The following is a 57671-nucleotide window of genomic DNA, read 5'->3' on the forward strand; positions in this document are numbered from 1 at the left end:
CCCCTCGTTGATCTCGGGAGAACGGACGCTAAAACCGGCCCGGTAGGGGCGTTTTCCCCGAGATCAACGAAGAGGGGCACCAGGGGTGCGGGCGCCACGAGCGCGGGCGGGCACGCGCCTCCAGTACCGCGCCGCCGCCTGGACCACGAGGAACCCGCCGGACGGCAAGCAGCGCCAGGGAACCGCCCGGCTGTCGCCGTCGCCGCCAAGCACGGTGACCACCCGCACGCCTGGCAGCCGACAGCGCTGCCGCACGGGCCGCCGGCCTCTCTTCGTCGCCGCCATCCCGCTCACACTCAGGCGGCCCGGCGCCCGGCCGGGGTCCTTGAGCGGGGTACCAGCGCAGCCGCTCGCCCGGACCGCGAGGAACCCGCCGGACGGCAGGCAGGGCCGGGGAAGTGCCCGGCTGTCGCCGTCGCCGCCCATCACGGTGAGCACGCACACGCCCGACTGCCGACAGTGCTGCGGCGCGGGTCGACGGCCTCCGCCGGTCCGGGCGCCCTACGTCCGGGCGCCCTACTCGCGGGGACGCCGCCGGGAGCCGTTGGCGCGCTTCCATCCGACGCGGGGGTGCTGGCGCTCCCGGTCTCCTCCGACTCCGCCGGATCCGCCGGACTCCCCGGTGTCCTCGCCGCCTTCGCGCTGGCTCGGGATCGGGCCCGGACCTCCCGCTCGGCGGCCGTCCGCCGGGTGGGGGTGCGCGCCACCCTTGTCAGCGCCACTCCCGGTGCCGCTGTTGCCAGCGTCACTCCCGGCGCCGCCGTTGTCAGCGCCGCCGTTCTCGTCGCTGTTCGCCCGGTGGCGGCCGGCCCGGTGGCCGTTCCCGCCGTTCTCGGAGGCGGCGGCGTGGCCCCCGCCGAGCCGGGTGTCCGGGCCGGTCCCCGCATCCGCCCACCGCACGGACCGCCCGGGGCGGTCCGGCCGGTCGGCGAAGTCGGGGTATCCCGCGCTGTCGGGGTGGTCGGGACGGCCCGCGGCGTCGGACCGCTCCAGGCGGTCCGGGCCCTCCGCCGGTGCGGGGACGTCCACCGCCCCGGCTCTGCCCCGGGCGGCCTCGCGTCGGTGGATGCGTTTCAGCCGGCGCCGGAGCCTGCGCGCCACGTGGCGGGCACGGTCGCGGTCCTCGCGGCAGTTCCACCAGCGGGCGAACGCCTCCAGCTTCTGCCTCCGGGCCTCGGCCAGCTCGGCCTCCAGGCGCTCGACCCGCTCCTCCAGCTCACGGTGGGCGCGGTCGTAGTCGCCCAGGACGTCCTGGCACGACCTCTCGTCGGATTCGGCCTTGCGGAGCCGGGCGGCCACGCCGTCGGCGTGCGCCGCCCCCGCCCGTCCGGTACCAACGAACCACACACTCTGGATATGTCCCGCGAACCGGACCTCACATCAGGTTGTGACGCAAAAACCACGGAAAGTCATCATGCGGCCGCAACGGTCCGGCGCCGCTCCCCCGTTCCGGCGACCGCGCGCAGCGCCCGGCCGTCCACCGGAGCCCCCGGGCGGCGCGGTCGCACCGACCGGTAGATCTCCTCGAACCGGTCCAGCGAGCGCCGGTGGTCGTGCGTCATCGCCAGCGCGCGGGACGCCTCCCCCATCGCCGCGCGCCGGTCCGATCCCAGCACGTCCAGCAGCCGCCCGGCCAGCGCCTCGGCGTCCCCCGGCGGGAAGAGGTAGCCGTTGCCGCCCTCGTCCACCAGGTGCGGCAGGGCGAGCGCGTCCGCGGCCACCACCGGCAGCCCCGTCGCCATCGCCTCCAGGGTGGCGATGCTCTGCAGCTCGGCCACGCTCCCGATGGCGAACAGGTCCGCGGCCACGTACACCAGCGGCAGCTCCTCGTCGGGCACGAACCCCAGGAACCGGACCCGGTCGGCCACGCCCAGCTCCTCGGCCAGCCGGGCCAGCTCCGCCTGGCGCTGGCCGGTCCCGGCCAGGGCGAGTTGGAGGTCGCGGCGGTCCTTCACCAGCGCCAGCGCGCGGATCAGGTCGTCGATGCGCTTCTCCTCGTCCAGGCGGCCGACGAACACCATCGTCTCCCGGTCCTCCAGCCCGAACCGCTTGCGCACCTCGGCGCGCTCGGCCGGGCGGGGCCGGAACCGCTCCAGGTCGATACCGCAGGAGACCGGCTCCACCGGGCGGCTGAACCCCTTGGCCGCCAGCAGGTCGGCCGCGCGGCGGGTCGGCGTGGTCACGTGGTCGGCCTCGTAGGCCACCCGCACCATGTCCCGCCAGGCCAGGCCGCCCGCGACGCCCTGGAGGGCGTCGGGGATGTGCGCGTGGGCGAACAGGTTGTCCGGCATGAAGTGGTTGGTGAGCACCACCGGAGCCCCCGACAGGCGCGCCCGCCGCACCGCCGCCCTGCTCACCGTGAAGTGGCTCTGGGCGTGCACGACGTGCGGGGCCAGGCGCTCGATGATCCGCGCCACGTGCCCGCCCACGCCCATGGGGACGGCGGTGCGCATCGTCGGGTGCACGAGCACCGGGGCCGAGCGCAGCCGGTGCAGCACCACGCCGTCCTCGTACTCGATGCCCGGGCGACCCGTCGCCGACGCGCACACCACATGGACGTCGTGGCCGCGTTCGGCCAGCCCGGCGGCCAGCCGGTAGGTGAAGTACCCCGCCCCGTTGACGTCCGGCGGGTAGGTGTCGGTCGCGATCAGCAGACGCAGGCGGTCAGGCCCCCCGCTCGGTCGGCTGCCCTGGCCGGCGCTCCCCGGGGTTCTCTCCTTCTTTGCGGTCATCAGGCTGCTCCTGTGCAGATGCGGAGGTGGACAACGGCGAGGCTTCCCCTGCCCCGTGCGCCGGGCGCCCGCCCGGCGCATGGGTGCCGCGGCGCACCGCGGCCTCCGGGTTCTGGTTCCTGGCCTTGGCCAGCACGGCGATGCCGGCCGCAGCGACGGCGGCGGAGGCGGTTGCCCCCGCCTGGGCGAGCGGGGTGGTCGGCAGCCCCTCGCCCAGCAGCAGCGCTCCCAGTCCCGCGCCGACCACGGGGTCGGCGACGAGGAGCACCGCGTAGGCAGCGGCGAAGTGGCCGGTGCGGTAGGCGTTCTGCATCATCAGGCCGCCGAACAGGGCCACGCCGACGGCGATCGGCGTGAGCCAGCTGACCACGGCGGCCGGGTCCTGGACGGCGCCCGCGGCGATCACCCGGGCGATCGCCGACGTCGTCCCCAGCGCGGTCCCGCCCACGGCCGCCAGCAGCACGCCGCGCGCCCCCGCGCGCAGGTACCGGGCGGCCGCGAAGGCGGCGAAGCCGACGCCCACCACCGTCCCGGCGAGCACCAGCGCGGTGGCGGTGGTCATCTCCGGCGCTTCGGCGGTGTGCGGGAACAGGGTGATGACCCCCACGAGGCCGACGGTGACCGCCAGCCCGGCGGCGATCTGCCCGGCCCGCACCCGGCGGCGGGTGAAGAACATGGACAGCACGATCGCGAACAGCAGTCCGGTGACGCCGATCGGCTGGATGATGGTGAGCGGCGCCCCGCTGAGCGCGATCAGGTGCAGGCTGACCCCGGCCGCGGCCGCGGCCGTGCCCAGGATCCAGCGCGGGCGCTGGGCCAGGTGCACGAGCAGGCTGAAGCGGGCCACGCTCTTGCCCGGCGCCCGGACCGCGTCGCGCTCCTGCAGGGCCGACCCCAGCGCCATGCAGAAGGCGCCGGCCAGGGCGATGAGGACCGATCCGATCAGCACGGCGGCCCCTCATCCCCCCGGTGGCGGCGCGCGCGCCGTCCGCCCGGGACGGCGCCCGGGCCGCGCGCGCCCACGGCCCACCCGGCTCCGTCCCGCCGGGCGCTGCGGCACGGCGGGCGCCGGCCGGCCGCGGCGGGAAGGGCGTGTCCCGAGTCCGACCTCGATCGCACCACGGTGTCCCCCCTCCGTACGGCCGCCGTGCGGCCCACTCGCTCCGTCGGGGAAAACGCTACGGATGTTCGGCGGCGAAGTGCGATAACGCCACCACCCTGTCCGAGGTGGTGCTCGCCCCACCCCCGAAGGAGCGGCACGCCCCACCATGAAACGCGCGGCGCGCCCGCGTCCCCTTTCCCCCGTGCGTACACGCGGCACGGGCCGTACCCGGCCCTGTGTCCTCCGGTCCCTCGCACAGCACCCCCGGTCCTGCGGTCGGTCAATGCGGTCGGTGTGCTCCTTCCCTGCGCATCACCGAGTAAGGACGCAGGTCCGTCCTCTCCTCCCAAACCTAGATAACCGGCTTGTCCTTCGCGTCCCTCCGCAGGCGTAGATATAGGGGAAACAGATCGTCAAAAGTCGGTACCCGCCGCGTGCGGCCCACCCGTAAGCCGCCCGACCGTTCGCCGGCCGCGAGGACCCGTGCGGCGGGGGGTGGGGCGGCGATCTGTCAAGTCGGGGCCCGGCCACCCGCACCGCGCAAGCAGCGCCCAATGTGCAGAATTAGGGGGAAATTCCCCCACTGGATAGGTGAGCGCCCATGGGCGGCATGGAACTGGACGAGACCGATTCGGCGATCGTGCGCGAACTGAGCGCGGACGGCCGCCTGCCCTTCGAGACCCTCGCGGGCCGCGTGGGGCTCTCCCGCGCCGCCACGCGCCTGCGGGTGCGACGGATGCAGGAGGCGGGGCGCCTGCGCGTCGTCGGCATCGTGCACCCCGCCGTCCGCGGGATCACCGCCCGCGCCCAGCTGGCGGTCGCGGTCCGGGGCACCACCGCCGCCGACGTCGCCGCGAAGGTCGCCGAGCTGCCCGAGTGCCACCGCGCGGAGCTGGCCGCCGGGCGGGCCCCGGTGGTCGCCGAGGTCGCCGGGGGCGACCTGGACCGGCTGACGGCCGCGGTGGACCGGGTGCGCCGGGTGGAGGGGGTGGCCGACGTCGACACGGCCGTGTACACCCGGGTGCTCAAGGACCCCTACCTCGCGTCGGCCCCGCCGCCGGAGGCCTCCCCCGACCAGGTCGACCTGCGCCTGCTGGGGCTCCTGGAACGGGACGGGCGGCTCTCCTTCGCCGAGCTGGCCGGGTACGTGGGGCTGTCCCCGGGGGCGGTGCGCAGCCGGGTGATGCGGCTGCTGGACGGCCGGGCACTGCGGGTGACGGCGCTGCTGGACCCGGCGACGGCCGGGCAGGGGTGCCACGGGGGGTTCGCGCTGACGCTGGGGCCGGGGGCCGAGGGGGCGGCCGCGACCGTCGCGTCCTGGGAGGAGACCCGGTTCCTGACCCGCTGCCTGGGCCGGAGCGACCTGGTGGGGGCGGTCGCGGCGGAGAGCCCCGAGGCGGTGCACGAGGTGCACGAGAGGCTCCGGATGCTGCCCGGGGTGGAGCTGCGCGACACCTGGCTGCGGCTCGACCGGGTCAAGGACGGCGACGGGGCGTAAGTGGCGGCGGTTGGCCGGACCCGGCCCTGCGCGTCCCGGCACGTCGGCGCGGCCGTCCTCATCCGGCCATGCGCGGGCGGCACGGTCCCCGTCTCACGGTTCGGACGGGGTCGCAGGGGACCGGGGTACTGGGCGGGGCCGTGTGCGCGGTGTCCGGTAGCGTTGTGCGACGGCGCAGGGCAGGGAATGCGCGGATGGAAGCGGAAGGAATGCGCACCGGATACGGGGCGCGCGAAAGGACGCGAGGGAGCGGGGTCGCGGTTGTCCGTGCACGAGCGGCTGAGCGTGCCGATCGGACGTGTCGCGGAGGAATGGTCGACGCGCCCGGGAAGCCGTCGCGTTCTCGCGGTCGCGCACACCGTCACCGCCGTGACCCGGCTGATGGACGTCCTTCCGGTGTTCGAATCGGATTTCCGCGTGCAGGTGGTGTTCACCCGCGCCCGGACCTCGAATTTCCGGGAAGGCGTCACCGAGTACCTGACGGACCTGGGGGCCGCGGTCGCCCCGTGGGAGCAGGCCGTCGAGGAGGAATTCGACCTCGCGCTGACCGCCAGCCTCGGCGATGATCTACACCTGATCAAGGCGCCCGTCGTCGCCGTCTCCCATGGGGCCGGATACAATAAGCTGGGGAAACCGGAAACCGGAAACCGGAAACCGGAAACCGATCCGCATTCGCACTCCGCGCCCAATGTATTCGGCATATCCCGGCAGACGCTCTTCCGGAACGGCGTGCTCATCCCCTCCGCGCTCGTGCTCTCGCACGAGGAGCAGCGCGACCGCGTCGCGCGCTCCTGCCCCGAGGCCCTCGCCGCGGCCGTCGTCGCCGGGGACCCGACCTTCGACCGCATCCTGGCCGGGCGCCGCTGGCGCGACGACTACCGCCGCGCGCTGGGCGCCGACGGCCGCCGCCTGGTCCTGCTCACCTCCACCTGGGGCCCATCGTCCCTGCTGGGGCGCCGCCCCGAACTGATCCGCCGGGTCCTGCGGGAGCTCCCCCGCGACGAGTACCGGGTGGTCCTGGTGGCGCACCCGAACGCCTGGTACGGGCACGGCATGTGGCAGATGCGCACCTGGCTGGCGTCCTGCGAGCGGTCGGGCCTGGCCGTGCTTCCCCCGCGCGCGGGCTGGCAGGCGGCGCTGGCCGCCGCCGACCACGTCATCGGGGACCACGGATCGGTCACCTTCTACGGGGCCGCGCTGGGCACGCACACCATGCTCGGGGCGTTCCCGCACGACGAGGTGGACCCGGACTCCCCCGTCGGCGCGTTCGGCCGCAGCGCGCGCGTGCTCGATGACGCCGCGCCCATCGAACACCAGCTCCTCGACGATGCGGCCGCCCACGAACCCGACCGCTTCGCGCCCCAGACGAGCCAGCTGACGTCGCTGCCCGGCAAGTCCGGGGCGACACTGCGCGCGCTGTTCTACGGACTCATGAACCTGGCCGAGCCCGCGGTCCCGGCGCGGGTGACGCCCCCGGACACGCCGGAGCCCCTGGCGCTCGACTGGCCCAGGGCCGCACGTGTCGGCCCCCTGCTGGTGGAGGCCGAGGGTGATACCTCAGAGGTACACGTGCGGCGGTACCCGGCGGAGATGTACCGGGCCGGGAGCGGCGGCCCCGAACGGAGCCACCTGCTGGTCGACGCGTCCGAGCCGGACGAGGCGTGGCGGGACAGCGCCGACGTGCTGCTGCGGCGCGAGCCGACGCCGGGGGCGCGCGCCTGGGCCGAGGGGACGCTCGCGACGGAGACCGGCCTGCGTATGGCCGCGGCTGTCGAGCCCGACGGCACGGTGGTCGCCGCGCTCATCCCCGGCCGCCCTCGAACGGAGGAGCAGGACCGGCCGCTGACCGTGCGGGTGCGCCTCCACGACGCGACGGCGGGCGTTCCGGCCGAGGCGGGCCTCGCCGCACTGTGGCGCGCCGACGCGGACGGGTGCGACCTATGGCGCCCGGTGGCATCCAAGCTGCACCTGGGCGAGCGGACGGCCGACGTACGGATCGCCCCTGCCGGCTGAGAACCCACGTCGATCTCGGGAGACCCGACGCTAAGAGTCCGCGCGGATGGGCGGTTGTGCTCGTCGTTGATCTCGGGAGAAACGACGCTTCCGGGCCGGTTTTAGGGGCGCATTTCCCGAGATCAACGACGCAGGAGCGGCGCTCGGCAGCGGAGTCGGCGAGGCTGGGCGCCCTGCCGCCCGCGCGCCCATCCGCGCGGGTTCTGAAACCGCGCTCGTAGGGGCGTTTCTCCCGAGATCAACGCGGAGTTCGTGTCAGCGCCTTGATGCGCTCATCGGTGCGGAGGAAGTCGACCCCGCGTCCCAGCTGCTCGTACATCCTCCGGGCCTCGGCCAGCTCCCGAAGCGCGTCGGGCTTGCGGCCCTGCGCGACGCGCAGCTCCGCGCGCTGGGCGACCACATCGGCGACGCGCCTCCGCGAATCGCTCTCGCGGAACGCCTCCAGCGCCTCGGCCAGACGGCCCTCGGCCGAGGCGTAGTCCCCCTCGGCCGTATCCAGCTCGGCCAGGGACATCAGGATGCGCCCCTCGTTGTACAGGTCCCTGTCCGGCAGCCCCTTGACCTCCGACCAGGCGTCCCGCAGCTGCCGCCCCGCTTCCTCGAACGCGCCGAGCCCCTTCAGGATCCGGGCCAGTTTCTGGCGCTCGACCAGGACCGCACGGGTGTCTCCGCTCTCGTGGGCGAGCGCGAGCGACCGCTCCTGCTCCTGCCGCGCCCCTGCCGCATCGCCCTTCGCCGCGAGCACCTCCGCCAGCATCTCGAAAGCCGTCGACATCAGCAGGGCCTTGTCCTCCGGGGCGGTTCCGGCCCCGGCGTCGCCCGAGGCCTCCTCCACCGCCCGGCGCGCCTGCCCTTCGGCGTCGTCCAGCCTGTCCCGATCGGCGTCGCTCATCTCCAGGAGCGCGCGGACGAGCTGTGACCGCACCTTGGACACCAGCAGCGGCGGGGCGAGCGCGGGCCCGGCGTCCCAGCGCGCCTTCTCCAGCACCGGCTCGTGCGTCGAGATGATGTCGTGGAACAGGGAGTCCTTGAAGTACAGGGCCCACAGGACCTGGCAGAGCCTCAGCCCCCGGTGCGAGCCCGGCCCGTCCTCCTCCGCGGCGAGGTACACCGCCTGTTCCAAGGCGAGCCGTTCCTCCCTCAGCCAGCGCCTCGCCTCCGCCGCATCCGTGAAGGTACGGGGCTCACCGCGTTCCTCCGCGATCAGGCGGCGTCCGGGCATCACGCGCAGGTGGGCGTCCAGGGCCAGGGAGTGGCAGGCGGCGCAGTACCGCTGGACGAGCAGGTCGCGCCCCTGGTCACGGTCGAACCCCGCCCAGCGCGCTTCGGCGATCTCGCGAAGGTCGGTGTGCAGGCGGAAGCGGGAGCCGTCCTCCCCGGGCTCGGCCTCGACCAGTCCGAGGTGCACCAGCGACCGCAGCCGGTCGTCGGTGTCCTCCCGGTCGAGCGCCGATGCCAGCACTCTGCGCCCCACGGGCCGCCCGGCCAGGGCCAACAGCCCCACGAGCATCCTGTCGGTCGGCCCCAGCGCCTCGTAGGCGGCGTCCGCTGAGTCCAACGCGTCCTCCTCGCCGGTGGCGGCCGTGCGCCGGTGTTCGAGGGCGGCCCTGCGGACGCCGCGCATCGTGCGGCCATGCCTGTCGAGCAGGTTCCGGCGCTCGTCGGGGGAGGCGTCCGGCACGCCGAGAGCGCTCAGCTCCATCCCCAGCAGGGTCAGGGCGTCCTTCTCGCTGAGAGGTCCGACCCGCACCGGGCGGACGTCCAACGCGCCGAAGTCCGGGTGGCGGACGGTGTCGCCGCCGGCGCCGCCGACGACCACGACGATGCTCCCGCGCGCCCCCGGCAACAGGCGCTCGACATCGCGCGCGCTGCGCGGGTTCTCCACGATCAATGCGAGGGGCCCCTGGTCGCGTGTGATCGCCCGGAACAGGGACGACGGGTCGGTGCCGAGCATCTCGTCCGGTACGCCCATGTCGCGCAGCAGCTCCTGGAGGGCCCTGCGGACCGGGAGAAAGCCCAGGTTCACGGTCCTGGCGACGCGCTCACGTCCCGGGGCGGGCCGCGCCAGCCAGTCGCCGCACATCAGGCGCGCCGTCGCCGTCAGGCCGCTCCCCGATTCGCCGTGCACGCGGAAGACCGCCACCGGTGACGCCCGGGGCCGCCAGCCCTCCCAGAGTTGGAGCGCGCGCCGCTCGGCATCGGGGTGCCAGCCCTGGAACGGCGGCGCGGCGAGATCCGTATCCCGCCCCAGCCGGTACACGGCCCTGCGCCCCCGGTCGTCGACGACCTTCAGATGGAATCCCCCGTTGACGGTGCCCGCCTGGACGACGGTCCCCGTCACGCCGACCGCGTTGTTCCATGCGCCGCCCGCGAGCGCTCCACCGGGGTCGGGGCTGCTGTCGTCGATCGGGGTCATCGAAGCCTTCCTGAGGGGTCGCGGCGGCCCGGCCGATGCCGGGAAACCCTATCCTCCCGGCCTTCCCGCGCCCGGACGCGCCGCACCGCGGTGTCCCGTTCCGGCCGCGACCGGCCACGACCGACCGGAGACGGCCGGGGCCGACGGGGCCCAGGGCCTGTCCAGCGGGGGCCCAGCGGGGCGCGGCGGGGACGGCCGACTCCGGCGTCGCGCGGCCCTCGACACGCGCCTGGAGCGGCCCGGTCCGCCCTCCGACCCGCCTTCCGACCTGCCCACCCCCGACCCGTGCGCCTCCGGGCCGCCGCGTGGCACGATGGCACCAGTCACTGGTCTAGACCGATGAGGAGCCTCCGTGCCTGCACTCCCCCTGGTCCCCCTCCCCGCCGAGACGCTGCCCGGCGGCGCTGCGGGCCACGGCGCCGACGGCCTGGAGCTGGACGCCTCCACCCGCATCGACGCCGACCCCGAGGCCGCCGGGACCGAGGCCTGGCTCCGCGCCGAGCTGGGCGCCGCCACCGGCCTGCCGCTGCCGCCCGGGCGCGGCGAGGACGCGCGGCTGCGGCTCACCGTCGACCCGGACGCCGGGCTGGGCCCCGAGGGCTACCGCCTCATCGCCGACGACGAGGGCGCCGTGGTCGTGGGCCACGACCCGGCCGGCGTCTTCTACGGCGCGCAGACCCTGCGCCAGCTCCTGCCGGCCGCCGCCTACCGCCGCTCGCCCCTGGGCGGGCGGGTCTGGCGGCTGCCGTCGGTGCGCATCACCGACCGCCCGCGGTTCGGCTGGCGCGGCTGCATGCTGGACGTCGCCCGGCACTTCATGCCCAAACACGGGGTGCTGCGCTTCATCGACCTGATGGCCATGCACAAGCTGAACGTCCTGCACCTGCACCTGACCGACGACCAGGGCTGGCGGGTGGAGATCCGGCGCTACCCCAGGCTCACCGAGGTGGGCGCGTGGCGCAGGGAGAGCCAGGTCGGCGCGGGCACCCCCAAGAGCTTCGACGGGCGCCCGCACGGCGGCTTCTACACCCAGGAGGACATCCGCGAGATCGTCGCCTACGCCGCCGCCCGCCACATCACCGTCGTGCCCGAGGTGGACGTGCCGGGCCACTCGCAGGCCGCGATCGCCGCCTACCCCGAACTGGGCGAGGGGGAGCCGGTCGAGGTCGGCCGGGAGTGGGGGATCATCGAGACGGTCCTCAACACCACCGACGCAACCATCGCCTTCTACCGCGACGTCTTCGACGAGATCATGGAGCTGTTCCCCAGCGGCTACATCTGCGTGGGCGGGGACGAGTGCCCCAAGGTCCAGTGGCGCGCCAGCGAGACCGCGCAGGCCCGCATCGCCGAGGAGGGGCTCGGGGACGAGGACGGCCTGCAGAGCTGGTTCATCCGCCGCTTCGACGCCTACTTCGCGTCCAAGGGGCGGCGCCTGCTCGGATGGGACGAGATCCTGGAGGGCGGCCTCGCCGAGGGGGCGACGGTGCTGTCGTGGCGCGGGACCAAGGGCGGCATCGCGGCGGCGCAGGCCGGGCACGACGTGGTCATGTGCCCCACCGCCACCTCCTACCTCGACTACCGCCAGTCGGACGGGCCGGACGAGCCGATCCCGGTGGGCACCCTGCTGACGGTCGCCGACGTCTACGGCTCGGAGCCGGTCCCGCCGGAGCTGGCCGAGCAGGGCGCCGAGCACGTCCTGGGGGCGCAGGTCAACATCTGGACCGAGCACATGGACTCGCCCAGGACCGTGGACTTCATGGCCTTCCCCCGCCTGTCGGCCTTCGCCGAGGTGGCGTGGTCGTCCCACGAGCGCTCCTTCGAGGAGTTCCTCCCGCGCCTGGAGGCGCACCTGGAGCGCCTGGACGCCGTCGGCGTCGAGTACAGGCCGCTGGACGGCCCGCATCCGTGGCAGCGGCGCCCGGGGGTGCAGGGCCGCCCCTGACGTGCACGGCGGCCCGGCCCCGTGCGGGGCCGGGCCGCCTCGTGCTGCCGCTTCCGCGGCGGAGGGCCCGCGTCAGGCCGCCGCTTCGGCCTCCTCGGCCGCCTCGGAGCGCTCGTGCTCGCGGATCACCTGGCGGGCGATGTCCGGGTAGTCGGTGATGAGCCCGTCGACGCCCTTGTCCAGCGCCTTGCGCATGTCGTCGGCGTCGTTGACCGTGTAGGTCACCACGGCCATCCCCTCGTCGTGCACCGCGTCCACGTAGTCGGCGGTCAGGGTCTTGTGGCTCGGGTTGATCTGGTCGGCCCACTCGCCGTAGTCGTCGATCTCGCTCTCGGGGACCTGGCCGAGCAGCCCGTGCGGGATGGTCGGAAGCAGGTCGTGCGAGCGCTTGACCGACGCCCAGTCGAAGCTCTGGATGACCAGGCGGTGCTTGCCGCGCTTGCCGACCGGGACGAGCCAGGCGGGGTTGCGGGCCAGGGTCTCGGAGATGTCGGCCTCGATGCCGGGGTAGAGGACCGGCGCCTTGACCTCCAGGAGCAGGTTCAGGCCGTGCTTGCGCAGCCGGTCCAGGGCCTCCTGGAAGGTCGGCACCTTCTCCCCCTCGAATGCGGGGTCGAACCAGGAGCCGGCGTCGAGGCTGCGGATCTCCTCGAGGGTGAAGTCGGCGACGTCGTAGGAGCCCCGCCCCGGGAAGACCTCCTCGGCGTCCGTGGTGCGCTCCAGCGTGGTGTCGTGGAAGACGACCAGCTCACCGTCCTTGGTGCGCTGCACGTCGATCTCGACGGTCGTGGCGCCGCGCACCTTGGCGGCGTCGATCGCGGCGAGAGTGTTCTCGGGCGCGTACCCCGAGGCGCCCCGGTGGGCGACGTCGAGGACCGACAGCGCCGCGGAGCCGCTCGCGGGGCCGAGCGGGGAGTAACGGAGTTCGGTGTCGTCTGCTGCCACGGCGGAACCCCCGCCCACCAAGGCGAGCGCCAGGGTGGCCGCGGTGAACCCGAGCCGTCGGATCATGACACTCCTTCTCATCGAGACCGGTTCTCACCGACCGTTCAAGCGTCGACTCGGACGGTTACCGCCGGGTGACCTCGAAGCGAGGCGCCCATGCCGCCCCTGGGAACACCCCGGCGGAGCGGAGCGAAATCTCGACACGATGCACTCCTTGTGACCGTTTCACTACATCGTGTGCGACTTTTGATGCTGATGGCATTTTGCGCCACGCAACGTGTCATCCATACCACGCTAGGTAGTCAAACGAGAGGTCGAAACATGCGCAAGCACCACAAGCGGTGGATAGCGCTGGCAGGGACGACCGCCGTCTGTCTGGCCGGGTTCGGCCTGGTGGGCGGCGCGTCGGCCGCCGCGGACGACGACGAGGGCCTGCGCTGGCCGGTGATCCAGCAGCGCGCCTCGACCTACGCCATCGACGGTTTCGAGATCGGGTACCTGCCGGCCGAGCTGGAGCGGTACGGGATCAGCGCCGAGTCGGCCACGGGCAAGAAGGGCGAGCGGACCTCGCACATCGCGTGGGTGCAGGGGCCGGACGCCACCTACGGCAAGGTCGCGATCCTCCGGGACGCCGACCTGACCTCGCTCGACGTGCTGCGGAGCCGGCGCTACGACCACCTCGAGGACGCGTCCCTGGAGCGGGTGGAGGCCGAGGAGGAGAGACAGGAGGCCTACGTCTCCGAGTCCACCGGCGACTACTTCTTCCTCCAGGAGGAGGGCGTCGCGGTCGCCGCCTACCTGCAGCCGGACAAGTGGGACGCCGAGGAGCTGGCCAAGTTCGCCACCTCGGTCCGCCCGCAGGCCGCCGAGGTGTCGGAGGCCGCGAACGCGCCCGAGGACGACCCGCCGCCGGAAGAGGAGGGAGAGGAGCCCGCAGCCGAGGAACCGGCGGCCGAGGCTCCGGCGGAGGAGCCGGCCGAGGAGGCGCCCACTGAAGAGGCGCCCGCCGAAGAGCCCGCGGCCGAGGAGCCTGCCGCCGAGGAACCCGCGGCTGAGGAACCGGCCGCCGAAGAGCCCGCAGCCGAGGAACCGGCCGCCGAAGAGCCCGCAGCCGAGGAACCGGCCGCCGAGGCCCCTGAGGAGGAGGCTCCCGGGGAACAGCCCGCCGAGGACGCGACCGGCTCCGAGGAGGCCGCGGACGGCGCCGCTGAGCAGGAGACCGGGGCCGCCGAAGAGCCCGCCGCCGAAGAGGCCCCCGCCGAGGAGCCCGCAGCCGGCGGCACGGCCGAAGGGGACGAGGGCGCCGAGGCCGCGACCGACGGTGAGACCGTGGGCATCCGCCTCCCCCAGGGGGCGACCGCCGTCGACGTCCGGACCTGCCTGGCCGAGGAGATCACCGGCGGCGAGCTGGACGAGGAGATGCGGGAGACCGCCCGGGACGCCGAGAAGTTCACCGCGTTCTGGGGCGAGACGGCCCTCGCGGACCGCAGGACCGCGGTGGACGCCTGCATCGAGCGGCTGAAGGCCGACGAGTGGTGGTACGAGGAAGGCGCCGGGCAGGGCGATGAGGACGCGAGCGCGCGCTACGCGGGCGCGTGGCGTCAGGCGCCGTGGACCCTGCCGGCTCATCGCGTGGGCGACTGAGCAGGTGGTGCGCGCGGCCGTATCCCACGACCGACCCGCACCATGGGCGCCGCCGTGCACGCACGGCGGCGCCCTGGGGTCGAGCCTCGCGCCCCGTCGCCGACCGCCGCCCCCGTATCGTTGATCTCGGGGAAGCCGGGGTAAAAACGGACAGCATAAGCCCGACTTCCCCGAGATCAACGCCGAGGGGGCGGGTCACTCCTGGGACGCGGGGACCACCGTTCCCTCGGCCTCGCCCAGGCTGATGAAGCCGCCGCCGAGGCCCGGCGCGGTGGCGGTCACCGACACGCGGTCCCCGTCCTCCAGGAACGCGCGTTCCGTACCGTCCGGCAGGATCAGCGGATGCTCCCCTCCGCCGCCCAGCTCCAGCAGGCTCCCGCGCTCCTCGCGGGCGAGGCACGCGCCCGACACCGTGCCCGTCGACACCAGGTCGCCGGTCTCCAGCGCCGTCCCGTCGGCCGTCAGCTGCGCCACGAGCTGGTCGGGCGTCCAGTACGCCCCGCCCAGTCGCGGCCGGGCAACCGTCTGGCCGTTCACCCTCAGCTCGAACCCCACCTCCAGCGCCCAGTCGGCGATGCTGCGCAGGTGGGGCAGCGGTGGCCTTCGTTCCTGGGCCGGGATGCGGGCCGCGCCCAGGGCGTCCAGCGGCACCACCCACGGCGAGACCGACGTGGCGACCGCACGGCCCGGCAGGGGCGCGGGCGGATCGTCCTCGGAGGGCAGGTCGCGGGCGGACCAGGCGGCGATCAGGACGGCACCGAACACGTGCTCGGCGAACTCGCCCACCGGCACCCGGCTGCCCGGCGTGCTCGGGGAGCCCACGACGAACGCCAGCTCCGCGCCGACGTCCAGGCGCCTGCTCGGGCCGAGGTCGTCGTCGGACGGCGGGGGCGCGCTCCCGCCGGCTCCCGCCTCCTCCGCGCTACCGGCGGGCTCCGACGGGTGCCGTGCGTCCTCCGGAGGGCGGTCCTCCCGGCTCCCCCGTCCACCGTTCAACGGCCCCGAAACGGCCCCGTTGCCCTCCGGGACAGCGGCCCGCCGCCCCCGGGGCCGCGGTACCGGGCCTCCCGGGTCGGTCACCGACGCGGGTCGGCCCCCGCCGCCCAGCGGCCGGTCCTCCCAGGGCCCCGGAAGGACGTTCTCCCCCGGCGCCAGGAGCCGCGCCGCGTTGCTCGCGTACTCCAGCGAGCACAGGTAGCCCGTGTGCGCGTGCGGCGCGACCGGGGCCGCCATCTCGACCCGCTCCAGCGGGATCAGGTGCGGTTCGGCCTTGGCACGCCCCGCCTCGTCGGCCAGCATCCCGCTGATGCGGGCGCGCACGGCGCGCCAGGCGATCGGCCCCGTCGCCATGAACGGCACCAGCGACGGGCGGGCGAACTCGGGGGCCCTCAGCAGCGGCGCCAGGTCGAGCACCATGCCGCCGATGCGCGCACCGACCCGGGCGGGCCCGCCCCCGCGTTCGCGGAAGACCCCGTAAGGCAGGTTGTCCGCACCGTACCCGGCCTCGTCGGCGCCGGACACCCACGTCGTCCTCGTCCCGCTCGTCCGCTCCGTGTCCGCGGTCACGCGACTCCCTCCCCCACCGTTCCCAGCAGTCCCAAGCGCTCGACGTCGCGCGGCGGCTCACCCGTGCTGCGCGCGCCCATCCCGGTGAACACCCGGCGCGTGCGCAGCGCCGTCCTCCAGCCCACCGCCGCGAAGCGGGCCGCGATCAGCTCCTCGTCGGTGGTGCGCAGCACCTCGCGCACCTCCCCGGCACCCGCGCCCTCCACCGCCGCCGCCGTCGCCAGCAGGACGTTGAGGTAGCCGTGGCGGGCGGGGAGCCCACCGACCGCCGGGGCCGACACCGCCCGGTGCTGCCCGGCGGCGACGCGGAAGGGCACGTCCCAGAACACGCACTCGGCGATGGTGTCGGCCAGCTCGGTGACGCCGGGCGGCGGGCAGGAGCGCGTGCCGTGGCAGCGGATGCGCATCCCGAGCGGGCGGGCGCCGCTCAGCGCCGCGACCGACTCCACCCGGCGCGAGCCGCGCGGCATCTCGAAGTAGACGGTCCGCAGGCGGAAGGATCCGCCGACCCTGGCGAGGAGCGCGGCCCGGCGTACCTCCTCCGGCAGCGCCCAGGTCTCCACGTGCACCACCCGCACGCCCGGGAGGCCGGTGACGTCCGCGGGCACGGCCCCTCCGCCGTCGTCCAGCACCACCCCCACGTCCAGCGGGGTCCGGGGCGGCACCGCGCGGCCGTGGTCCGGGCCCGGCGGGCCGTCCCCGGGCCCACGGCCCGGCCCCGCCTGCGGTTCGCGGTCGGCCTGCGGTCCGTGGTCGACCTGCAGTTCGCGGTCGACCTCGCCCTGCACGGCGCCGTCCAGGGCGGCCTCCACGGCGGCGCCGTCGCCTCGGCCCGCGCGCCGGGCCAGGTCGGGCAGCAGCCCGGACGGGCACAGCAGCCTGCGGCTGAGCAGGGGGTGCGCCAGGATGCGGTCGGTGCGGTTGCGCTGCAGCGCCTGGAAGAGCGGCAGCGGCGCGGGCGGCAGCAGGCCCGCGTCGTCGACCAGCCCGTGCAGGAGGATCACACCCGGCGGGGCCCCGTGGCCGCTGCCCGGCATCAGCGGGCCCAGCTCCAGGCGTAGGCGGGGTCCTCAGAGGCGCGCCCCGCGGGTCCGATGTCCAGCGGCCGGAAGGTGTCGACCATGACGGCGGTCTCGGTGGTGGAGGGCGCCCCGAGCGCCGCCTCGACCGCTCCCGGCTGGGGGCCGTGGGTGAACCCGGCCGGGTGCAGGGAGATCGACCCGATGCCGATGCCCGACCCCTTGCGCGCGGCGTAGTCCCCCGCGACGTAGTACATGAACTCGTCGGAGTCGACATTGTGGTGGTTGTAGGGGATGGGCACCGCGTCCTCGTGGAAGTCCAGCGGGCGCGGGCAGAACGAGCACACCACGAAGTTGGGCCCCTCGAACGTCTGGTGCACCGGCGGCGGCGCGTGCGTCTTCTTCACGATCGGCTCGAAGTCCTCGATGTTGAAGGCGAAGGGGTACAGGTAGCCGTCCCATCCGACGACGTCGAAGGGGTGGTGGGCGAAGGTCATCCTGCTGAGGCCGGCCCGGGTGCGGACCAGGACGGGGGTGGCGGAGCGGGCCTCGGGCCCCTCAGCGGTGAACGGCTCGGTCGGCCCGCGCAGGTCCCGCTCGCAGTAGGGCGCGTGCTCCAGGAACTGCCCGAAGGAGGACAGGTAGCGGCGCGGCGGCCGGATGTGCCCCGACGCCTCGATGACCAGGGCCTGAACGCGGCCGTGCGGGACCCAGCGGTGGATGGTCCCGGTGGGCACGGTGATGTAGTCGCCCTCGCGCCCTTCGATGACGCCGTAGGTCGACTCGAAGCGCGCGCTGCCCGACTGCAGGTAGACCGTCTCGTCTCCGACCGAGTTCCGGTAGAGCCCGCTCTCCTCCTCCACCGCGGCGTAGGACAGGCGCACGTCCCCGTTTCCGGCCAGCAGCTGCCGCCCGGTGACCAGGTCGCCCTTGACGGGCAGGTCCCCGGTGCGGAAGTGGCGCGGGGCCAGGGGGAGGTTGGGCCGCGCCTCGCTCAGCGCGCGCATGTCCTCGGCGGGTTCGGAGTTGACGATGGCCGTGGGCAGGTACCGGTGGTAGAGCAGGGAGGAGTCCGAGGAGAAGCCCTCCTCTCCCATGAGCTCTTCGGCGTAGATGCCCCCGTCCGGGCGGCGGAAGACGGTGTGCCGCTTGCGGGGGAGCTCTCCGACAGCTCTGTAGAAGGGCATCTCGCCGTCCTTTCCGGGGGCGTCCGCCCCCTGGCGCCTCCTCGGTCCCTGACCTTCACCTACCCCGCCGGGCCGGTGCCCGCGCACCGCAGGCGCGCTCGATCGCGGACCGGACCCTGCCCGGCGGGGTTCCCGGGGGCAGGACGGCGCACAGGTGGGCGTCGGGCCGCACGGCGAGCAGAGTGCCCTGCGGGTGGCCGAGCGCTTCGGCGGCGGCTCCGGTGGCATCGACCCGCTCCAGGGCGAGCGGCACCACGTCCATGGGCAGGTCCGCGCATGCGCGCGCGGCCGCGGCCGCTTCGGCCTCCCCATGGGCGACGATCGTGAAGCCGGGCCCGAGCAGTGACCGCAGGCGCACCCGCTCCCCCTCGGCGGCGCCGACGGGCGCGCACAGGGCGTCGGGGCAGATGTCGCCGGGGGCGGGGTCTTCGGGCCGGGTCTGCGGCGGAACCGGGCCGGCGGGGGTGGTCAGCGGCGAGTCGCCGTAGCGGAAGGGCTCGGCGAGCTTGCCCGAGTCGATGCGGTCGCCTGCGCGGGGGTCCTCCAGCGCGCGCTCCAGCACCTCGCGCCGGCGCCGCCGGTCCTCCTCGGTGTGCGGGACGAGGAACCGCATGGTGTCCCCGGTGACGCGCAGGTTCTCCCGGGCGGCCGCCCAGCGCTCGGAGTGGTAGGTCTCCAGGAGCGTGTCGGCCGCCGCGGGGTCGGAGGCCCTGAGCGCGCACGCGATCTTCCAGGCGAGGTTCTCGGCGTCCTGCACGCCGCTGTTGAGCCCGCGCGCGCCGAAGGGGGCGTACAGGTGGGCGGCGTCCCCTGCGAGCAGGACGCGGCCGACGCGCATGCGCTCGGCGCACCGCTCGTGGAAGCGGTACACCGACGACCACACCAGCGTGTAGTCGCCGTCGCCGACGATCTTGCGGATGCGCTCCTCCAGCGCCCCGCTGCGGCGCTCGGCCTCCAGGTCGAACCCGTCGGGCACCTGCCAGTCGATGCGCCAGGTCGAGTCGGGGCACTGGTGCACGAGCACCTGGCGGCCGGGGTTCCACTCGGGGTCGAAGTGGAACCGCCTCTCCTTGGGGAAGGGCAGGTCGGCGCGGATGTCGCAGATGAGGAAGCGGTCACCGAAGGAGTCGCCCGGGAACGGCACGCCCGACAGGGTGCGCACCGCGCTGCGCGGGCCGTCGGCGCCGACGAGGTAGGCGGCGCGCATCCGCACCGTCCCGCCGGGGGTCTCGGCCTCGACGGCGACCTCCCCGCCCGGCTCCCCGTCCTGGGCGATCCCCACCACGCGGTGCCCGAAGCGCAGGTCGATGTCCGGGTGGGCGGTGACGGCGGCGAGCAGCTCCTCCTCGACCCGCGCCTGGGAGATGTTGATCCACGGCGGCAGGAGGCCCACGCCGCCCCCGGCCCCGGCGGGGAAGGTGACGGTGCGGACCTCGTGCCCCTTGTAGTACGTGCGGGCGGTCGTCCACGTGGTCCCCTCGGCGATGATGTTCCCGCCCACCCCCAGGCGGTCGAAGACGTCGAGCACGTCGCGCTGGAAGCAGATCGCCTTGGAGCCCGTGGAGCGGAAGTAGGCGGCACCGCGTTCGTCCTCGGCCTCCAGGACCGTGCAGGGGACGCGCGCGCGGGCGAGCGCCAGGGCCGCGGTCAGACCGACCGGCCCCGCGCCGACCACGATCACGGGCGGATACGCGCCCCCGGAGCGTCCGCGCGCCCCCGCACCGTTCCCGTCACGGCTGCTCATGCGTCCGCCCTCCCGGGGTCGAACTCCGCGGCCACCGCCCGCCGCACCCGCATGCGCGCACGCGCACCTCGGATGTGACGCGCACCACCAAAGATAACCCGTGGGAGGCGTTCGGCCCTGGGTCCGGGCGTTGACGCCGCCTAGACCCGCGCTTGACGCACGACGGCCCGCCCTCGCGGCGTTTTCCGCCGGTTTCGGCGCCATGGCAGTGATGCGGAGGTCGTTACGGCTCTTGCCAAATCGCCCCCGCGCTGCTTACCTTGACCGGGTAGCGAACGCCGCTCGGCGAGAGCCGTGTGTTCGATAGCCGAATAAGCCACACGCAGGGCCGGTATCGCTGACTCCCCCTCCCTCAGTGACGCGCCCTGCTTCCCCTCCTGCGGAGTCCAGCCCTCCCCTCCCGGCTGGCCTCGGCGCCAGGAGATGAGAAGGGGCGGTGCCGGCGCGGCACCGCCCCTTCGCGTTTTCAGGAGCCGGACGTCCGGGCTCAGTCCACCTGCACCCGGACGACGCCCGCCATCTTCGGCATGCGCACGTCGGTCACGCGCACGTCCAGGCCGGTGCGGGGGGCCTCCAGCATCTTGCCGTCGCCGAGGTAGATGGCCACGTGCGAGATGTAGTCGGGCGCCGTGGGGTCGGTGCGCCAGAAGATGAGGTCGCCGCGGCGGGCGTCCTCCCATTCGACGTGCTCCCCGGCGTACCACTGGTCGTGGGTGACGCGCGGGATGGCGATGCCCTCCTCTGCGAAGGCCCACTGGAGCAGGCCGGAGCAGTCGAAGCCGCCCTCCTGCAGGGACTCGCCGCCCCACACGTAGGGCACGCCGACCATCGTCTCGGCGTTGGAGATGACGCGCTCCATGGTGTCGTCGGGGACGGCCTCCCCGCGCGCGCCGGCCGGGCGCGGCTCAGGGTCCTCGGCCAGGAGCTGCAGCGAGGCGTCCTCCCCGAGGGCCTCCTCCAGGCGGTCCTTGAGCTTCCACAGGTCGGCGTCGGGGGCCGAAACGATGAGGCCGTTGCCCTCGGGGAAGCCGAGCTCGGAGGCGAGGTCGCGGGAGACGAGGGCGTCGATGCCGGCGACGCCCGAGGTGGCGTGGGTCCACACCTCGGCGGACCGGTCGCCGTCGGCGCCCGCGATGTCCACCTCGCTGCCCACGTCCAGGCCGCGCTGCTTGCCGGCGTCGTCGGACAGGGCGATGCGCCCCTCGGCGATCCCCTGCCAGATCTCGTCGGACTCGGCGGAGGGGCGGGGGGCGAAGTTGCGGAAGCCGCCCGGGTCGACGCCCAGGACCGAGGTCTCCTCGCCCTCGACGTTCACCCGTGCCGCGTCGACGACCTCGACGGCCTCGACGCCCTCCAGGTCGCGCACCCGGCGCACGGCCTTGTCGGACAGCGGCTCGGGCAGGACGGCGAAGTATTCGCGGCTGCGGGCTTTGCCCATGGGGGCGACCCTGGTGCCGTCCTGGAGCGCCGCGGGATCGGCCACGGGCGGGGAGGCCTGCCCGTTGCCCGGCTCGGGCACGGCCCCGGAGCGCGGCGCCCCGACCGGGGGGCGGTCGGTGACGTTGGGCTCAGATTCGGCCCAGGCGGGCGTCCCCAGCGCGGTGAAGGCCACCGCGAAGGCGACGGTGGTCCCCGCGCAACTTCTCAGCCGGTCCCGCACGAATCGACCTCGCTTTCCCGCGCCTGACGGAGGGTGGGCGGACATCGCGTACAAGCATGGGCGGACGGCGCCCCGTTTTCAAGCCGTGCACGGATGAACACGGGAGGAACCGAATCCCCACCCCCTGGCCGAAACCGGCCGCCCGCCGAAGCGCCCCCTCACCCCCAGTGCCCGGGGTACCTGGGGAACTCCGAGGTGTCGATGGTGACGCCCTCCAACGGCGAGGGCAGCGGGACGGGCTCGGAGAACCGGTGGGTGCCCTTGAGCCGGTACTCCCCGCCGACCAGGTCGGAGTGCACGGCCAGGGCGCCGCACCGGGGGTCGATGACCATGTACAGGGGGATGCCCCAGCTCGCATACACCTCGGGCAGGACTTCCCGGTCCTTGCGCGGCGTGCTGGGCGAGACCACCTCGACGGCCATGTCCACAACGGAGGCGGGCAGGATCGGACGCGCCCTGAGGAGTTCTTTCCGGTCGACGACCATGAGGTCGGGGATGGCGTACTCGGACGCCTCGGGCTCCCCCGGATCGGGCTCAGGAGCCACCGACGACCCGGCATGCGGTCGGCGTCCGTCCCGGAGGGCATCCCTGAGCTGGTCGTAGACGAGTTCTACGGCCAGGTTGTGCAGCGGCGTGGGTGCGGGGGTCACGTAGATCTTCCCTCCGAGGACCTCGACCTTGTAGCCCTCGGGAACATCGACGTGCTCGGCCGCGGCCCGGAGACCGGCCCCGGGCCGCTCAGGACGCTCGCACAGTTCCATGGTCATGGGCATTCCCCTGTTCTCTGTCGAGGTCACGCTACGGCGGCCCGGATCTCCACGGGTGTGCATGCGCAGGGACGACCTTCTTCGGCCGATTCGGGCACCGGCCTGCGCGGGCATCCGTTCGCATGCTAGCGATCCTGATCGGCCCCGGCCTCCAGGTCGGCCGTCGCCTTCACCTGGCGCTCGGCGGCCTCCTCCATGAAGCCCGCGATCAGCTCCAGTTCCTCGTCGCTGTACTCCTCGTAGAGCTCGCCCAGGCGGCGCATGAGGCCGGCGAACAGCTCGCGCCCGCCGTCGACCAGGCCGGGCGTGATCTCGACGACCACGCGGCGCCGGTCCTGCTCGTCGCGGACGCGGCGCACGTAGCCGCGCTTCTCCAGGCGGTCGAGCACCCCGGTCACCGACGCCGGCTTGAGCCCGGACCGGCGCACCACCTCCCCCGCGGTGACCGTGCCGCCCGACTGGACCAGGCCGAGCACCTTCCAGTCGCTCGGCCCCAGCCCCAGGCGGTCGCTGAGCACCCCGTGGTAGAGGACCGCGGCGTCGCTCATCCGGCGCCCCGCCGCGCCCACCCGCTCCAGCACCTCGTCCCGGTCGGCCATTGACGCCCCTCTCCGCCGCGCATATATTTCGTTCGAACGAACGAAATACTACCACGGGGAGACACCGCCATGCGCGTCCTCATCAGCGGGGCCGGGATCGCCGGACCGGTCGCCGCGGCCGCCCTCGGGCGGGCCGGGATCGACGCCGTCGTCCACGAGGCCCACCCCTCGCCCGCCGAACACCTCGGCTCCTTCCTCACCCTGGCCCCCAACGGCCTGTCCGTCCTGCGCACGCTCGACCTGCTCGACCCGGTCCTGGACGCGGCGCTCGCCCGCAGCACCGCCATCGAGTTCCGCAACGGCCGCGGCCGCGGCCTGGGCCGGCTGTCCGACGGCTCCCACGACCTCGCCCCCGGCCTGCAGAGCGTCTCCGTCATGCGCGGCGCCCTGCAGGCCCGCCTGGCCGAGGCGGCCACCGCCCCGGGCACCGAGATCGTCTACGGCAAGCGCCTGACCGGGTGCCGCGCCACCGGCTCAGGGGTCGTCGCCGAGTTCGCCGACGGCACCACCGCCGAAGGGGACGTCCTGCTGGGCGCCGACGGGCTGCACTCCCCCGTCCGCACGGCCGTGGACCCGGCGGCGCCGCGCCCCGCCTACACCGGCCTGCTCAACATCGGCGGCGTCGCCGAGGGGGCGGCGGTCGCCCCCACCCCGCCGGAGACCACCCGCATGGTCTACGGCCGCCGGGCCTTCTTCGGCTACCAGACCGACGACACGGGCCGGGTCTTCTGGTTCGTCAACGCCCCGCACCCCGAGGTCGGGCGGCGCGAGGCCGAGGCGCTCGGCCCCGGCCACTGGCGCCCGCTGGTCACCGGCCTGTTTCGCGACGACCTGCCCGAGATCACCGCGATCCTCGACGCCTCACCGGACGAGCACTTCCTCCCCTTCGGCGTCTACGACATCGCCACGCTGCCGCACTGGTGCGACGGCCCCATCGGCCTGATCGGGGACGCGGCCCACGCCGTCTCCTCCTCCAGCGGGCAGGGGGCGTCCATGGCGCTGGAGGACGCGGTCACGGTGGCCCGCTGCCTGCGGGACATCCCCGACCCGGCACGCGCGCTGGCGACGTACGAGTCCATGCGCCGCGAGCGCGTGGAGAAGGTCGTCGCCGAGGGCCGCAAGCGCGGGAACAGCAAGCTCGCCACAGGGGCGGTGCAAGCGTTCTTCCGGGACGCGTTCATGTCCGTGGTCATCCCGATGATCGCCAAGAAGAAGGGGCACTCCTGGATATTCGACCACCGCATCGACTTCGACGCGCCCGTCGCCCCCGCAGCGGCGTGAGGCAGAGCGGAGGAAGGAACGGGGGACAAGGGGCGGCCGCCCCGCCCTCACCCCTCCAGGACCACGTTCTCCAGGGGCTCGCCGTTCCCCCACCTGCGGAGCTGCTCGTCGATGAACCTGCGCGCGCGGGGATAGAAGGTGTCCGAGCCGCCCGCCACGTGCGGCGTGATGAACACGTTCGGCGCGGTCCACAGCGGATGGCCCTCCGGGAGCGGCTCCGGGTCGGTGACGTCGAGCGCCGCCCGGATCCGCCCCTCCTGGCCGAGCAGCGCCGCGGTGTCGAGCACCGGCCCGCGGGCGACGTTGACCACCAGCGCACCGTCGCGCATCAGGCCGAGCTCCTTCTCCCCCAGGAGGCCGCGCGTCTCCTCGCTCAGCGGGGTGAGCAGAACGACGACGTCGGCCTCCGGCAGGAGGGCGTGCAGGTCCTCGATCCCGTGGACCCCCTGCCCCGGCCGGGCCGTCCGGGCGACCTTCACGATGTCGCACTCATTGGGCGCCAAGCGCGCTTCCAGCGCCCGGCCGATGCTGCCGTGGCCGACGATCAGGACCCGCGACCCGGCCAGTGAACGCGTGTAGTGCGGGTTCCACGTCTGCTCGCGCTGGTCCGAGGACCACCGGGGAAGGTCCCGCCGGTCGGCGAGGATGAGCGCGAGCGCGTGCTCGGCGGTACTGGCATCGTGCAGCCCGCGCGCGTTGCACAGCACCACCCCGTCCGGCAGGTGCGGAACCGCGTTCTCGTACCCGGCGGTGAGGAGCTGGCACACGCGCATGCGGGGCATGCGCGACAGCAGGTCGACCCGCTGGCCGCGCCCGTAAGGCATCACGTAGAACACCACGTCCGAGAGGTCCTCAGGCTCGCCCCGGCCGTCGAAGACGGCGCCGTCGAACCCCTCGGGGACGGCGGACAGGTTCTCTTGCCAGGGCACCAGGACCCGGTCGGGCATCTCTCCTCCTCGGGGCACGAAGCGGCGGGCGGGCGAAGCCGGGACTGAGCCGGGTGCCCGGGACCGTCCGAGGTGGGACGCTATCAGGGGCACCCGGGGCGTGGGCCCTCCGGTGCGGTGCGGCGGGGGCCGTGCGCGCTTCGGAGGAGCCTGGGCCGACAGGGTCGTCAGGGCCCTGGATCACGGCCCTTTGGCCCCAGAGCGCCCCTCCGCTTCGTGACGTAGGGTGATCGCCATGCCGACGACCGATACCGCTCGCAACGTCCCCCGCCCCTCGCTCCCGGTCAACTCCTGGGCGATCCTGGGGCTGCTCTCCTTCGGGACGGAGCTCTCCGGCTACCAGCTCCGCCAGTGGGCGGAGAACATCCTCGGCTACTTCCACAGCGTCCCGGCGATGAGCCAGATCTACACGGAACTGCAGCGGCTGGAGCGCCACGGCTATGTGCGCCACCGCAGCGTGCCGGTGGCCGACGCCCCTGCGGGGACGCGCAACGCCCGCGCCAAGCGGGGCTACGAGATCACCCCTGAGGGCCGGGAGGCGCTGGCGGCCTGGATCCGCGACGTGCCGGTCGAGTACCCCACCGCCCGCAACGGGGCGATGCTGCGGGTCTGGCTGGGCGCCTACGCCGACCCTGAGCGGCTGCGGGAGATCGTCGCGGAGCACCGCGACCGCTCCGAGGAGATGCGGGCCTCCGCCGAGACGTCCACCCGCATCGCCGAGCACGACTACGCCCGGCACCGTTTCGCCACCCTGGTGACCTCGTGGGCCGAACGCCGCTACGCCGCGGAGCGCGACCTGGCGGAGGAGGTGCTGTCCGAGCTGGACGAGCTCCTCTACGCCCCCGGGGGCACGGACACCGGGTCCTCGGACGCCCACGGGGGCGACGGCGCGCCCGCCGCGGGCTCCTCCCGGGCCGAGCAGCGCACCAACTCGTAGCAGGCGATCGCCGCGGCGGCGGTGACGTTGAAGGAGTCGACGTCGCGCCCGGCCATGGGGATGCGCACGCGCGCGTCGGCCTGGTCCAGCCAGCGCGACGAGAGCCCGTCGCCCTCGGTCCCCAGCAGCAGCGCGGTCGGGCGCCCCGCGTCCCCGGCGAGCGCGTCACCGATCGGGACGGAGTCCTCCCCCGGCGTCAGGGCGAGGATGCGCAGACCGCGCTCGCGCAGCGCCCCCAACCCCTCACGCCAGTCGTCCATGCGGGCGTAGGGCAGCGTGAACACCGACCCCATGGAGACCTTCACCGACCGGCGGTACAGGGGGTCGGCGCACCGGGGCGACAGCAGGGCCGCGTCGACCCCGAGCCCGGCGGCACTGCGGAAGATGGCGCCGACGTTGGTGTGGTCGACGATGTCCTCCAGGACGACGACGCTGCGCGCCCCCTCGATGACATCGCCCACGGCGGGCAGGGGGCGGCGGTGGAACGAACCGAGTGCGCCGCGGTGCAGGTGGAACCCGACCAGCCCTTGGGCGACCTCCTCGGAGACGATGTAGACGGGCGCGTCCCCGCGGTCGAGCACGCCGTCGAGCAGGTCGCCGAGGGCCTCGCGGCGGCGCTCGGTGAGCAGCAGCGACCGCGGCTCGAACCCCGCCCGCAGCGCGCGGCGGATGACCTTGTCCCCTTCGGCCATGAAGAGCCCGTGCTCGGACTCCAGGCTCTTGCGCAGGGTGACGTCCCGCAGCCCGACATAGTCGGCCAGACGGGGGTCGCGGGGATCGGTGACCTCGATGGCGTCCATGGACCACCATTGTCGCCGATCCCTCACACCGTCGTTGATCTCGGGAGAAACGACGCTAAAACCACGGTTATAGGGGCGTTTTCCCCGAGATCAACGAGGAGGGGTCAGGGGGCGGCGTCGGCCACCGCGTCCATCAGGGGCCGCAGGCGCTGCCAGCGGACCTCCTCGCAGGAGTCGGCGCGGGTGACCTCGGTGTCGATCTCCTCGCCGTTCCACTCGCCGACGACGTGGGCCCGCCCGGGCCCGTAGTCGTGGTCCTCCTCGCACACGGCGTCCTCGGGCACCTCGTCGAACAGCCCGATGCCGTCGCCCTCGGCGGTCTCCTCCTGGACGAGGGCCAGGTCGGCGCAGACGCCGGGGTCGGCGGAGGCGTCGCCGGTGCAGGTGAAGTTCTGGATGTAGGCGCTCTGCTCGGTGGTGAGGCTCACCTGGAGCGTGCCGGTCGGCGCTTCGGGGTCCTCCTGCACGGACTCGCTGACGGTGTCGAGCGATCCGGCGGCCGACGCCCCGGTCTCGGGCGGGGTGGGCAGGAGGGACAGGACCGCGCCGAGCACCCACGCGACGGCTCCGCCTGCGCATACCGCCCCGAGCACGGCGGGGCCGATCGCGCGGGGGGACCGGCGCCGGGGGTTCTGCTTGGACATGGATGCCACTCTACGTAGTCGGACGATTACTTTACGACGTGAGCCGGCGCTTCGTCCACCGATCCCGGATCCCCCCTCAGGGCGTCTTGTGCGGGTCAGGGCCATCGCGAACGGCGGCCATGGCCCGCACAACACGCCCGAGCACACCGGAGGTCCACCCCGGCGCGCCTACCACGGGACGCGTCAAGCACCGACCACGCATACTAGCCACTTCCGTCAAACCCGGCGCCACCCGGTCCGGTCCCGGCGGCCCCTTCTCCTCACCCCCTACTAGACAGTAAGGTCACGCCAAGCACGCCCCACCCCCGGAGAAGCCCCGTGTCCAGCGGCCGACACCGCATCGAACGGCGCGACGGGTCCCGCGCCCGCAAAGCGCTCACCTCGCCCCTCGGCCTCACCGCCATCGCCGTGGCGGTGATCGCCGCCGCCAGCCTCGCCGTGCCCGCCGCGCTGCGCCTGGCCGACTGCGGGCAGACGCGCTACCTGCGCATCTCCAGCACGCTGAGCATGGCGCCGCTGATGCGGCAGGCCGCCGACGAGTTCAACGGGCGCCAGGCCTCCTACGACGGCGTCTGCGTGCTGGCCCAGGCCGACGAGACCGCCCCGCACCGCATCATGACCGAGCTGTCCGGCGGTCCGGGCGGCTCCACCGTCCGCCCGGACGTGTGGGTGCCCGAGTCCTCGGCCTGGGTGGAGCTGGCCCGGGTCTCCGAGAGCGGCGCGCAGACCGTGGAGACCGAGCCGCGCTCCCTGGCCGCCTCCCCGGTGGTGCTGGCCGCCCCCGAGGGCGCCGAGGGCGTGGAGGGGTCCGGCGGCACCGCCTGGGACCTGCTGCTGCCCGGCGAACGCGACCCCGACCGCCCCCTGGTGATGGTCGACCCCAACCGGGGCGTCGACGGCATGGCCGCCATGCACGCGGTCCGCCGGGAGCTGGGCACCGGGGACGACGCCGACACCGCCATGACCGACTTCGTGCGCGACGTGCAGCTGGACACCGCGTTCGGCGAGATCGACCCCGCCGGCCTCTTCCCCTCCTCCGGCGACCCGGGGAACGCGCCGCTGGCGGTCCTGCCCGAGCAGGCGGTGGCCGCCTACAACTCCGGGTCCCCGGCCACGCCGCTGCGGGCGCTGTATCCACCCGAGGGCACCGTCATGCTCGACTACCCGTTCGTGGCCACCGGCGACGACCCGCGCATGCGGCGGGCCGCCGACGACCTCTACGAGATCCTGCAGCGGCCCGCCTACCGGGAGCGCATGCGCGAGATGGGCTTCCGCGACCCCGACGGGACGGCGGCCCGGCCGCTGTCCGGCACCGCCGGGATCGAGGATGGGCCCCCCGAGACCCACGACGACCTGACCGGGGACGCGCTGCTCACCTCGCTGGACGACTGGAACCGGCTGTCCATGCACTCGCGCACCATCGTGCTGGCGGACGTGTCCGAGGCGATGTCGGAGGACCTCAACGGCGGGCCCAGCCGCATGGAGGTGACCCGGAGCGCCGCCGAGACCGGGCTGGCGCTCTTCCCCGACCAGACCGATATGGGCCTGTGGCTGATGTCGGAGGAGTTCGGCGCGGACGGGCGCGAGGTCGGCTCCCCGCCCGGGCCGCTGGAGGAGGCGGTGGGCGAGGAGGGCGCCACCCGCCGCGAGGAGCTGCAGGACGTCGCCCGCGACATCGAGGTCGCCGGGGGCGGCTCCCGCCTCTACGACAACATCCTGGACGCCTACCGGGAGGTGGAGGACGGCTACGACGAGGACCGGATCAACTCGGTCATCGTGCTCACCGCCGGGTCCGACGGCGGCTCCAGCGAGATCTCCCACGACGAGCTCGTCGCCGAGCTGCAGGACCGCTTCGACCCCGAACGGCCGGTGACGCTGTTCATCATCGCCTTCGGCGCCCAGTCCGACCGCGAGGAGCTGGCCGAGATCGCCGGCGCGACCAGCGGGACCCTGTCGGTCACCGACGACCCCGGGGAGATCGGCGACATCTTCCTCAGCTCCATCTCGCGGCGGCTGTGCGTGCCCGACTGCGGGAGCTGAGCCGTCCGGGCACCGACAACCGAAACCGGGTCAGGAGGGTGGACCGAAAAAAGGGCGCCCGGGCTGACCAGCCATCACCCCGTAATCGGACTTCGCTAACCTTACGAGGCACACGTCACAAATCCCCACATACACACCCCCGACACCACATCGAGGACCACCTTGGGACGCCACCGCGGTAATCACGCAGACGACGGAGACGCCGACCCGCGCGGTGCCGAGGGCCGCAGCCGGCGGCGCCGGCGCCGCGGCGGGGCCGTCGCCGCGCTCACCTCGGCCGTGGCCATCATCCTGGCCGTCGGCCTCACCGGCACCTACATCTTCCTCAACCAGAGCGGCTGCAGCGGGCAGGACGTCACCCTCGACGTCGCCGTGAGCCCCGAGCTCACCACGGCCGTGCAGGGGGTGGCCAAGGAGTTCAACGACCAGGACTACGCGGTCGACGGCCAGTGCGTGCGGGTCAGCGCGCGCGGGGTGGCCTCCGCCGACGTCGCCTACGGCATCACCGGGGGCGGCCCCACCATGGGCGACACCGAGTCCCAGGTGTGGATCCCCGACTCCTCGCTGTGGGTCAACTTCGTCAAGGAGAACTCCGGGGACGGCGTCGTCAACGACACCGGGACCTCCGTGGCCTCCTCCCCGCTGGTCCTGGCCCAGCCCGAGAAGGTCGCCGAGGAGGACGGGGACGAGGCCTCCTGGAAGACGCTGGTGCCCACCGCCGCCCCCGGCGCGGACGGCGACGACACCGACGTGCGCCTGGTGGACCCGGTGCGCAGCTCCTCGGGCCTGGCCACGCTCGCCCTGGTCTCCGACGCCGTCGGCGGCGGGGACGAGGAGGGGCGGGCCCAGCTGGTGGCGGCCATCCAGGCCCTGCAGGAGGGCGCCACCCCGAGCGAGGAGGCCGCCTTCGAGGCGTTCGCCGAGCAGAGCGCGGGCGACGGCGCCTCCCCCGTCCTGGTCCTGTCCGAGCAGGCCGCGGCCCGCTACAACCAGGACCACGCCGACGCCCCCGCGCGCGTGCGCTACCCCGACAGCGGCTCCTACAGCCTCGACTACCCCTACGTCACCCGCACCGACGACCCCCTCGCCACGCGCGCCGCACAGGTGTTCCGCAGCGCGCTGGAGGAGGACGCGGCGCAGAAGCGCTTCCAGCGGGAGGGCTTCCGCACGGCGGACGGGAAGGCCGACTCCGAGGCGCTCCCCGAGGGCCAGGGGTTCCAGGCCGACATCCCCGAGAACCTGCCCACGCCCAACAACGAGACCGTGGAGCGGCTGACCCAGGCCTGGAACCAGTTCAAGCTCGGCACGCGGCTGCTGACCATCGTGGACGTGTCCGGGTCGATGCTGGAGGAGGTCCCCGGCACCGGGATGAGCCGGATGCAGGTCACCACGGCCGCCGCCGACCAGGGGCTGTCGCTGTTCAACGACCGGACCGAGCTGGGGCTGTGGGAGTTCTCCACGGCCCTGGACGGCGACCGGGACCACCGCGAGCTGCTTCCGGTCGAGGAGCTGGCGAGCGAGGGCGCCGAGACCGCCACCCACCGCCAGGACATCGCCGCCGAGCTGGCGGGGCTGCAGCCGGTGCCCGACGGGAACACGGGGCTGTACGACACCTACCTGGCCGCCTACCGGGAGATGGCCTCCTCCTACAAGTCCGACAGGGTCAACGCGATCCTGATGCTGACCGACGGCAACAACGACGACCCGGACGGCGTCTCGCTCAAGGAGCTGGCCTCCACCATCGAGGAGGAGTCCAACCCCCACCACCCGATCCCGGTGTTCACCATCGCCTTCGGCCCCGGCATCGACCTGGAGCCGATGGAGAAGGTGGCGGAGCTGACCGGCGGCGAGGCCTACAAGACGGAGAACCCCGCCGAGATCGGCGACATCTTCCTGCAGGCCTTCTCCCAGCGCCTGGAGAACCAGCAGGGGCAGGAGGGCTCCTGACCCCGGACCGTCCCTCCTCCCCCGTGACCGCCCGTGGCCGGATTCGGCCACGGGCGGTCCGGATATTCGGTCCGAAACCCGGTGCCCGTGACCGATACATCCCTGTTCCCCACCCGCCGGGGCCTCTGGACTAATCGCCCGCCCTCGCGTACTCAGAAGAGTGGTTGTGCTGTGCGACGGAGGGTGGCGGCCGTGGCCGACGCATGGATGCCGGGCGCCGAGAGGGTGGAGTGCTCCTTCACCCCTGAGGGACCATTCCACGGAGGCGCGCCCCGCGCGGTATGGCGGACCACGGAGTCGGATCCGGCGGCGCTCACCGCGCGCGCGGTGGCCGAGCGCCTCGACGCCGACGGAGGCACCGCGCACCTGGTGTGGAACCCCCTCACCGGCGAGACCGCCCAGCTCCTCCCGGCCACCGCGCCGGCCAGCGGCGAACTGCCCGGGGACGGGACCGACCACGCGCACGAAGGGCGCACGTGCGTGATCGTCGTCGTGGTGGGGCGCGCGGTGGAGCCGTTCACCGACGGCCCCCTGAACGGGGTCGAGGCGATCCTCAGGTGGCTGTCCACCTGGGAGGTGGCGCGCACATGGCCGCCCGGCCCACCGCCGCCGTTCGCGACGCCGGTGCGCGACCCGGCCGCGGAGCGGGCCTGGGGGCGTTCGGGGCACTTCGGCGCATCGCAGGTTCCGGGGTCGGCCGAGCACGGCCCCGGCGCGATCGACGTCCGCCGCCTCCTGGACCCCGCGCGGGAGCGCCCCAGGGCGCGCCTGTCCGGGCCGCGCGGCCGCCCGGCACCGCGGGAGCGGGAGGCGGCGCTCCCGGAGGCCGACGGGGCGCTCTCCGAGTCGTACGCGCTCGGCCGCTGACCCCGCCGGGCCACCGGCGGGGACCTGCAGGGTCGCCGTACCCCTTAGTCTGTCGCCCATGGGTGGATCGATCGAGCCAGGCTGGTACCAGGACCCGCACGGCGGTGACGGCCGGCTCCGGTGGTGGAACGGCCAGGAGTGGACGCAGCACGTCCGCGACCTGGCGGATCTGCGGCCGGACGCGTCGGGGGGTGCGGCCGCGGGCTCCGCGAGCGAAGACGACGAACCGACCGCCGACCTGGGCGGGGGCCCAGCGCCGGACGAGGCGACGATCCCGACGTCCCAGGGCTCCTCGTTCCCCCCTGCGCCGGGCGAGTCGACCATCCCGACCGGCGGCGGCTTCGACACGGGCGGCGCCATCGGGGACGAGCCGTCGACGATGCGCATCGACCCGGCGGCAGCGGCGTCCTACACCGCCTCCCACACCACGCCCCCCGCGCCCCCACAGAACGACGAGGAACCCACCGCGGACCTCGGCGGCTCGACCATGCGCATCGACCCCGCCACAGCCGCCTCCTACACCTCATCCCACACAACACCCCCTCCCCCGCCCCAGAACGACGACGAGCCCACGGCCGACCTCGGCGGCTCGACCATGCGCATCGACCCGGCGGCGGCCGCGTCCTACACCGCCTCCCACACCACGCCCCCCGCGCCCCCACAGAACGACGAAGAGCCCACCGCGGACCTCGGCGGCTCGACCATGCGCATCGACCCCGCCACAGCCGCCTCCTACACCTCATCCCACACAACACCCCCTCCCCCGCCCCAGAACGACGACGAGCCCACGGCCGACCTCGGCGGCTCGACCATGCGCATCGACCCGGCGGCAGCGGCGTCCTACACCGCCTCGCACTCCTCCCCGGGCCAGGACCGGCCGGGCGACCCCTACTCGGGGGACACCGAGCGAACGAGCGACCTCACCGACCGCACCGACGACCTGTCGGACCACGTCTCGGGGCCCCGGACGGCGGTCTTCCAGCCCGGGGAGGCCGACGCCCCGCGCACCGCGGTCTTCAACCCCGACGACCCGGCGCTGGCCGAGTCCGGCGGGGTCGACGAGGGCGAGGAGAAGCGCGGCGGCTTCAACCGCTTCTTCGGCGACCTCAAGGACGGCCTCTCCGAGATCGCCGAGGAGCGCAGGCAGCAGCGCGAAGAGGCCCGCAAGAAGGCCGAGGAGGAGAACCGCAAGAAGCAGGAGGAGGAGGCCAAGCGCCGGGAAGAGGAGCAGAAGCGCCTCGCCGAGCAGGCCCAGGAGGCCGCCCGGAACCCCGCCCCGGACGGGACGCCCGGGGTCCCCGGCGCGCCCGGCACCCCCGGCGACCCCTACGGCGGCGCCTACGGCGGTCCGAGCGGCGCCTACCCGGGAGCGGCGGCCGCGGCCGGGGCCGACCCGGGCCGTCCGCCGTCCGGCCCCCAGCCGCCCTACCCCGGCGGGCCGATGGGCGGCCCCGGCGCCCCCGACCCGGGCATGCCCCCGGCGGGGCCCCAGCCCGACGCCGGGCACCAGCCCCCGCCGCCGTACCCGGGCGCCCCGATGGGCCCCGGCCCCGACCAGGGACGGCCGCCCTCCGGTCCCCAGCACCCCTTCCCCGGCGCATCCGGCCCCCAGCCGCCCTACCCCGGCGGGCCCGGCGGGCCCGGCGGCCCCGGAGGGCCGGACCAGCCTCCGCCGCCGTACCCCGGTCCCGGCGCACCCATGGGCGCCCCGGGCGGCCCGCCCGGCCCCGGCATGCCCGGAGGGCCGGACCAGGGTCCGCCGCCGCCGTACCCGGGCGCCCCGATGGGCCCCGGCCCCGGCCCCGACCAGGGACGGCCGCCGTCCGGACCGCAGCACCCCTTCCCCGGCGCATCCGGCCCCCAGCCGCCGCACCCGGGCCCGCCCGGCCCGCCGCCGGGGTGGGGGCCCGGTCCCGACGCGCCCCCGCCGCACGCGGGCCCCAGCGGCCCGATGGCGCCCCCGCACGCGCAGGGCCCCGGTCCCGGCCCCATGCCGCCGGACCCGGCGAACCCCTACGGCGGTCCTCCGGCGCCCTATGGGCCGCCGCACGGGCCCGCGGGCGGCGGTGCGCCCCAAGCCCCCCAGGGCCGGGGAGGCAGGCGCAAGAAGGAGAAGAAGAAGGGCGGCTGCGGCTGCTTCGGCTGCGGGACGATGATCGTCGTGGTGCTGCTGATCCTCGTCGTCGCGGCCGTCGCCCTGCAGATGACGGGGACGGTCGACGTGGTCTGGCTGCTGTTCGGCGTCTGACCGCCGCCGCCCGGTGCCCGAAGGGGCGCGGGGCGCCGAGCAGGCGATACCACCCGAAAGGAGGGGGCCGGTCCTCAAGGGGCCGGCCCTCCCCTCTTCGCGCCGGCGCTGTGGCCGCCGCCGGGCGCCGCTGGAAAACCGCACGTCGCGAATGGGCCTAAGCTGTCCGGTATGAATGACTCCCTGGTGTGGATCGACTGCGAGATGACAGGGCTCGACCTGGAACACGACGCGCTGATCGAAGTCGCGTGCATCGTGACGGACGGGCAGCTCAACGTGCTCGACGAGGGCCTGGACATCGTCATCAAGCCCCCGCAGTCGGCGCTCGAGCACATGGGGGACTTCGTCACCAAGATGCACACCGACTCCGGGCTCATCGACGAGCTCGACAACGGCGTCACGCTCGAAGAGGCCGAGGACCGGGTCCTGGAGTACATCAAGCGCTTCGTGCCCGAGCCGAAGAAGGCGCCGCTGTGCGGCAACTCGATCGCCACCGACCGGCTGTTCATCTCCCGGGACATGCCCCGCATCGACGGCTTCCTGCACTACCGCATGGTGGACGTGTCGAGCATCAAGGAGCTGTTGCGGCGCTGGTACCCGCGGGTGTACTTCAACAGCCCGGAGAAGCACGGCGGCCACCGCGCGCTGGCCGACATCACCGAGAGCATCCAGGAGCTGCGCTACTACCGGGCGGCCGCGTTCGTCGCCCCGCCGGGGCCGGACACCCCCACGGTCCGGTCGCTGTCCGCGGACATCGCCGCCGGCGGGACGGGACTGCGGCAGGAGTCCGATTCCGAGCGCGGCGACGGTTGACCGAAGCACTCGCCGGAGTCCGCTAGACTCTTTAACGAGCGCGGGCGACATCCCGGTCGAACCGGCGGAACCCGCGCCCATGGTGGGTGTAGCTCAGTTGGCAGAGCACTTGGTTGTGGTCCAAGAAGTCGGGGGTTCAAGTCCCCTCACTCACCCCAGAGCGAAGGCCCTGGTCGTCACGGTGGACGACCAGGGCCTTCGGCGTTCGGCAGAGACGCCCGGCCGCTCCCGTGCCCGATTCCGGGAGCAGGTCGGTAGCAGCCCCGCCCCACTCCCATTGAGCGCCCTCAGGAGAGTGCCGAAAGCCGGGACCGCCTGATCTTCACGCGGCGTCCCATGCCCCGTTCTCTGCGGTCATGACCGCCAGAGGCGGGTCGGCCACCTCGGCGACGCCGATGCCGGCATAGCCCGTCTCGGCGAGGAGGCGCCGGTAGGCGCCGCTCGGGTGCGCGTCCCCTTCGGTGGTGGCGACGAGCATCTGGATCCCGAATGCGGCTCCGACCGGGCCCAGGTCGCGCATCCAGGTGGCGATCGCGATCCTGCCGCCCGGCACGAGGATCCCGGTCACCCGGGCGAGCAGGTCGCGTACCCGGTCGAGGCCGAACATGTTGGTGAAGATGCCGCAGAGCACGAGATCGTAGGGGCCCGGAGCCAGGTCGGTGAAGGCGTCTCCGCCGTGGAGTTCGACTCCGGCCGCGGCGGTGCGCCCATCGGCGGCGAGGATGTCGATGACCGCCGGGAGGTCCTGCAGCGTGGTGGCGCAGCCGCGGCGGGCGAACTCGCGGGCGTAGGCGCCATGCCCGCCGCCGAGATCGAGCACCCGCAGCGGACGCCCCGGCTCGGCCGGCACGCGGTCGAGGCAGGCCTCCACGACCCGGGCGACGTAGGGGCGGGTGGCCGATTCCAGCAGTGCCAGGCCGGTGGCGGGGTCGGGCCCACCCGGTGCGCCGGCCCCATCGGCCGTGGCGGTGCGGTCATGGATCCGTGCGGGAAGGGTCGTCGCCCATCGTCGGATCCAGGTGCCGTGCCCGGCCAGAGCCAGGCGCTCGGGCCCACTCGGCCAGGCCCCGCCGGGCGTGAACGTTCCGGTCCCGTCGATGCTCAGGTGGTCCCACGCGGCGAGGACGTGGAGCACGTCGGTCACGGCCTGCTCGTCGAGGCCCGTCGCCTCCGCGACACGGGCCGGGGCTCCCGGGAGCGCGTCGAGGATCCCGGTGGTGTGCGCGGTCTCGTAGCACAGGGCCAGACGCCAGTCGATGAGGGCGTCCGGCGCGGCGAGCGCGGTCAGGTGCTGAGTGGAGGCCTCGGAGCGCTCATCGGCCATGTGGAACGCCTCCCGCGCGGGCACCGGTCCAGAGCAGGGCCGGTTGGACGACGTATCCGTCCGGGTCGCGGCCGACCCAGTGCGGGCCCTCCGGGTCGAGCAGCTCGCCGACGCGGGCGATGTCCTGCTCGGTCATGCCGGCCGCGCGGCCGTTCACGGCGACGGCGTGCCGCATCTCCGGCCACACGATCCGCTCCAGGTACGCACGCGCCGCGGGCTGCACCGTGGCCGCCGACAGGGGGACCACCCGCAGGGTCACGTCCTGCAGACCCGCCTGCCGCATCCAGGCGCCGAGCCGTTCGTAGTGGGTCGGGCCGTCGTCCGGTAGGCCCCAGGTGAGTTCGGACGCCGTGCGGATGAGCCGCTCCAGGCGGGAGTGACCGGGCAGGTACATCGACTGGTAGTAGTTGGTCGTGAAGAGCGCGAGCACCCCGCCGGGGGCGAGCGCTCCGGCCAGTTCGGCCACGATCGCGGCGGGGTCGTCGAAGGTGACGGGCCAGATCACGTCGGAGGACCAGATCAGGTCGAAGGGTCCGCCGTGCCCGGCCGCGTCGGCGGCGACGTCGCGCAGGTCGGCGACGCGAATCTGCGCGCGCGGGTCGGAGACGCGGCCCGAAGCGGCGGCGACGGCACGGGCGTCGGCGTCGATGGCCAGGACGCTTCCGGAACCGGGGCCCAGTAGCCGGAGCAGTCCGGGCACCGCTCCTCCCCCGCCGGTGCCGGCGTCGAGGATCCGCAGCGGCCGATCCCGTTCGGGGACCGCGAGCGCGGTGATCGCCGCTGCGACGGCGGGCGCGGTGAAGTCGCGGTTGGTGACCAGGTAGTCGACGTACCCGCTGACATCCGGCCCGGTGCCGACGGCGCCGGGCGCGCCGGTCGTGCCGGGCGCGTCGGAGTCGACTCTGTCCATGAATACCCCTTTCGGTGGCGGTTTCGGCCCCAGGACTGGGAGCGGCGGCCCCACGCTCGGCCGGTGGTCGCCGGCATCAGCGCCGCGGCGCTGATCGTGACGCCGACCTGCCATCCGGCCAGTCCGACCTCGCGGGAGAGCGGCGCGATGACCGGGTTCAGCGCCATCTGTGCCGGGTGGACGAGGAACACCGCCGACAGCACCGGCCTGATCCGCGGGGCCGGGCCGGGCGGTTCCGGCGGCGGGGCGGACTCGGGGGTCATCGGGGGACCTCGTCTCCTGCGTGGCCGCCGCCGGGCCGTCGTGCCGTGGCACCGGGCGGGGTGAGGGTGAGCCCCTGGTCGGCGGTGAGGGCGAGCAGGTCCTCGTCGTGGCTGATGAGCAGGACGACCGCGCCGCCGGCGGCGACACGGCGGATCTGATCGGAGACCGACCGCAGGTGGCGGCGGTCGACGCCGGAGCTCGGCTCGTCGAAGACCACCACCCTCCGCCCGGCGGCACGGACGGCCGCGACGACGAGCCGTTGCTGCTGCCCGCCGGAGAGCGACAGCGGATGCCGCTCGGCCAGATGGCCCAGGTCGAGGGCTTCGAGGACCGCTCGTGTGTCCGCCGGGCCGGTCGTGCCGGTCGTGCCGGGGGCGTCGGTGCCGGCGAGGCCGATCTCGGCGGCGACGGTGTCGGTGAACAGCTGGCGCTGCACGTCCTGCATGACGATCGCGCTCGCCCGCTGCCGGGCCCTCCGGCTCAGCGGCCTCCCGTCCAGCCGCACGGTGCCGGCGCTGCGCTGCAGACCGGTCACGATCCTCGCGAGCGTGGACTTCCCGGCACCGTTCGCGCCGCGGATCGCGGTCACGCCGCCGGCGGGGAAGACGACGCGGTCGAGGTCGATCACCGTGCGCCCGCCGAGGCGGCACCGGATGCCCTCCAGCTCGAGCGCTCCGGCCGGGAGCCGATCCGGCGGAGAGGGGGCGGCCACGCTCGCGCCGGTTGCGGGCAGCGGAGAAAGCGCTGCGGTGCTGACGTGCCCGCGAAGCCCTTCGCGCGCCAGATCGGTGTCGGTGACGGCGCGGAAGGCCTCGGCGCTCCACTCGGTGTCGACGGTGCCGTCGCGCATCACGATGATCCGGTCGGCGAGGTCTTCGAGGTAGCGCAGCCGGTGCTCGGCGACGACCACCGTGACCCCGTCGCGCTTGAGCCGGGCCAGGGTCGCCGCGAGGCGGTCCACCGCATCGGCCGACAGGTTGGCGCTGGGCTCGTCCAGCAGCACGATGCCCGGCCGGTGGGCGGTCGCGGCGGCGATCGCGACCTGTTGCTGCTGACCGCCCGAGAGCCGTTGCAGGGACTGCGCGATCGGCACGGCGCCGGCGAGATCGGCGAGTGTGTCGGCCACGCGGGCTCTGATCCCGTCGGGAGGCAGGCCGAGGTTCTCCATCGCGAACGCGATCTCCTCGGGCGCGGTGTCGGCGAAGAACTGGCGGCGGGGGTGCTGCATCACCGTGCCGGTGCACGCGCCGAGCTCGTCGAGCCGCGCCGTGCGGGTGTCGGCACCGTCGACGGTGACGGTGCCGGTGAGCGTCCCTTCCTCGTGGAAGTGCGGGACCAGTCCGTTCATCAGCCGCAGCGCGGTCGACTTGCCTGAACCGCTCGCCCCGCACAGCACGACGAACTCCCCCGGCCGGACCTGCAGGTCGAGGCCGTGCAGGCTCGGAGCGCCGGCGTGCGGGTAGGTCCAGCCCACGTCGTCGAGGCGGATCATGCCAGCGGCCCCGGAAGCCAGAGCGCGCCGGCCGCGAGGACGGCCACGGCAGCGGCGAGGACGAGGTCGGGCGGTCCGAACCGGGGTGGATCCATCGCCGTCGGTGTGCGGGGCGAGCCCAGACCGCGCAGGATCGCCGAGGCGGAGAGGTCCTCGGTGGCGCGCAGGCTGGCGGCGATCATCGGGACGGTGAACCGCTCGACGCTCCGCACCGGATGGCGGATCAGAGCGCGGGCGCCGACGAGTCCCCGCAGCCGCATCGCGTCCAGCACCGAGGCCGACTCCGCGGCCACGACCGGGAAGAAGCGCAGCATGACCGCGAGGGTCACCGAGACCGGGCGCGGCACGCGCCACGCGCGCAGCCCTGCCGCGAGCCGGGTCGGCGATGTGGTGGCGACCAGGTGCATCCCCACGCCGATCGCGGCGGCGAACCGGATCAGATACGCACAGGCGATCGCCATGGCCGCCGTCACCGGGTGCGGCCACCACGACGGCACGACCCACCCGAGGAGCCACATCGCGGCCGCGGCGAGGGGCAGTCCGGCCGCCCGGCCCCAGGACCGCTCCCACACCGCCAGAGCGGTTCCGAGGACGAGGACGGCAGGGACGAACCGCAGTCCGCCGGAGCCCATCACCGCCGCGCTGCACACGACCACCAGGACGATCTTCGTCCGCGGGTCCAGGCCCGGCGGCCCCGCGCCTGGGGCTCGGGGGACGGTGCGCACCGCCGTCGCCGCGCCGTGGTGTCCGGCGGCGGCTCCTCCGGTCGGTCCCGTTCCGGCGCGGCCGGGCCTCATGCCAGGCCGGCCTTGCGGAAGTGTCTGCGCAGCAGCCGGGTCCCCAGCAGGGCGCCGAGGAAGCCGCACACGAGGGCGACGGCGATCATCGCGAGCACCGCCGGGCCGGTGACGACCTGTTCGAAGGCCCGGGTGTAGCCCTCGCCCATCCCCTCCATCGCCGGGGAGCGGAGGTACTCGTCGCGATTGGTGAAGAACGGGACCCACGGGCCGATGAACCAGCCGGAGAAGACCGTGCACGCCCAGATCGCGGCCCGGCCGGAGCGGTACCTGCCGGCCCCGAGGACCAGCTCCCCGGCCAGGGACACGGCGACCATGACGAGCGCGGCCTGCCAGGGGTGGCCGACCATCATGTTGAGCAGGCCGAGGACGACCCCGAACAGCGTCGTCATCCCGGCGTGGCGGACCCGGGTCAGGAAGAGCATGTAGGGGATGCCGCCCGCAAGGACGCTCAGCGGCAGGGTCAGCAGCATCACGAGCGGGCTGACGACCCCCAGCATCGCGATCGCGAAGACGACGACGAAGTAGATCACCGCGAAGATCGCCACGCTGACCAGGTCTCGGGCGGAGAAGTGCACCCTGAACGGCGTCCGCGCCTGTGGGCCGGCAGGTGTCATGGGAGGGGTCGTCTCGGGCACGGTGGGGTTCCTCGTTCCTGACAGGTGCGGGCGTTCAGTCCTGGGAGGCGAGCCGCCAGCCGGCGGCGTCCACGCGCTCGGCCCAGTAGCGGGCGTAGGCGCCGTCGGCGGCCAGCAGCTCGGCATGGGTGCCGGCCTCGTGGATGCCGCCTTCGCCGTCGAGCATGATGATCCGGTCGGCGGTCATGATGGTCTGCAGCCGGTGGGCGACGACGATCAGCGTCCGATCGGCCCGGAGCCGCTCGATCGTGTCGGTGATCGCGATCTCGTTGCCGATGTCCAGCGCGGAGGTCGCCTCGTCCAGCAGCACGATCGGGGCGTCCTTGAGGAGCGCCCTGGCGATGGAGACGCGCTGCCGCTCTCCCCCCGACAGGTTCGAGCCGCCCTCGCCGACCCGGGCGTCCCAGCCGCCCGGCAGGCGCGCCGCGATCTCGTCGACGCGGGCGCGTTCGGCCGCGGCGATCACCTCGTCGCGGTCCAGGTCGGGGGCGCCGATCCGCACGTTCTCCAGGATCGTGTCGTCGAAGAGGTACACGTCCTGGAACACCGGGGCGACGGCACCGTCCACCGCGGCCGTGCCGAGCTCGGGCAATGGCACTCCGCCGATCGACACGGTGCCCGCCTCGGGATCGTAGTAGCGGGCGACGAGCCTGGTGATCGTGGTCTTCCCCGATCCCGACGGGCCCACGATCGCCGTCATCTTCCCTGCGGGAGCGGTGAACGAGAGGTCGCGCAGCACCGGCTCCGCCCCGTATCCGAAGGTGACGCCGTCGAAACGGACGCTCCAGTCCTCGGGTGCGCCGGGCGTCGACGGCTCGGGCAGGTCCTCGACGGCGGCGAGACGGTCGAACTGGTCGAGGGTGGTCCGGGCGACGGCGATGGCGCCGCCGAGGTCGCCGGCGCTGACGATCGGCTCGTTGAAGCGCACCCCGAGGACGAGCAGCCCGATCAGGGTGGCCGGGTCGACGCTCCCGCCGATCGCGAGGTACGCGCCGAGCACCAGGACCACGGTGAGGGAGGCCTGGACGATGGCGCTGAAGGCCGCGATGCCGGCTCCGCCGGAGAGGAGCATGGCGCGGTTGCGCCGGTGCTGGTTCTGCAGCGCGTCCTCCACGAGCCGGTCCGCGACCGACCCGTCCCCGGCGGTGCGGAGCGCGGGCTGGACCCGGGCGAACTCGATCACCCGGTTCGACGCCGCCGCCACGGCCTCCGCATGGGCGGCGTCGCCGCGGGCGATGCGCTTCTGCAGCGCCCGGTAGCCCAGCGCCATCACCGGGACCATGGCCGTCATGGCCACGGCGAGCCGCCAGTCGTAGAAGTACATCCCGACCAGCACCGTCGCGGGGGTGAGGAAGCCGGCGAGGATCTGCCGGAGGTACGAGTACGGCGTGGTGGACACGAACATCGCGCCCTGGGTGGCGATCCCGGCCATCTGCCCCGACCGGTCCTCGCCGAACCACGCCACCGGCAGCGCGGCAAGCCGGTCGCCGAGACGGGCCAGCAGCGACTCCAGTACCGCGGTGCTCGCCCGGATCCCCAGCCGGCTCACCGCCCAGTACACCGCGGCGTAGACCACGCCGATGGCGCCCAGGATGATGAGTGGGCCTCCGGCGCCGGCCGTCCCGCCCCCGAACAGGGCCCGCAGCACCGGGACGACCATCAGGAAGGCGGCCCCCTGGAGGACGGCGATGACGACCGAGCCGGCGAGCACCGCGATGAGCAGGCGGCGGGCGGCGGGGGACGAATAGTGCAGGATGCGGCGGATCACGCGTCGACTCCTTCCGGCAGCGTGCGGGCGTGGTTGTCCTGGTAGTCGGCCCACATCCGGGCGTACCGCCCGCCCGCGGCGACGAGCTCCTCATGGGTCCCGTCCTCGGCCAGGCGCCCCTCGTCGAGGACGAGGATCCGGTCCGCACCGGTGACGGTGTGCAGCCGGTGCGCGATGACCAGCACCGTCCGGTCGGCCGCCAAGGTGCTCAGCGCCCGCTGGATGGCCGCCTCGGAATCCGGGTCGGCGAAGGCGGTCGCCTCGTCCAGGACGAGGACGGGGGCGTCCGCGAGCAGGGCGCGGGCGATCGTCACCCGCTGCGCCTCCCCGCCGGACAGGTTCGCGTCCTCGCCGACGACCGCGTCGTAACCGCGCTCGAAGCGCAGGATCCGGTCATGGATCTGCGCCGCCCGCGCCGCCTGTTCGACCTCGTCGTCGGCGGCGTCGGGGCGGACGAGGCGGATGTTGTCCCGCAGGCTCGCCCGCAGCAGGTGCACGTCCTGGAACACGAACCCGACCGTCCGGTACAGCTCGGCCTCGTCGACCCCGCGCACGTCGACGCCCCCGACCGAGACCGTTCCCTCGGTGGCGTCGTAGAAGCGGGGTACCAGCTTGGCCAGCGTGGACTTGCCCGATCCGGACGCTCCCACCAGTGCCGTCACGGTGCCGGGGCGGCAGGCCGCGGCGATGTCGTGCAGCACCCGGTGCTCACCGTCGTAGGCGAACGACACCCCGGCGAAGTCCAGACGATGGCCCTCCGGGCTCCTCGGCGACGCCGCCTGCGGAACCGGGGGCAGGGCCAGGAACCCGGCGAGGGACTCCTGCGCCTTCATCGCATTGCGCAGGAACTGGCCCGACGCGCCGAGCTTCATCAGCGGCGCCGTCAGCCCGAGGCCCAGCAGCACGGCCGGCAGCACGTCGATCGGCGCGGCGGCACCGGCGCCGACCGCCCAGAAGCCGGCGGCGAGGAGCCAGACCAGGACCACGACCGGGGAGGTGACGATCTCGATGACCGTGAACAGCCACATGGCCTCCCGCGTCCACTGCTCGACGAACCCCACGTACCGCGCCGTCTCCTCCCGGTAGCGGCGATGACTGCGCCCGGCCTGCCCGAACCGCTTCACCACCGCGATGCCGTGCACGAACTCGACCGTGGCCCCCGACAGCCGCGCGGTCGCCTCGTCGTAGTGCGCGTACTTCTCGGAGCCGCCGCGCATCATCGCCGCGTACAGCACCAGCGCGACCAGCAGCGGCACGAGCGCCGCCATCCCGAGCCGCCACTCCACCGTGAACAGGTAGGCCAGGCTGACCAGCGGCACCGCGACCACCGTGACCACGTCGTGGATCGCGTGCGCCACCAGCTGGTGCAGCGCGTTGACGTCGCCCTCGACCAGCTTGCGCACCGTGCCCGAGGACCGGGCGTCGAACCAGCCGAGCGGCAGCCGCTGCAGGTGCCGGATGATCCTCTGCCGCAACGACAGCTGCAGGTCCGCATCGGCGAGGTGGCTCAACATCCCCGACAGGAACGAAGCGCCGAAGCTCACGAACAGGGCGACGACCGCGACCACAACGATCAGCCGCACACGCCCCGCGTCCACCTCGCCGCCGGAGAGGGCGGGCAGCAGCGCGCGGGCCAGCTCCACGATCGCGATGAACGGGACCACGCTGCTCACGGCGCCGAGCATGCTCAGCGCGACGATCGACGCCAGCCTGCCGCGCACCGGGGCGAAGAACCCCTGCCCCGCCGAGGACTCCGCCGGTGTCGACGGCGCCGCCGACACCGCCGACGCCGTCGATTCGACGCTGTCGAGTCGCTGCGCCACGACCACCCTCCCTACTGGTAATGAAAATCGTTTTCGGATGCTAGCATGAACACTGTTCTAATGGGGCGGCGGCCCGAGCGTTCGCGGAGCGACAGGGGGATGGACACAGTGGCGGCGAAGGCGGCTCAGGCGTCGTTCCACGCGGGACTCACGCCCGACGCGGTCGTGGACGCGGCCGTCGAGCTCACACGCGGCTCGCACCTGTTCGGCTGGTCGATGCGGGACCTCGCCCGCCGCCTCGGTGTCGCGCCGTCGGTGCTCTACCACCATGTCGGCGGCAAGGACCGCCTCTGCCGGCAGGTCGTCGAGCGCGTCATCGCCCGAATCACGATCCCGCCGGCGGACCTGGACTGGCAGGAGTGGTTCCGCACCCTGCTCTATGAGGTCGGCCCCCTGGTGATGGACTTTCCCGGGGTGGCGAAATGGATGCTCATGCACGGCCCGGCCGTTCCCCGGGTCATGCCGATCATCGCGGCCGGCATGGGCGCGCTGCGCCGCGCGGGCTTCGGCGAGGGCGCCGTCTTCGCCTACTCCGCGTTGCTCAACAACGCCATGCTCACTATCTCCATCGGAGACGACCGCCTCCAGCACGAGGAGGACGGGCGCCGCGACCATGCCGCGATCATGGCCGAACTCGCCGATCTGCCGGACGTGCCGGACGAGGTCCGCGCCTTCGAACGGGATTTCCTCGAGCCCTCCGCACAGGGGGGCGCGGCGGCCGCCCGCGTGCGTCACGATTACTACCGGTTCATCGTCGACACGACCATCGCGGGCCTCGCCGTTCGCCTGACGCCGCCCGGACACTGACGCAGGCGGAGCGGACCAGCGCTCGGCCCCGGTCCACGAGAGCCGGGAATCGAGCCGTCCGCCCGCCTCTGCCCCCGCACCGGGGACCCCGGATGAGAGGCCCCGGTCACCGGAGACGGTGACCGGGGCTCCCGTCGCATCCCCAAACCCGGTTCCGGGAGCCCTCGGGGAACCAGCACCTCCGCCCCCGCGATCCCCTTCGATGTGGCCCCTCACACGGCCCCGAGGAGCGGTGGCGTTCCCCGCCTGAGGGAATCCCTCCCCTCCTTCCCAGGGCCGGAAGCGGCCCGGGTGCGGCGGACCCGGCTCGGTTACCATTCGGGCACGTGGTCCCGCTCCCCGCGAACGCCGACACGACCACTGGGAGTCCGCCGGTGACGCTCCCCCGCCCTGCCCCTCGCCCGGCCGCCGCGCCCCCCGCACGGGCCTGCACCGTCGTGCTGCTCGCGGACGCGCCCGCCACCGGCCGCACCGACGGCGGACGGGCCCGGCGCTTCGCCCTGCGGGGGCGCACCCACTCCGAGCGCTCCGGGCGGTTCATCGATTTCGCCGTCGACGAGGCGCGGGCGGGACGCGCGGTCGTCGCCCTGTACCCCGCGTGGCGGCCCGAAGCGGCCCGGCGCGCGGTCGTCCACGCCCGCTCCCGGACGCTGAGCGACGAGATCGCGGGGATCCCGCTGCCTCTGTCCCCGCTCGCGCTCTCCGTGCTGGCCGACCGCCTGGCCGGGCTCGCCCCGGTCCACCCGCCGGGCATCGTCGCCGCGGCCGCCAGGGAGCTGCCCCGGCACATGCTCGCCGGGGCGTGCCTGCACAGCGTCGCGGGGTTGGGCGCGTTGCCGACGTCCACCGCGCTCCACGCGGCCTCCTACCTTCCCGGGAGCACGTTCCTGGCCCTGAGCTGCCCTACGGCCGAAGTGCTCAGGATTCCCCACGGGGAGCTGGGCGAGTCGCTGCCCCCGCTGCCTTCGCCCCCGGACGCACCGCTCCAGGTATCGGCCTGCTCCGGCACCACAGGGTCCGCCGCCTTCGACGACGACCTGATGCCCGCGCTGCGCACCGCGACGGCGCACGTGGTGCCCTCACAACCGCTGGGACCGGTGTTCTGGGGGACGACCCGCTACACCGAGTTCGCGGCCTTCGAGAGCGGGCCGCGTTCCCTCGCCCGCGCGCTGGGCGCCCTGCGGACGGTGCTCTGCCGCTGGTGCGGCCAGCAGGTGGACCGCAAGGTCTGCCCGTTCTGCCGCTCCCGGGCCCATGAGCTCCCCGCCGCCTCTTCCTCCAAGGCCGCGCGCCGCGGCGTCCCCGCCCAGCGCGCGCCCGACGGCCGTCCGGTACCGCTGCCCGCGTCCACTCCCGGGGAGCCGGCCGTCCCCGCCCAGCGCCGGCCGTCCGCCTGGCCCCGTCCCCCGGAGGGACTGCCGCTCGCTCCCAATGGGACGCCCCTGCCCCACCCCTTCGCGGCTTCGGAGGACACCCGGGAGTGATGGTGCCGGGGCCGTCCCGCCATACTGGTGACGTGGCCGAACGAGAGAACACCGGGCAGGACGCGCCCGTCGCGCGCCCCCGGCTGGAGATCGAGTACTGCACGCGGTGCCGCTGGCTGCCCCGCGCCTCGTGGATGGCGCAGGAGCTGCTGACGACCTTCGAGGCCGACTTGGGCGAGGTGGCGCTCGTCCCCGGAACCGGCGGCGTGTTCGAGGTGCGCCTGGACGGCGAGGTGATCTGGTCGCGCAGCAGCGATGCCGCCTTCACCGACGCCGCGGACCTGAAGAGGCTCGTCCGGGACCGCATCGCCCCCGGCCGCGCCCTCGGCCACTCCGACCGCACCGCCTGAAGGCCGAGCAACGAGGCGGGAACGGCCGAGCCGGGCGCTTCCCCGGCCCCCTCCCCGATGATCTCGACGAAGGTGCTGTCATTCCGGCGGTTTCGGCAGCACCTTCGTCGAGATCATCACGGGGGACGTGGACGGCCCCGACCGCCTAGGCGCGCTGCACGTCCTCCAGCCAGGGCTGGAGGCCGCGGTCCTGGAGGTACCAGAGGAGGTTCTGCGCGGAGGCCGCCTCCACGTCCTCGCCGTCCTCCCACACGGCCTCGCACTCCTCGCACATGCGGAAGCGGGAGCCGTCGAGCGGCATCGGCACCAGGTAGTCCTCCACGAAGCCGAACGAGCAGAGGGGGCAGCGCAGCGGCGGCTCGTCGTCGATCATGCCCCCACCCTTTCCCTCCGCGGACACGCGGCGCAAGCGCGCTGCGCGCACGGCCGGACTCCCCCCGTCGCCGGACCCCCACATTCTGTGATGGCATGGACACGGCGGAACTTCCGTCACAATGGTCGCGGTCCGGAACAGTGGCCTTAGAAGGCGCATTCCGCGACTTTCGCCCCTAGCGGGCCGCCATCAGCCTCCCCCTTGTTCCCCGCCCCTGAAGGGAGCCCCCGTGCGAATCCTCCTGCTGTGCTCGGCCTTCAACGGCCTCAGCCAGCGCACTTGGATCGAGCTCCGACGCGCAGGGCACGACGTGTCCGTCGAGCTCGCCATTGACGAGGAGACCATGGTCGAGGCCGTGGAACTGGCCCGGCCCGAGTTGATCATCTGCCCGTTCCTCAAGGAACGCGTGCCTGAACGGATCTGGAAGAACCACAGAACGGTCATCGTGCACCCGGGGCCGCCGGGCGACCGCGGCCCCTCCTCCCTCGACTGGGCCGTCGACGAGGGCGCCGCCGAGTGGGGGGTGACCGCCCTCCAGGCCGTCGAGGAGATGGACGCCGGGCCCATCTGGGGGTCGCGCACCTTCCCGCTGCCCGCGGAGCCGCCGAAGAAGAGCTCCCTGTACAACGGGCCGGTCACCGAGGCGGCCATCGCGCTGGTGCACGAGGTCGTCGCCAAGGCGGCCGACCCGTGGTTCCTTCCGGAGCCGCTGGACTACGACCGGCCCGAGGTCACCGGGCGGCTGCGCCCCACCATGCGCCAGGAGGACCGCGCCTTCGCGTGGAGCGACCCCACCGCGCACATCCTGCGCAAGGTCCGCGCCGCCGACGGGGCGCCGGGCGTGCGCACGGTGCTGTGCGGGGCCGAGGTGCGGGTGTTCGACGCCGACGAGGGGCCGCGGATCTCCGCCGAGCCCGGCACCGTGGCCGCGCGCAGCGACGGCCGGGTGCTCGTGGCCACCGGCGACGGCAGCCTGTGGATCGGCCACCTGAAGGTCGGGGCGCCGGGCGAGCCGGGCGCGATCAAGCTCCCGGCGGCGACGGCGCTCGGGGAGCTCGTCGACGGGGTGCCCAACGCCGACCCGAGCGTGCTGCCCTCCGACCGCGGCTACGGCGACGGCGAGATCGTCTACCGGCGCAGCGGCGCGGTGGGCGTGCTGTCCTTCGACTTCTACAACGGCGCCATGTCCACCGAGCAGTGCGTGCGGCTGGCGGCGGGGCTGCGGCACGCGGCCCGCCAGGACACCCGGGTGCTGCTGCTGCGCGGCGGCGAAGTGTTCTCCAACGGGATCCACCTCAACGTCATCGAGGCCGCCGAGGACCCCGAGGGCGAGGCGTGGCGCAACATCCAGGCCATCGACGACGTGTGCCACGAGATCATCACCTGCTCCTCCCAGCTCACCGTGGCGTCGGTGGGCGGGAACGCCGGGGCCGGCGGGGTGATGCTGGGGCTGGGCGCCGACCGTGTCCTCGTGCGCCAGGGGGCGGTGCTCAACCCGCACTACGCCACCATGGGGCTGTTCGGCTCGGAGTACTGGACCTACGTGCTGCCGCGCCGGGTGGGGGACGCCGCCGCGTCCGCGCTGACCGGCGAGTGCCTGCCCATCGGCGCCGATCAGGCCGTGGAGCTGGGCATGGCCGACACGGCGATCGGCGGGACCCGGGCCGAGTTCGAGGAGGCGGCGCTGTCCTACGCCCGGCGCCTGGCCGACCGCGGCAACTACGAGCGCGTGCTGCAGGCCAAGAACGACCTGCGCGAGGCCGACGAGCGCCGCCGCCCGCTGGAGACCTACCGGGTGGCCGAGCTGGCCGAGATGAGCCGGGACATCTTCGACGACCGCAGCGGGTTCCGCGAGGCGCGCCGGTCGTTCGTGCACAAGCTCAAGGCGGAGGCGACCCCGGCGCACCTGGCCGACCACCGGGCGCCGATCATGCGCGACGTGATGGTGTGACGGGACGCGCCGGTCGCCGGGGGTCCGCGCCCCGGCGGCCGACCGCGCCGCGGCGGCGCCCGCCATGGCGGATGGGCGCCCGCCATGACAGATGTCAGACGGAAGCGCTGCCACCTGTCACCGGCCGCCCATGACCGGAACGACTACCCGGGAGTGCGCCGTTCAGGAGACGATTGCGGCATGACCAACACCCCCGCCGAAGACCAGGAGAATGCCTCCCCTGGGGAGCCCGTTCCGGCCGGCTCCCAGGAGGCCGCCCCGGCCGGCTCCCAGGAGTCCGCCCCGTCTCCCTCCACGGACCCCGACGACCGCCCCTACCTCCCCTGGCGGGGGAAGGCGACGCGCACCGACAAGGCGCTGGCGGGGACGATCCTCGGCATCGTGCTGCTGATGCTGGCCCTGTGGCCCCTGCGCCCCTTCCTCATCGCCCAGGCACCGGTGGCGCTGGCGTTCGTCACGGGGAGCAAGGCGGCGACGGGCGCGGTGGCCGCGTTCGCATCGGTCGGGCGCTACCCGCTCTGGCTCGCGCTGGTGGCGGGCACGGTCGGCATGGCCAAGTTCGACTGGCTGTTCTGGTGGACCGGCCGCCAGTGGGGCCAGGGCATCGTGAACATGTTCGCCCAGGGGGACCGGGCCAAGCGGTTCGCCGCACAGGCGCACGGGTTCAACCCGTGGATCCTCAGGGGCGCGGTCCTGCTGGCGGTCCTGCCCGGCGTGCCGAGCGCGCTGGTGTACGCCTTGGCCGGCTGGACGGGGATGCGGCTGGGGACGTTCCTGGTGTTCAACGTCCTCGGCTCGTTGGGCATGGCGTCGGTCGTCGTGGCCGCGGGCTACTCATCGGGAGAGGCCGGGGTCGAGCTGATCACCGCGATCGACAGCTATGCGCTGTGGATCAGCCTGGCGATCATCTTCGCGATGGCCTACCTGGGCGCCAAGAAGGCGGGCAAGAGCGCACAGGCGGCACAAGGAGCCTCGGGCGGAACCCCCTCCACCACCCAGGAGTCCGACTGAGCCGCGTCTCCACGTTCCCCACCGTCCGCCCCGATGCAGGCCTAAGATGAGGGCATGGACCGTCTCCCGGAATGGGCCACGTCACCGGAGTCCCTTCTCCTCACTGAAGGGCAGTACGACGCTCTACCGGATCAGGTGCGGAAGCTGATCGAGGTCATCGACGGGCACGTGATCTTCTGCCAGAGCGGAACACCAGAACACAGCGACGTGGCCCGACGGCTGGCCAACGCATTCGAGACGGCCAAGCCCAAGGATCCCTGCCGCAGGGTGTCGACGGACATCGACGTCTACTTCACCAACCGGACGCGACGCGACGGCAAGCTCTCCTTCCGCCGGCCCGATGTGTCCATCTACCGCTGTATCGAGCGCGGCTCCAAGGTGACGACCACCGATACGGAGCTGGTGGTGGAGGTCGTCTCCCCGGGCTCCGGGTCCACGGACACCGTCGACAAGCTCGCCGAGTACGCGAACGAGGGCATAGCGGTGTACCTCGTGGTCTTCCTCGGCGATGACCTTCTCGTGAGTTCGATCCGTGAGTACCGCCTCGATTGGGCGAGCAAGACCTACCGCCTGGCGGACACCCACGAAGGGGCGCTCGGCCTGGAGTATCCCTTCGAAGTCACCGTCCCGTTCACCGACCTCGACGGCTGAGCATGTCCGTCCGTCACTCCCGCCCGCGCCCACCAGCGTGGTCGGCTCGACCGTCGCCCATGGAGACGACCGAGGTCAGCCGCCGGCAGTGGGCGCCGGGCCGGAACACTCTGCCGCAGCTCCCGCACCGGGCGAAGGTGTCATAGGTCCGGCGGGTGCCCGGCTCCAGCTCTCCGGCCGTGCCACTCCACGCTCCCGTGGACCGCAAGCCGCCCCGGAGCTCGGCCGCCTGGTCTCCACTCAGCCCGCTTCCGGAACCTCCCCTTCCTGGCCGGAATCGGCCAGGCGCACCCCTTCCCCTCGCGGTGACGGTACGCAGAGGGTTCACCTGCGGTTCCGCGACAGTACGGAACCGCTCCCCCGCCGCCGGCGTCTACCCCAGTACCGGGGGAACGGCCCACCGCAGTTCAGGCTCACCTCACCCGCCCGGCCGCGACCGGAGCACCGGCCGCCCCCGCAGCAGCCGCCCGCTCGACAGAAGGGACCACCGGCAGGACCGCCCGTACACAGCGCACCGCGGTGAACACACACTCTCAGATGAGCGCAGTAGGCTATCCCACCACGGATTCCTCCAGAACAGCGCGACCGCCCCGATTCGCCGCACGTCCCCATCCCCCTCGATTCATGGGAGTTCGCTGAAGTGACCACCCGTTCCTCCAGGAGTGTCAGCGCTGTCGCCCTTCTCGGCGACTACCCCAGCACTGGCCTGCTCGGGGCGCACCAGGCCGAGCGGTTCCCGATGACCGGCCGGGACAAGGGTGAACAGGCCGACGCCTTCATCGACTTCGCACGGGCCAACCTGGAGCAGGGGCGCAAGGTCACGGCGCTGTACGCCAAGTGGAACGCGGAGACCGCCGAGCGCGTCATCGCCTTCGCCCGCGGCGCGCTGCTCACCGACGAGATCGGCCAGATCGCCCTCGACATCTCCCCGCTGGCCCTCTCCCTGGTCGCCGACCAGCTCTCGTACATGGCCCCCTACCTTCCGTCGGGGGTCACCGCGGCCCTGGCCGAGGAGCTGTGCGGCCACGTGCTCGCGGGCGCGTGGCTCAAGCGGGTGAACAACCTGGCGACCATCCCGATCACGTTCAAGCAGCACCTCGGCTCCTACATCCCGCGCACCACGTTCCTGGCGTTCAACGCGCCCGTGAAGCGCGTCGGCCGGGTCAAGAAGCGCGACCCCCGGCCCAACCTGCCGAACCGCCCGATGGACCCCGTCCAGGTCCTCGTCTGCCGCCCCGACGGCCACAGCCTGGACGAGTTCAACGAACAGCTCACGCCCGCGCTCAAGGCCGTGTCCCTGAACGCCCTGCCCGAGCAGCCGCTCGGCCCCAAGTACTGGGGGGTGCGCAAGTACATCGAGTTCGTCGTGTTCAGCGCCCACCCCCAGGCCCTGACCAGTACCCCCCGGGCGATCCGCCCCTCCACCTGCACGTGGTGCCGTGAACTCGTGGCCGGGCTCCTGTGCCCGTACTGCGGAGGGGTGAACCAGCCCCCGGTCGGGCGCCCGCCCACACGCACCGCCGACGTCCCCGCCCCGCCCACCAAGAGCACCGGCGAGCACATCCGCCCCGCCTGGGTCGGCGCCGGCCGCCAAGGCGGCCCCACCGGACCCCAGCAGCCTCCGCAGCGCGGAGCCGCGCCGCAGCCGCCCCAGGGCGGCCGCCCCGGCCCGCCCGGAGGGGGGCACCCCAGCGGCCCGCAGGCCCCGGTCCGACCCCCGGGGCGGCCGCCGAACGCCGCGGCCCCTCCGCACACGTCACCGACCGGACCGTCGAGCACCTGAGCGCGGCATGACCCGCCCGCACGAATCCGAGTCCCTGCCCCCTCTCCCTTAGGAACGAAAAGCGTATGAACCCCCGCCAGCGACGCGGCCTCCTGCTGATGATCGTCGCCGGTATCGGCGCCGTCGCGGTCTTCCTGACCGTCGTCTCCTACGTGAACGGCATCAACCGGGAACTGGGCACCTACCGCACGACCCTGCGGCTGACCCAGGACGTGTCCCCGTACCAGCCGATCACCGAGGACATGGTCGAGGAGCACCAGGTCCCCGCACGGTTCTTCGACGAGGAGACCTTCATCTCCAACCTCGACCAGGTGCTGGACCAGCCCGGCCGCACCCCGGTCTCCTCCACCTACATCGCGGAGGGGTCGCTTCTTCAGACCAGCATGGTGATCCCCGCCCCGGAGCTGGAGGCGGGCGAGCGGGAGATCGCCATCATGGTGAACGCCGAGACCGGCGTCGCGGGCAAGGTCAGCCGCCAGTCCCGGGTCGACATCTACGCCACCTTCCCCGCCGACGGGGAGGGCGACAGCTGTGCCACCCGCGTCCTGACCGACGTCGAGGTCCTCGAGGTCGGCCAGGTCGGCCAGAGCACCGACGAGTCCGGCATGACCTCGGCGACCGTGCCGGTCACCTTCCGGCTCAACCCGGACGAGAGCCTGCAGCTCACCTACGCCGAGGCCTTCTCCGCCTCGCTCCGGCTCGCCCTGCTCAGCCCCGAGGGCTCCGGTGACCCGGGCAACATCCAGTTCTGCAGCAGCGACCAGCAGAACCTGGAGCAGGAGGCCCAGTCCGACGGCGACGAGGAGCAGCAGCAGGAGGAGCAGGGGACCCAGGGAGGCACGAACTAGAGATGAGCCACAAGGTCATGATCGGCGTCCCCAGCCCCGAGCTGGAGACGTCGCTGACGGTCCGCTTCGACGAGCTCAGCGACTGCGAGATCGTCAGCATCCACCGCTCCTATGCCGAGCTCAGCGAGACGCTGCGGTCCATGCCCGACCTCGACGTGCTCATCGTGCACGAGGACCTGGGGCCGCTGCCGGCGGTGGAGCTGATCCGCGACGTCGCGCGCAACCACCCCCAGCTGGCCATCCTGCTGATGGTGGAGGAGTCCGACCCGGAGGAGTTCACCCGGGTCATGGAGGCGGGCGCCCGCGGTGTGATGCTGCAGGACTGCACCATCGGCGAGCTCGACGCGCGCGTCGGCCACGCCGCGGAGTGGTCGCAGACGCTGCGCCGGCACTTCGAGGAGGCCAACGCCGACGTCCCGGCGTCCGGGCGGCGCGGCTCGATCATCACGCTCACCGGCGCCAAGGGCGGCATCGGCACCACCACCCTGACGATCCAGCTGGCCCGCGCCGCCGCCCAGGCCGGGCGGTCGGTCTGCCTGGTCGACCTGGACCTGCAGAAGGGCGACATCCCGGGCTACCTGGACCTGAACCACCGGCGGAGCATCGTCGACCTGGTCGCGGCGGCCGACAGCATCAGCGGGTCGATGCTCGGCGAGACCCTGTACGTCCACCCGGAGGGCATGCACATCCTCCTGGCGCCCCGCGAGGGCGAGCGCGGCGAGGAGGTCACCGAGACGGCCGCCCGGCAGATCCTCGCCAGCCTGAACTCGCGCTACGAGCTGGTGATCGCCGACTGCGGCTCGTACATGACAGACGCCACGGCGATGGCCTGCGAGCTGGCGCACACATGCCTGGTGACGGCCACCCCGGACCTGCCGGCGCTGCGCGCGGGCCAGCGGCTGATCTCCATGTGGGAGCGGCTGCAGGTGCGGGAGAAGAAGAACGTCAAGGCGCTGCTGCTGCGGCACAGCCGCCAGAACGAGATCCAGCCGGACTTCGCGCGCAAGCTCATCGGCGTCGACCTCGTGCCCACGCCCGTGCCGTCGATCTTCCGCAGCCTGGAGGAGGCGTCGAACACCGGCGACCCGCGCCGGATCACCGACCAGAACCTCCTGAAGGCCTACAGCAAGATCGCCGCCGAGCTGAGCATCCTGGAGGCGCCGCCCGAGCCGGACCTGGTCGCGGCGCACGCGGGCCCGGAGGCCGAGCAGATGCCCGAGGTCCCGCGCAAGAAGGGCCTCTTCGGCAGGGAGAAGGCGGCCAAGCCCAAGAAGGAGAAGAAGGAGCGGAAGAAGAAGCAGAAGGCGGGGGACAAGGGCGGACAGCTCATCGAGTTCGCCGCGGTCACACCGATTCTGATCCTTGCGGGGCTCCTGGTCTGGCAGGTGGTGCTGTTCGGCATCACCAGCATGTACGCCAGCCACGCCGCCAACGAGGCCGCCCGGCAGGCGGCGGTCACCCCTGACGACCTCGGCAAGATCACCGGTGAGGCCTCCAAACGCGTCCGAGCGCCCTGGGACAACACCAGCACCTTCCACGTCGAGATCGACCACCGACCGGACGGGTCGTATGCCAAGGCCGTGTTGGCCATGCCGGTGGTACTGCCCAGTGCGACGTCCCCCTGGGACGTCTCCGGGGAATCCAAGATCTACTACGAACGGTGACCCCCCACAGGCGGGACCACACCGCCTGAGACCGAGTATCCGAGAAAGGCATGGCCATGGCGCTCTTCCGGTCGAGACCCCCCTTCATCGCCGGCTCCGGCCGGAGGGGCGACCGCGGTTCGCAGTTCCTTGAGGCCGGAATCTACTTCCCTCTGCTCTTGGTCGTTGTCGCCCTCGTCATGGAGCTCTTCGCCGCGTTCATGGCGATGGAACGCCTGGGCAACGCAGCACGCCACGGTGCGCGCGTGGCGTCCGAACAGGGAGTGGCGGCGGGAACGGAGGCAGCCCGGGGTTCGCTTCCGGGTTGGCTCGACCATGCCGAGGTCACCTCGGGCTCCCAGGACGGCACCCGGTACGTGGAAGCGACGGCGGAAGCACCGTTCCTGGTGCCCGCAGGGGACTTCGGTATCGAGATCTCACGACGCGTCGACATGCCCGCCCTGTAAGTACGCACACCCGCCGCAACACGGAGCATGCATCACCCATGGCCCTGCGCAATCGTCTCGATGAGACTGCCCGCCCCACTCAGGGCACCGACGACCGCAACAGCGTTACCCACTGGCGCCAGCGCCTGCTGACCGAGGTCAACCTGGAGGACCTCGCCAAGCTCAGCATGCAGCAGCGGCGGATCCGCCTGGAGAAGGTCGTGGGCCACCTCCTCTCTCGGGAGGGGCCGGTCCTGTCCGACCGCGAGCGGAGCGCGCTGATCCGCCGCGTCGTCGACGAGGCCCTCGGACTCGGGGTGCTCGAACCGCTGCTCGCCGACGACAGCGTCACCGAGATCATGGTCAACGGGCCGGACACCATCTACGTCGAACGCGCAGGCAAGGTCGAACGGATCAGCACCACCTTCGCCAGCGATGCACAGTTGATGCAGACGATCGACCGCATCGTCTCCCAGGTGAACCGCCGCGTCGACGAATCCAGCCCGATGGTCGACGCGCGTCTCCCCTCCGGCGAGCGCGTCAACGTGATCATTCCCCCGCTGTCGCTGACCGGCGCCACGATCACCATCCGCCGCTTCCCCAAGCCCTTCTCCATCCGGCAGCTCGCCGCCAAGGGCAGCCTGGACGAGCACACCGGCGCCCTGTTGGCGGCACTGGTCCGCGCGCACTTCAACGTCATCATCGCGGGCGGTACCGGCAGTGGGAAGACCACGTTCCTCAATGCCCTGTCGGCCTTCGCGCCGAACAGCGAACGCATCATCACCATCGAGGACTCCGCCGAACTCCAGCTCCAGCAGGAGCACGTGATCCGCCTGGAGTCCCGGCCCCCGAACATGGAGGGCGCGGGCCAGGTCACCATCCGCGACCTGGTCCGCAACTCCCTGCGTATGCGCCCCGACCGGATCATCATCGGTGAGGTCCGCGGTGCCGAGACCCTGGACATGCTTCAGGCCATGAACACCGGCCACGACGGGTCGCTGGCCACCGTTCACGCCAACTCGGCCGACGATGCCGTCTACCGCCTGCTCACCCTGGCCTCGATGAGCGAGGTCAAGATCCCCTTCGAGGCGATCCAGGACCAGATCAACGCGGCCGTGGACGTCATCGTGCACTTGTCCCGGTACGCCGACGGATCACGGCGCGTCGGAGAGATCGGGGTGGTCACCTCGAGCAGACGCGAGCAGTTCCAGCTGACACCGGTCCTCCGTTTCGAGCCCCAGCCCCTGGACGCCCAGGGCAAGGTCAACGGCCTCTTCCGCCGGTTCCCCCTGCCCAGGAACATCGCCCAGCGCATCATCAACGCGGGCGAGGTGGTCCCCTCCGTGTTCACCGAGCCCGAGCACACCGTCCCCATTGGAGCAGTCAAGTGAGTCTCGACGTTCTGGCCCTGCTCTTGGCCGCCCTGACCCTGCTCATCGGGGTCTGGGGGTTCCGTGAGTGGGGTGTCGGCACCATGGAGCGCAGGGATCTCGCCTCGCGTGGGATGGAGGGCGAGCTGGACCGGCGCCACCGGTCACCCCTGGCGCGCATGGACAGGATGCTCCGCAACGCCGATTTCGGCGTCAAGCTGGAGAGGCGGCTGCGCACCGCCGGCCTGGAGATGAAGCTGTCGACCTTCGTCATGATCACCGTCGTGGCGTCGATCGTCGCCGTGGTGTTCCTCTGGAACGCGTTGGCCCCGATCTTCGGCATCGTGGCGATCTTCGGTGTCGTCGCCGGCATCTTCGGCTACCTGAAGCGTCAGGAGGAGCGGCGCAAGGAGGCGTTCACCGCCCAACTGCCGGAATTGGCCCGCGTGCTCTCCAACGCGACCCAGGCGGGTCTGGCGCTGCCGACGGCGATCGACATGGCCGCCGAGGAGCTGGACGACCCCGCGGGCGCGGAGCTGCGCCTGACGGCCCGCTCGATCCAGCTCGGCCAGCCCTTCGA

47 protein-coding genes and 1 tRNA gene (1 of these 48 running past the window's edge) are annotated in these 57671 nt (G+C 73.4%); 24 read left to right on the forward strand and 24 right to left on the reverse strand.

Translation table 11 applies throughout. The features are described 5' to 3' along the window. Positions 1–516: 516 nt before the first annotated feature. The 3 genes from O4J56_RS10635 to O4J56_RS10645 all read right to left on the reverse strand — a co-directional run bounded on the left by O4J56_RS10635 (position 517) and on the right by O4J56_RS10645 (position 3681). The gene (locus O4J56_RS10635) at positions 517–1347 is read right to left on the reverse strand and encodes a hypothetical protein (protein ID WP_270685558.1); all 831 of its coding nucleotides are present in this window, start codon (positions 1345–1347) and stop codon (positions 517–519) included. Between the two features lie 65 nt (positions 1348–1412). Continuing rightward, positions 1413–2660 (reverse strand): glycosyltransferase, encoded by a 1248-nt coding sequence (locus O4J56_RS10640; RefSeq protein WP_270685620.1) that lies wholly within the window; start codon positions 2658–2660, stop codon positions 1413–1415. Positions 2661–2664: 4 nt separating this feature from the next. Next, positions 2665–3681, reverse strand: a complete 1017-nt coding sequence (locus O4J56_RS10645) for a DMT family transporter (RefSeq protein WP_270685559.1) — start codon at positions 3679–3681, stop codon at positions 2665–2667. 754 nt (positions 3682–4435) lie between these two features. Here O4J56_RS10645 and O4J56_RS10650 point away from each other — a divergent pair. Beyond that, entirely contained in the window at positions 4436–5332 is an 897-nt protein-coding gene (locus O4J56_RS10650) for an Lrp/AsnC family transcriptional regulator (RefSeq protein WP_270685560.1), read from the forward strand. Between the two features lie 369 nt (positions 5333–5701). Continuing rightward, the gene (locus O4J56_RS10655) at positions 5702–7345 is read left to right on the forward strand and encodes a hypothetical protein (protein WP_270685561.1); all 1644 of its coding nucleotides are present in this window, start codon (positions 5702–5704) and stop codon (positions 7343–7345) included. Between the two features lie 238 nt (positions 7346–7583). Here the strand turns inward: O4J56_RS10655 and O4J56_RS10660 are convergent, their stop codons facing one another. Then, on the reverse strand, positions 7584–9761 hold the full coding sequence (locus O4J56_RS10660) for a tetratricopeptide repeat protein (RefSeq protein ID WP_270685562.1): 2178 nt from the start codon (positions 9759–9761) through the stop codon (positions 7584–7586). A gap of 352 nt (positions 9762–10113) precedes the next feature. Between O4J56_RS10660 and O4J56_RS10665 the strand changes: the two genes are divergently transcribed. Further along, on the forward strand, positions 10114–11703 hold the full coding sequence (locus tag O4J56_RS10665; RefSeq protein ID WP_408639101.1) for a beta-N-acetylhexosaminidase: 1590 nt from the start codon (positions 10114–10116) through the stop codon (positions 11701–11703). A gap of 72 nt (positions 11704–11775) precedes the next feature. Here O4J56_RS10665 and O4J56_RS10670 read toward each other — a convergent pair whose 3' ends face one another. After that, a complete protein-coding gene (locus O4J56_RS10670; RefSeq protein ID WP_270685563.1) occupies positions 11776–12714 on the reverse strand; it encodes a glycerophosphodiester phosphodiesterase in 939 nt (312 codons plus the stop codon). 255 nt (positions 12715–12969) lie between these two features. Here O4J56_RS10670 and O4J56_RS10675 point away from each other — a divergent pair, with 255 nt between their 5' ends. Continuing rightward, positions 12970–14292 carry a hypothetical protein gene (locus tag O4J56_RS10675; protein ID WP_270685564.1) on the forward strand — a complete coding sequence of 441 codons (1323 nt, stop codon included), beginning with the start codon at positions 12970–12972 and terminating at the stop codon, positions 14290–14292. Positions 14293–14487: 195 nt separating this feature from the next. On the opposite strand, the gene O4J56_RS10680 is transcribed toward O4J56_RS10675, so the two are convergent. From O4J56_RS10680 to O4J56_RS10710, 7 genes are all read right to left on the reverse strand, one after another. Further along, positions 14488–15858: a fumarylacetoacetate hydrolase family protein gene (locus O4J56_RS10680; RefSeq protein ID WP_270685565.1), complete on the reverse strand. Its 1371-nt coding sequence runs from the start codon at positions 15856–15858 to the stop codon at positions 14488–14490. Then, a complete protein-coding gene (locus O4J56_RS10685; RefSeq protein WP_270685566.1) occupies positions 15855–16862 on the reverse strand; it encodes a hypothetical protein in 1008 nt (335 codons plus the stop codon). Before O4J56_RS10685 ends, O4J56_RS10680 begins: the two co-directional genes overlap by 4 nt. A 32-nt stretch (positions 16863–16894) precedes the next feature. Next, positions 16895–18064 (reverse strand): homogentisate 1,2-dioxygenase, encoded by a 1170-nt coding sequence (locus tag O4J56_RS10690; RefSeq protein ID WP_270685567.1) that lies wholly within the window; start codon positions 18062–18064, stop codon positions 16895–16897. A gap of 55 nt (positions 18065–18119) precedes the next feature. Further along, the gene (locus tag O4J56_RS10695) at positions 18120–19808 is read right to left on the reverse strand and encodes an FAD-dependent monooxygenase (RefSeq protein WP_270685568.1); all 1689 of its coding nucleotides are present in this window, start codon (positions 19806–19808) and stop codon (positions 18120–18122) included. 487 nt (positions 19809–20295) lie between these two features. Continuing rightward, entirely contained in the window at positions 20296–21468 is a 1173-nt protein-coding gene (locus tag O4J56_RS10700) for a C40 family peptidase (RefSeq protein WP_270685569.1), read from the reverse strand. 158 nt (positions 21469–21626) lie between these two features. Beyond that, entirely contained in the window at positions 21627–22235 is a 609-nt protein-coding gene (locus O4J56_RS10705; protein ID WP_270685570.1) for a Uma2 family endonuclease, read from the reverse strand. Between the two features lie 125 nt (positions 22236–22360). Further along, positions 22361–22834, reverse strand: a complete 474-nt coding sequence (locus O4J56_RS10710) for a MarR family winged helix-turn-helix transcriptional regulator (protein ID WP_270685571.1) — start codon at positions 22832–22834, stop codon at positions 22361–22363. Between the two features lie 69 nt (positions 22835–22903). Here O4J56_RS10710 and O4J56_RS10715 point away from each other — a divergent pair, with 69 nt between their 5' ends. Continuing rightward, positions 22904–24115: an FAD-dependent oxidoreductase gene (locus O4J56_RS10715; RefSeq protein ID WP_270685572.1), complete on the forward strand. Its 1212-nt coding sequence runs from the start codon at positions 22904–22906 to the stop codon at positions 24113–24115. 47 nt (positions 24116–24162) lie between these two features. Here the strand turns inward: O4J56_RS10715 and O4J56_RS10720 are convergent, their stop codons facing one another. Beyond that, entirely contained in the window at positions 24163–25062 is a 900-nt protein-coding gene (locus tag O4J56_RS10720) for a 2-hydroxyacid dehydrogenase (protein WP_270685573.1), read from the reverse strand. A 235-nt stretch (positions 25063–25297) separates the two neighbouring features. On the opposite strand from O4J56_RS10720, the gene O4J56_RS10725 reads away from it, so the two are divergent. Beyond that, the gene (locus O4J56_RS10725) at positions 25298–25999 is read left to right on the forward strand and encodes a PadR family transcriptional regulator (protein ID WP_270685574.1); all 702 of its coding nucleotides are present in this window, start codon (positions 25298–25300) and stop codon (positions 25997–25999) included. Here O4J56_RS10725 and O4J56_RS10730 read toward each other — a convergent pair. Then, entirely contained in the window at positions 25897–26799 is a 903-nt protein-coding gene (locus O4J56_RS10730) for a TrmH family RNA methyltransferase (RefSeq protein ID WP_270685575.1), read from the reverse strand. The two genes, O4J56_RS10725 and O4J56_RS10730, sit on opposite strands and share 103 nt — an antisense overlap. Before the next feature lie 104 nt (positions 26800–26903). Continuing rightward, positions 26904–27443, reverse strand: coding sequence for a subtilase-type protease inhibitor (locus O4J56_RS10735; RefSeq protein ID WP_270685576.1), 540 nt, complete (start codon positions 27441–27443; stop codon positions 26904–26906). 318 nt (positions 27444–27761) lie between these two features. Here O4J56_RS10735 and O4J56_RS10740 point away from each other — a divergent pair, with 318 nt between their 5' ends. From O4J56_RS10740 to O4J56_RS10765, 6 genes are all read left to right on the forward strand, one after another. Next, positions 27762–29483 carry a substrate-binding and VWA domain-containing protein gene (locus tag O4J56_RS10740; protein ID WP_270685577.1) on the forward strand — a complete coding sequence of 574 codons (1722 nt, stop codon included), beginning with the start codon at positions 27762–27764 and terminating at the stop codon, positions 29481–29483. A gap of 162 nt (positions 29484–29645) precedes the next feature. Continuing rightward, a complete protein-coding gene (locus O4J56_RS10745; protein WP_270685578.1) occupies positions 29646–31430 on the forward strand; it encodes a substrate-binding and VWA domain-containing protein in 1785 nt (594 codons plus the stop codon). Between the two features lie 192 nt (positions 31431–31622). Next, the gene (locus tag O4J56_RS10750) at positions 31623–32297 is read left to right on the forward strand and encodes a hypothetical protein (protein ID WP_270685579.1); all 675 of its coding nucleotides are present in this window, start codon (positions 31623–31625) and stop codon (positions 32295–32297) included. Between the two features lie 58 nt (positions 32298–32355). Beyond that, positions 32356–34545: a DUF2510 domain-containing protein gene (locus tag O4J56_RS10755; RefSeq protein WP_270685580.1), complete on the forward strand. Its 2190-nt coding sequence runs from the start codon at positions 32356–32358 to the stop codon at positions 34543–34545. Between the two features lie 171 nt (positions 34546–34716). Then, positions 34717–35358 carry an oligoribonuclease gene (orn, locus tag O4J56_RS10760; protein ID WP_270685581.1) on the forward strand — a complete coding sequence of 214 codons (642 nt, stop codon included), beginning with the start codon at positions 34717–34719 and terminating at the stop codon, positions 35356–35358. An 82-nt stretch (positions 35359–35440) separates the two neighbouring features. Continuing rightward, positions 35441–35516 (forward strand) — tRNA-His (locus O4J56_RS10765). A gap of 164 nt (positions 35517–35680) precedes the next feature. On the opposite strand, the gene O4J56_RS10770 is transcribed toward O4J56_RS10765, so the two are convergent. From O4J56_RS10770 to O4J56_RS10800, 7 genes are all read right to left on the reverse strand, one after another. Then, positions 35681–36682 carry a class I SAM-dependent methyltransferase gene (locus O4J56_RS10770; RefSeq protein WP_270685582.1) on the reverse strand — a complete coding sequence of 334 codons (1002 nt, stop codon included), beginning with the start codon at positions 36680–36682 and terminating at the stop codon, positions 35681–35683. Then, complete coding sequence (locus tag O4J56_RS10775; RefSeq protein WP_270685583.1) at positions 36672–37592, reverse strand: class I SAM-dependent methyltransferase; 921 nt, start codon at positions 37590–37592, stop codon at positions 36672–36674. The genes O4J56_RS10770 and O4J56_RS10775 overlap by 11 nt, the downstream gene beginning before the upstream one ends. Before the next feature lie 259 nt (positions 37593–37851). Then, the gene (locus O4J56_RS10780; RefSeq protein ID WP_270685584.1) at positions 37852–39348 is read right to left on the reverse strand and encodes an ABC transporter ATP-binding protein; all 1497 of its coding nucleotides are present in this window, start codon (positions 39346–39348) and stop codon (positions 37852–37854) included. Beyond that, the gene (locus tag O4J56_RS10785; RefSeq protein ID WP_270685585.1) at positions 39345–40145 is read right to left on the reverse strand and encodes an energy-coupling factor transporter transmembrane component T; all 801 of its coding nucleotides are present in this window, start codon (positions 40143–40145) and stop codon (positions 39345–39347) included. Before O4J56_RS10785 ends, O4J56_RS10780 begins: the two co-directional genes overlap by 4 nt. Beyond that, positions 40142–40783 (reverse strand): MptD family putative ECF transporter S component, encoded by a 642-nt coding sequence (locus tag O4J56_RS10790; RefSeq protein WP_270685586.1) that lies wholly within the window; start codon positions 40781–40783, stop codon positions 40142–40144. The genes O4J56_RS10785 and O4J56_RS10790 overlap by 4 nt, the downstream gene beginning before the upstream one ends. A gap of 34 nt (positions 40784–40817) precedes the next feature. After that, positions 40818–42551, reverse strand: a complete 1734-nt coding sequence (locus O4J56_RS10795; RefSeq protein WP_270685587.1) for an ABC transporter ATP-binding protein — start codon at positions 42549–42551, stop codon at positions 40818–40820. Continuing rightward, positions 42548–44374, reverse strand: coding sequence for an ABC transporter ATP-binding protein (locus O4J56_RS10800; protein WP_270685588.1), 1827 nt, complete (start codon positions 44372–44374; stop codon positions 42548–42550). Before O4J56_RS10800 ends, O4J56_RS10795 begins: the two co-directional genes overlap by 4 nt. Before the next feature lie 99 nt (positions 44375–44473). On the opposite strand from O4J56_RS10800, the gene O4J56_RS10805 reads away from it, so the two are divergent. The 3 genes from O4J56_RS10805 (at position 44474) to O4J56_RS10815 (ending at position 47015) form a co-directional block, all read left to right on the forward strand. After that, positions 44474–45181, forward strand: coding sequence for a TetR/AcrR family transcriptional regulator (locus tag O4J56_RS10805; protein WP_270685589.1), 708 nt, complete (start codon positions 44474–44476; stop codon positions 45179–45181). Between the two features lie 374 nt (positions 45182–45555). Beyond that, complete coding sequence (locus O4J56_RS10810) at positions 45556–46665, forward strand: hypothetical protein (protein ID WP_270685590.1); 1110 nt, start codon at positions 45556–45558, stop codon at positions 46663–46665. A 32-nt stretch (positions 46666–46697) separates the two neighbouring features. Next, on the forward strand, positions 46698–47015 hold the full coding sequence (locus tag O4J56_RS10815) for a SelT/SelW/SelH family protein (RefSeq protein WP_270685591.1): 318 nt from the start codon (positions 46698–46700) through the stop codon (positions 47013–47015). 145 nt (positions 47016–47160) lie between these two features. Here O4J56_RS10815 and O4J56_RS10820 read toward each other — a convergent pair whose 3' ends face one another. Next, positions 47161–47388, reverse strand: coding sequence for a hypothetical protein (locus O4J56_RS10820; protein WP_017622562.1), 228 nt, complete (start codon positions 47386–47388; stop codon positions 47161–47163). A 229-nt stretch (positions 47389–47617) separates the two neighbouring features. On the opposite strand from O4J56_RS10820, the gene O4J56_RS10825 reads away from it, so the two are divergent. The 3 genes from O4J56_RS10825 to O4J56_RS10835 all read left to right on the forward strand — a co-directional run bounded on the left by O4J56_RS10825 (position 47618) and on the right by O4J56_RS10835 (position 51001). Continuing rightward, positions 47618–49339 carry an enoyl-CoA hydratase-related protein gene (locus O4J56_RS10825; RefSeq protein ID WP_270685592.1) on the forward strand — a complete coding sequence of 574 codons (1722 nt, stop codon included), beginning with the start codon at positions 47618–47620 and terminating at the stop codon, positions 49337–49339. Between the two features lie 180 nt (positions 49340–49519). Continuing rightward, a complete protein-coding gene (locus tag O4J56_RS10830; protein ID WP_270685593.1) occupies positions 49520–50350 on the forward strand; it encodes a DedA family protein in 831 nt (276 codons plus the stop codon). A gap of 54 nt (positions 50351–50404) precedes the next feature. Continuing rightward, positions 50405–51001 (forward strand): Uma2 family endonuclease, encoded by a 597-nt coding sequence (locus O4J56_RS10835; protein ID WP_270685594.1) that lies wholly within the window; start codon positions 50405–50407, stop codon positions 50999–51001. A 13-nt stretch (positions 51002–51014) separates the two neighbouring features. Here the strand turns inward: O4J56_RS10835 and O4J56_RS32030 are convergent, their stop codons facing one another. Then, complete coding sequence (locus O4J56_RS32030; protein WP_333563794.1) at positions 51015–51329, reverse strand: Mut7-C RNAse domain-containing protein; 315 nt, start codon at positions 51327–51329, stop codon at positions 51015–51017. A 411-nt stretch (positions 51330–51740) separates the two neighbouring features. Here O4J56_RS32030 and O4J56_RS10840 point away from each other — a divergent pair, with 411 nt between their 5' ends. The 6 genes from O4J56_RS10840 to O4J56_RS10865 all read left to right on the forward strand — a co-directional run. Then, positions 51741–52784, forward strand: a complete 1044-nt coding sequence (locus O4J56_RS10840) for a hypothetical protein (RefSeq protein ID WP_408639102.1) — start codon at positions 51741–51743, stop codon at positions 52782–52784. 65 nt (positions 52785–52849) lie between these two features. Further along, positions 52850–53632, forward strand: coding sequence for a Flp pilus assembly protein CpaB (cpaB, locus tag O4J56_RS10845; RefSeq protein ID WP_270685596.1), 783 nt, complete (start codon positions 52850–52852; stop codon positions 53630–53632). 2 nt (positions 53633–53634) lie between these two features. Continuing rightward, positions 53635–55296 (forward strand): AAA family ATPase, encoded by a 1662-nt coding sequence (locus O4J56_RS10850; protein ID WP_270685597.1) that lies wholly within the window; start codon positions 53635–53637, stop codon positions 55294–55296. A 50-nt stretch (positions 55297–55346) separates the two neighbouring features. Then, the gene (locus O4J56_RS10855; RefSeq protein ID WP_270685598.1) at positions 55347–55742 is read left to right on the forward strand and encodes a TadE/TadG family type IV pilus assembly protein; all 396 of its coding nucleotides are present in this window, start codon (positions 55347–55349) and stop codon (positions 55740–55742) included. 38 nt (positions 55743–55780) lie between these two features. Next, positions 55781–57112 carry a CpaF family protein gene (locus O4J56_RS10860; RefSeq protein ID WP_270685599.1) on the forward strand — a complete coding sequence of 444 codons (1332 nt, stop codon included), beginning with the start codon at positions 55781–55783 and terminating at the stop codon, positions 57110–57112. Then, a protein-coding gene (locus O4J56_RS10865) for a type II secretion system F family protein (RefSeq protein WP_270685600.1) crosses the window boundary here: on the forward strand, positions 57109–57671 show its 5' portion. The gene runs 367 nt beyond the window's last position; 563 of the gene's 930 nt are visible here — the first part of the coding sequence; its start codon is at positions 57109–57111; its stop codon lies off the right edge, out of view. Before O4J56_RS10860 ends, O4J56_RS10865 begins: the two co-directional genes overlap by 4 nt.

The organism is Nocardiopsis endophytica (assembly GCF_027706725.1).
GTDB lineage: Bacteria > Actinomycetota > Actinomycetes > Streptosporangiales > Streptosporangiaceae > Nocardiopsis_A > Nocardiopsis_A endophytica.

What these genes read in the sequence shown, in the direction of transcription:
- O4J56_RS10650 (WP_270685560.1), top strand. Translation starts at nt 4,436, where the DNA reads ATGGGCGGCATGGAACTGGACGAGACCGATTCGGCGATCGTGCGCGAA.
- O4J56_RS10660 (WP_270685562.1), bottom strand. Translation starts at nt 9,761, where the DNA reads ATGACCCCGATCGACGACAGCAGCCCCGACCCCGGTGGAGCGCTCGCG.
- O4J56_RS10670 (WP_270685563.1), bottom strand. Translation starts at nt 12,714, where the DNA reads ATGATCCGACGGCTCGGGTTCACCGCGGCCACCCTGGCGCTCGCCTTG.
- O4J56_RS10675 (WP_270685564.1), top strand. Translation starts at nt 12,970, where the DNA reads ATGCGCAAGCACCACAAGCGGTGGATAGCGCTGGCAGGGACGACCGCC.
- O4J56_RS10690 (WP_270685567.1), bottom strand. Translation starts at nt 18,064, where the DNA reads ATGCCCTTCTACAGAGCTGTCGGAGAGCTCCCCCGCAAGCGGCACACC.
- O4J56_RS10695 (WP_270685568.1), bottom strand. Translation starts at nt 19,808, where the DNA reads ATGAGCAGCCGTGACGGGAACGGTGCGGGGGCGCGCGGACGCTCCGGG.
- O4J56_RS10705 (WP_270685570.1), bottom strand. Translation starts at nt 22,235, where the DNA reads ATGACCATGGAACTGTGCGAGCGTCCTGAGCGGCCCGGGGCCGGTCTC.
- O4J56_RS10710 (WP_270685571.1), bottom strand. Translation starts at nt 22,834, where the DNA reads ATGGCCGACCGGGACGAGGTGCTGGAGCGGGTGGGCGCGGCGGGGCGC.
- O4J56_RS10715 (WP_270685572.1), top strand. Translation starts at nt 22,904, where the DNA reads ATGCGCGTCCTCATCAGCGGGGCCGGGATCGCCGGACCGGTCGCCGCG.
- O4J56_RS10720 (WP_270685573.1), bottom strand. Translation starts at nt 25,062, where the DNA reads ATGCCCGACCGGGTCCTGGTGCCCTGGCAAGAGAACCTGTCCGCCGTC.
- O4J56_RS10725 (WP_270685574.1), top strand. Translation starts at nt 25,298, where the DNA reads ATGCCGACGACCGATACCGCTCGCAACGTCCCCCGCCCCTCGCTCCCG.
- O4J56_RS10730 (WP_270685575.1), bottom strand. Translation starts at nt 26,799, where the DNA reads ATGGACGCCATCGAGGTCACCGATCCCCGCGACCCCCGTCTGGCCGAC.
- O4J56_RS10735 (WP_270685576.1), bottom strand. Translation starts at nt 27,443, where the DNA reads ATGTCCAAGCAGAACCCCCGGCGCCGGTCCCCCCGCGCGATCGGCCCC.
- O4J56_RS10755 (WP_270685580.1), top strand. Translation starts at nt 32,356, where the DNA reads ATGGGTGGATCGATCGAGCCAGGCTGGTACCAGGACCCGCACGGCGGT.
- orn (WP_270685581.1), top strand. Translation starts at nt 34,717, where the DNA reads ATGAATGACTCCCTGGTGTGGATCGACTGCGAGATGACAGGGCTCGAC.
- O4J56_RS10770 (WP_270685582.1), bottom strand. Translation starts at nt 36,682, where the DNA reads ATGGCCGATGAGCGCTCCGAGGCCTCCACTCAGCACCTGACCGCGCTC.
- O4J56_RS10775 (WP_270685583.1), bottom strand. Translation starts at nt 37,592, where the DNA reads ATGGACAGAGTCGACTCCGACGCGCCCGGCACGACCGGCGCGCCCGGC.
- O4J56_RS10780 (WP_270685584.1), bottom strand. Translation starts at nt 39,348, where the DNA reads ATGATCCGCCTCGACGACGTGGGCTGGACCTACCCGCACGCCGGCGCT.
- O4J56_RS10785 (WP_270685585.1), bottom strand. Translation starts at nt 40,145, where the DNA reads ATGAGGCCCGGCCGCGCCGGAACGGGACCGACCGGAGGAGCCGCCGCC.
- O4J56_RS10805 (WP_270685589.1), top strand. Translation starts at nt 44,474, where the DNA reads ATGGACACAGTGGCGGCGAAGGCGGCTCAGGCGTCGTTCCACGCGGGA.
- O4J56_RS10820 (WP_017622562.1), bottom strand. Translation starts at nt 47,388, where the DNA reads ATGATCGACGACGAGCCGCCGCTGCGCTGCCCCCTCTGCTCGTTCGGC.
- O4J56_RS10830 (WP_270685593.1), top strand. Translation starts at nt 49,520, where the DNA reads ATGACCAACACCCCCGCCGAAGACCAGGAGAATGCCTCCCCTGGGGAG.
- O4J56_RS10835 (WP_270685594.1), top strand. Translation starts at nt 50,405, where the DNA reads ATGGACCGTCTCCCGGAATGGGCCACGTCACCGGAGTCCCTTCTCCTC.
- O4J56_RS10840 (WP_408639102.1), top strand. Translation starts at nt 51,741, where the DNA reads ATGACCGGCCGGGACAAGGGTGAACAGGCCGACGCCTTCATCGACTTC.
- cpaB (WP_270685596.1), top strand. Translation starts at nt 52,850, where the DNA reads ATGAACCCCCGCCAGCGACGCGGCCTCCTGCTGATGATCGTCGCCGGT.
- O4J56_RS10850 (WP_270685597.1), top strand. Translation starts at nt 53,635, where the DNA reads ATGAGCCACAAGGTCATGATCGGCGTCCCCAGCCCCGAGCTGGAGACG.
- O4J56_RS10855 (WP_270685598.1), top strand. Translation starts at nt 55,347, where the DNA reads ATGGCCATGGCGCTCTTCCGGTCGAGACCCCCCTTCATCGCCGGCTCC.
- O4J56_RS10860 (WP_270685599.1), top strand. Translation starts at nt 55,781, where the DNA reads ATGGCCCTGCGCAATCGTCTCGATGAGACTGCCCGCCCCACTCAGGGC.